Origin of the sequence: Desulfuromonas sp. (assembly GCF_002868845.1) — a bacterium.
Lineage (GTDB): Bacteria > Desulfobacterota > Desulfuromonadia > Desulfuromonadales > BM501 > BM501.
The window spans coordinates 1-56,032 of record NZ_PKUB01000052.1 but is presented as its reverse complement, the minus strand read 5'-3'; the positions used below and the strand labels follow the sequence as shown (position 1 = coordinate 56,032).

Here is a 56,032-nt window from a genome sequence, read left to right as displayed (position 1 = left end):
ATCGCTCTGGTTTTGCTATTTTCTGGGAGAAGGGGCGATCAACCTCCTGTAGAGTCGAAACTCCGAATATACGAAAAATTAATATTAGATTTTCCGATAACTTACGAGTGTAAATATAAAACGTCCCCCTTTTGCCCACAATGATTTATTGATTATATTTCCCTTAAAAGACAACCACGAAGTCCGATGCCGCCCACATGGTCTGGAAGGCGTACCAGGATGAATAAAGTATTGGGGAAGCGGCTAGTAAAGGCCGATGAAACGATGAGTCTGGGGAATGAGCTGCCTCCCCCTGAAAGACAAAGAACCTATATTAAGCGGGCACCATAGCCAAAACGTCATTCAGTAGGCAAACCTCAAGCCGTTGTTTAAATACAGGGTTTCCGAAATTGGCTGGAAGTGCCGGGGGGGTTAGCGGATTTCGACGACCTTGACCGTGTCGTCCAGCGCCTCCGGGGAGATGTACCCGATGGCACCGGGGGTTGAGGCGACCGACTTCTTCATGGCCCGGTCTTCAGCGAGGCACTTTGGCGGGATTCCCGTCCCTGAAAAAAGAGCCTTGCGCCAGTAGGTGAAGAATTGCTCGGGGGTCTTCTTGACAACCCCCCGGGTAAACGATCCGTTGACGGCTGTCTGTCCCTGGAGAAAGACGGTAATCGCCTCCCCCTCTGGCCAGGTACTCTTCTTTCCGAGGAATATGTTCTTGGCTTCCTGGGCGCTGAGGGTGGAGACGGGGTTTTCCCGGTGGTTGATCACCACGTAGTCGGCAGCTTGGCTTGGATCTCCCAGGGCCATGCCGAGGAGAAACAGCACTGAAACGATCATTAGTTTCATCAGTTTCCCCTTTTTAGAAATTAAAGGAGGCCTTGGCCACGAAGTAGTTCCAGTCCCTTTCGAGCCCCCCGGGATTGAAGATATCAAGTCCCAGAGCGGCGCCGTCCACATGGTGCCATTCGGCTTTGACCAGCCAGTTGAAGTTGATGTCGTAGCGCAGGCCTATGCCGAAATCTTTTCGCCATGCGACATAGGAGGGGAGGCCCATCTGTTCGTAGCTCTTTCCACCATGATCGTTTTTGTCGGCGTAGAAGTGGTCGTATAGTGCAGAAAAAGTGAGCTTTTCCAGGGGACGTATGCTGACCAATCCGTACCAGCCCTGCGATTTCTCGGGCGACATTGGCGTCCCAAAGAGTTCCCTTACCGAGGTGAACTCCGTGTATTCTGAGGAGATTGTCATCTCCGACGAGACGTATTCCAGGGAGAATACCCAAAAGTCATCCAGCCCACCGCTTCCATCCGTTTTGAACGGCTCGGCTGAAAGGGAGTTGGTCAATTCAATTTCGAAATCCGAGAGCCCCTTGAAGAAAGATGCCCCCAGCCTCAGCCCGTTAAGGGGAGGGTTGTAGATGATTGACCCCCCGTAAACATACTGGTTGTCGGGCTCGAACTTGGTGAGCACCCCCAGTCCTTCCTGTTGAGCAGTTTGTTTGACCATGTTCTTGAACCGAAGGACCTGCCCGGAATCCTCTCCGCAATCCCCTTCCCCGGCAAAGGCTTGATAGTCCACATCACCCAGCCTCGCAAGGGGGAGGTGCCCGTAGACACCGACCCCGGCAGCAGAAACCATAAAGTTTCGTTTGTTTTCGTCGTAAATGCCCTGGGGAAGAAAGGCCATGGGGCGCAGGAAGTCCGAGTCTCGCACCTCGTTGTAAAGGCCTATGGGTAATTTGATTTTCCCCATGCGCACCCCAAACCAGTCCCGGTAGCGGTAATCCCCAATGGCCCAGTCTAGGCGCACATCGTTGTTCCCGTCCTTCCCCAGGTCGCGTGAGAGAAGCTGGAGCCCGAGCCGAAGTTTGTCGTTCAGGCGTGAATGAAAGGTCACCCCCATCTCGTTGACTTCGAAGGTCCCGCTAGTCGAGTCGGCGAGAAAGTTGTTCCCGGAACTGACCAAGTAACCCTGGGAAATGAAGCCGTTTATCCCGAGGTGGCCCGGCTCGAAAGCGCTGACTGTCAGGGGATGGCCGAAAGAAAAGGCGAGGAAAAATAGGAGCAGGCGTTTCATCAGTCCTCCGTAATGGAAAATTCTGAACACTTCATGCGGCCCAAAAAGAAAAAACCCGTCCTTCAACCGAAGGCGGGCGTAATTCTTGTCTGACTTGGAACCCAGGCGAATTTCGCTGTTCTCTTCGGCAACCCGGCCATCCGGCTTAGCCGGATCCGTGGCTTTGCGTCACCAGATTGCTCTGGCTTTGCTCTTTTCCAAGAAAAAGGTTAATCAACCTCCATTGGAGCCAACATTTCGAACATATAAAAATAAAACATTTTTTTTCAACCACTTATGAGGCGAATATAAAACTTTCCCCATTGGCTGACAACGATTTTTAAATTATTTCCCCTTAAATAGTCCGGCCACATGATCTGGGTTGCGTGACCGGATGAAGGCTTGGGGGGGAACGGCTAGAGAAGCCCCATAAATTGATGGGTCTGGGGAATGACGCGGAGATGGGGGTGGATTTGGGCGGCCCGCTCCTGAAGGTCGAGAAGGGCGCGGGCGGGAAACCCGACCCTGCCGTCCCGGGTGACCGGCTGCAGGATNAGAGGGACATCGGGGCCGACCTCGTGAACCATGCGCGCGGCGTTTTCCACCTCCCGGGGGGCGGTCTCCTCGCCGACCACGACCTTGACGAGGCAGTTCCGGTCGCGGGCGAGGGCCAGGAAATTGGAATGAGCCTGCCAAGGGGTGGGCGTTCCGCTCATGGATGCGAGTTTGATGTCCATGGAGATCCATTCGAGATGCGGCAGGAGGGGCTCGAGCGCATCCGGCAGGGTGCCGTTCGTCTCCAGGTGCAAAGGAAGAATCTCCGCCAGGGCGGGCACCCAGTCGAGGAGCGAAGACAACTGCACCAGCGGTTCGCCGCCGGTAAGGCTGATGGAGTGGTGGAGCCCGGGAATTTTACCGCACCACGCGGAGAGGATGTTGGTGAGGGTCTCCAGGGAGACGGGGTTGGGAAGGGTGCGGAACTGCCCCGAACCGGGGGCGTCCTCGATGCGGCAGTCATCCGCAGGGGCGAAGGGGGTGTCGCAGTAGCTGCAATCGAGGTTGCACAGGGCAAAACGGAGGAATATCTGCAGGCACCCGATCAGCAGCCCCTCGCCCTGGATGGAGGAGAAGACCTCCAGGAGTTGCGCCTCAGTCTTCGGTGTAACTGGCACAGGCATAATCGGATTCCCAGACGTTGACCTTTTCCACCCGGACGTTGTCGTTGTTGAGGCGCTCCGAAAGCCTCTGAAAGAGGTGCCGGGCAATGTTCTCCGAGGAGGGGCTGGTCTCCGTGAAGGGGGGCAGTTCGTTCAGGTATTTGTGGTCAAGGTCGTTGAGGATGTCCTTGGTCTCCTGCTTGAGGACCTTGAAATCGATGCCGAGCCCTGCCTTGTCCAGTTCCCGTGCCCCGACGGTAACCTCCACCTTCCAGTTGTGGCCATGCAGGTTTTCGCACTCCCCCTGGTAATTGTTCAGGTTGTGTGCGGCAGCGAAATGCGAGTGAATGGTCAGATGGTACATCGTCCTCTCCCTTAATCCTCCGGGTCCTTCGGTTCCGCTTTCTCTCCGGCAATGCGGTAGTCGCCATCGGCCCAGCGTCCGAGGTCGATCATTTTGCATTGTTCAGAGCAGAAGGGCCGGTGGGGATTCCCTTTCCAGGTTTTGTGCTTGCCGCAGCGGGGGCAGCGCACTTTGAAAATTTCGATCTTTTCGGTCATCGCCTCTCCATGGGGCATTTCTTACAGAGTACCTGGAAAGCCGGGGTATTCCAAGGGCCCCTCTCGACCCGGGAGACAAACAAAAGCCCTAATGTCCCGGAACGGAATTAGGGCTCGAGTATTTAAATGGAGCGGGAAACGGGATTCGAACCCGCGACCTTCAGCTTGGGAAGCTGACACTCTACCACTGAGTTATTCCCGCTCATTTCCGGGCCGATTATAGGAGCGGCCCGATGCCTTGTCAATCCTTTTCTGGACAAGCGAAATCAGGAATTTCTCGGCGTCTCCCCGGCTTCGAATCCTTCCCAGCATCTCCTCCCGGCGAACCTTCTCAAGGAGAATCCCGATATGAGGTCCTTCCCCGATCTTGAGTCGTTCCCGCAACCAGGCCCCGTTCAGCAGGTCTGGAACCCTTCCCCCCACCTCGTGGGTCCGAAAGGACTCCAGCAAGGGAAAGAGAGTGCCGGCCAGTTCCCCCGGGGCGCCGTTGGCAAGGGCGGCAAGGAAAGCGGCGGCGGCGATGGACTCCCTCCCGAGACTGTCCACCCAGAGTGCCCGGCTTCGTTCGCGGGAAGCCAAAGCGGCGATTTCTCCCCAGCGGTCGTCGCTGAGACCCGCCAGGCTGACGAGGGCGGCCCTTGAACGCCGGCTTAAGCGCAGGGCGTCGGACAGGAACGCGGCCTCCCGGGGGCGGTATCCCTTCAGGAAAAGGGCGATCTTGAGCAGGGTCAGAACCGAGACCCCCTCCTCTGCCTCGGCGGCCAACCGGCTTTCCAGCCAGCCCCTGTCCCCTTTCCCCAGCAGGGCGTCGATGAGTTCTTCGCACCTCGTCACCCTTGCGACCCCGTCTTCAAAGGAACCGCCAGGTCCGCAGGGCCCGAAGAGCGAAGTCTCGAGGTGGAGGAGGCCCAGGGGAGACAGGTTTCTCTTCGCCGGCGGGCATGCAAACAGGGCCGCGACCTCGCCTCTGACCCTCTCCCCTGCAATCCCGCCAAGGCCCGGGGCGGCGCCCTTCATGCGCTCGAAGGTTGCCCCCTCTATCTCAAAAGCAAGCGATGCCCGATGGCGCGCCCCCTTGAGAATCCGCAGGGGATCGTCCATGAAGACCTCGGCGGAACAGCACCGCAGCATCCCTTCCCTGAGGTCCTGTCGGGCCCCGAGGGGATCGTGCAACTGGAGGGAGGAAGCGAGATCGAGGGCAAGGGCGTTGATGGTGAAATCGCGCTTGCGCAGGTCGTCATCGAGATCGGTGCCGCGGAAGGGGGCGAAGTCATAGGTGAGTCTGCGCCCCTCGACCTCCGCAACGATGCGGCTTTGGCACCGTGCGGCATCGAGGGAAAACCAGGTCCCGCCGAGACGGCGGGCGAAGAGTTTGGCTAGGGGCGTCGGATCCCCGGGAGTGGCGAAGTCGAAATCGGTGGAGACACGATCGAGTTGCCAGTCCCTCAGGGCGCCTCCGACCAGAAAACATCGTTCGCCGGCCCCCAGCAATGCAGGAAGGTCGGGGAGGATGCGGACTGATTCGAGAATGGCCTTTAACCGCTCCACGGGCGCGATCCCCTGGCTTGAAAAAGGAACGGGGCCCGCATGGGGCCCCGTTTGTCGGAAGGGTCAGGACAGGTCCTGGACCGCCTGGTAGATGATATCGAAGAGTTCGGGGATGTCCTCTTCGGCAATGCAGGAAAAGGCGATTCTCAGATCTGTCTTGCCGATGGAGATGCCACCGACCCCGTACTTGTCGAGGAGGTGGACCCGCAGTTTCTCCGCATCTACCGTCTTCAACTTCAGGCACATGAAATAGCCGGAGTTGAAGGGGTAGTAATCCCAGGCCTCATCTAATTTCCCGGAGTCGAGGACCCGCTTCGTCGCCAGGGCCCGTCCCTTCATGACCTCGAACTTCTCAGCCTTCTGCTGAAGGAAGTCGGGGGAGCGCAGCGCCTCGATGACAAAGGTCTGGGAGGGATGCGGGCAGTTGGAGATCCGAGCCCGGATGACCCCCATGGTCTTCTTCTCGAGGGCGGTGATCACCGGTTCGTTCTCGTAGTCGTTGCCATCGGCGAAGGTGATGAAACCGGTGCGGAAACCCCATACGAACTCTTCTTTTGTCGCACCGTCGAGCTTCACCGTGAGGATTCGTGGGTGGAGGTTGGCGAGTTTGCCGTAGAGGGATTCCTTCATCGAATCCTCGTAGAAGAGGCCGAAGTAGGCGTCGTCGGTGACGGCGACGATGTTGCATCCGCCCTCGGCGACCTCCTTGATCGCTGCGACGATGGCGTACCCTTCGGCGACGGTGGGGGTGTAGCCGCTCGGGTTGTTGGGGAAGTTGAGCAGGACGATGGCCTTGCCCTTTTCGGCGGCGGTGTTCTGCAGCACCGCCTTGAAGGCGTCGATGTCATAGCCGCCGGTGACGGTGAAGGTCGGGAACTTCTTGACGATCGCCCCGGAACAGACGCCAAAGGTGAGATTGTAGTTCCCCCACATCATGTCGGGGCAGACAAGGTGGTCGCCCCGGTCGACGAACATGTCGGCGACGACCGACAGCCCGTGGGTCAGGGCGTTGGTGACGATGGGGTTGGAAAAATGTTTCCCCCTCAGGCTCGGGTTCTCGGAGAGCATCTTTTCCCGCCACAGGGAGCGGAGCTCGGGCTTGCCGGCAGGGGGGGCATAGGGGTAGATGTCCTTCGGGTCGAAGGCCGAGAGTTTGTCCTGAATGCACTGCAGGAACATCGGGCCGCCCTTTTCGGTGGCGATGCCGATGGTGGCATTGAATTTATGGGCCTTCTCTTTGGCTTCAGCAGACTGGGTCAGAATGCCCTTGGGGAAAAACAGATTTTTTCCCAGGTCGGAAAGCATTTCCAGAACATGGGGGCTGTGCTGGGCGAGTTGGTCGTTCAGTTCTTGGGCCAGTGGATTCATTGATGTCCTCCCGGAACATTTGAGATTAGCAAGGATGGCGCTCCTGCAAGGCGCCTTCCGGCGCCGGGTTCGTATTTAATCAAGCTTTTCGAGCCCTTGTCAACGAGAATATGACTCCGAAGGCAAAGAAAATCAGCACTTAGGGCCGTTCACCCCTGCCGAGGGTGATAATTTCGCTCCCGGTTCCCATACGATCCTTGCCGTCGGAGACCTGCCAATAGATTTTCAGGGGCATCCCCTCCTGGATGGAACCGGGTTTTTCGGGGTGGATAATCACCGCCATATTGAAAATGGACTGGAAGTACTCCCCTGTCAGGACCTCTCCGGTTTCGGCATCCTCTACCTTCAATTGTTCGACGCGAACGGGGCGATCAAAATGGAGCGCAACCTCCTCGGCACCCCTTTGCTCCGATTCCCAGAAACCGACCGCCCCGAGAAGGAGGGGATCTTCAGGAGGCAATACGGACAGGGTTTCGTTCCCCTCCGGAGAGGGCGGAAAACGCCCCGCCTTTCGCCCCGCAAAGTGGACATCGACCCGGGCCACCCCTGGAAACTGGAGCAGGCTGTGGCCCAGCGCCTCCAGGGCCCCTTTCCCCAACCGAACCTGGGGGGCGTCCCCCGCATTGCCGAGGTGAAGGGTCACCGCGCCACCATCCCGATGAAGGCCCTTCAGGAACGTCCCGCGGGGAAAAGGGTTTGTCAGGCCGAGCCGGTCAAGGTTCGATCCGTTTTCCTCCAGCAGGCGTTCCACGAGGAGGGAGATCTGGTTTTGGTCGGTGAAGAGAAACAATGGAAAAGGCCTGACCCTGGCCGGTTCATCCCGGGTCGGAAGATAACCGACCAGGGCGTAGCACCTCCCCTTCTCCGCCGTCGGCGGGGACCCGAAGTGCTTCTCGTAGGCGGTCGAAGACGAAACCCTGACTTCCTCCCCGCTCGGCTGAGAGTCCCGCCCCCTGCAAGCCCCTGCGGCAATCAGGAAAGCGACAGCGAGCAAGACCCAAAACGGGACGGGGATTTTCTTCAGAGTCGCATCTCTCATTGCAATGTCTTTCTTCCAGAGGATCCCCAGTCTCCCGGCAACCCCATCTCCCCGTCCCGAAACTCCTCGAAGGCCGGGCGACCTGCCTCCTTAAACCTACCAACTTTTTACCGCCCTTCAACAAATCGCTCATCGAAGGGCGAAGCGCTTTGCAGCAGGTTACCGTCCATGGTAGGTTCGGTCATTGCCCCGCGCCGAGGTGTCTCCATGTTGTTCATCCAGATCATTTTGCCGGTTTTTCTCATCATCCTTGCCGGGTTCGCCCTGGAGAAATTCTCCCGTCTCGATTTCCGTACCCTTACCCAGGTCTCCCTCTTTCTCTTCTCGCCGGCCCTGGTCTTTTCCGCCCTCATGAAACAGGAACTCCACTCCGGCCTTGCCGGCCGACTCTTTCTCTTCATGCTTTTGTACACCGCCATTCTTTGGGCCGTCTCCGTCGTCCTGGCCCGGCTTTTCCGGTTTACCGGGGAGACCGCAGGGGCCCTGTCCCTGTCGACGGTTGTCATGAACTGCGGCAACTTCGGCCTGCCACTGGCCTACTTCGCCTACGGGGAGAGCGGCCTTGAAATCTCCATCCTGACCTTTGTCTTTTTCACTATTCCTCTGGGGACCTTGGCCATTGTCATCGCCCAGGGGGGAAAGGCCCCCCTGGGCAAGGCCCTCTCCAATGCATTCAAAATCCCCATTTTCCATGCAGTCGTCCTGGCTCTGCTATTGAAGGGAACGGCTATCGACCTTCCCCGTTTCCTCCTTCAGCCGGTCGATCTTCTCGGACAGGCGGCCATCCCGGTCATGCTGGTCCTTCTCGGCATGCAATTGGCCCGCACCCGCTTTCAGAACACCCCGGGGTTTCTGTCCCTTGCCACGTTGCTAAGACTGGCCCTCGCGCCCCTCGTTGCATGGTTGTTGACCAGGGCCCTCGGCATCCAGGGCATGGCCAAGGGCGTGATCATTCTCCAGACGAGCACGCCCTCGGCGGTCCTGCCCCTCCTTTACTCCCTGCGCTTCGGCACCCGCCCCGACCTCGTCGCCAGTTCCATTCTGGTCACCACTCTGGCCAGTACTGTCTCCCTGACGATACTGCTCTACCTCCTTCTGTGACCCTGCCGGAACTAATAACGATTGCCAGACAAAAAAGGACCGATCCCCTCTCGGAAACCGGTACTTTATTCCGATATCGTCCTGCGGCTAGAAAAGGGTCCCCACGGCGACCCCGAGGGCCTGCAGGGGTCCGGAGTCACTGAGACCATCGACCGTCTTCTCGACCTTGTTGATGGTAGTTTTTGCGTCCCGGTAGAGCCCGTCCTCGTTGACCAGCTTGCCCAGGGTGCCCTGCCCTTCGTCGATCTTGCCGGCAATGCTGTTCACCTTCTGCATGGCGGCACTGGCGTCGTCATAGAGCCCGTCCTCGTTGACCAGCTTGCCCAGGGTGCCTTTGCCCTCGTTGACCTTTACCGCGAGTTCGCGGATTTCGGCCATGGCGTCCCCGGTCTGAACGTAGAGATCGTCTTCGACAAGAAGGCGCCCGATTGTGCCCTCGCCTTTTTTCATCCGGTCGGAAATCTCCCGGAGGTTGACGAGGGTCGCGGACGCCTCGTCGTAAAGGGTCGGGTCCTTCAGAAGGCGCCCCAAGCTCCCCTCTCCGTTCTCCAAGCGGTCGAGAAAGGTCTTGAGGGACCCCACGGCGAGGTGCAGGTCGTCATAAAGGGCCGGATCGTTGACCATCCGGCCGAGGCTCCCCTCCCCCTGATCGATCTTGCGCACGACGCTCTCGAGCTGCCGCACCGCATCGGTGAAGGTTTCCTTGCTCTCCTCCAGGAAATCGCCCAGGTTGCCCATGAGGCGCTCTTGGTTGCGGTCGATATTGTTGATGAGCTGATCGATATTGGTGGTGGGCCGAGACCGAAGGGCCTTCCCCGGGGGGAGCGGAGGGGATTCGGGGTTGTCGAAATCGATGCCGAGGAACTGACCTCCGAGCAGATTGGCCTTGCGGATGGAAGCGATCGAATCTTCCCGGATATCGGTCCCTTCCACGACGTAGAAATCTATTCGAACCTTCCCCTTTTCGATGGCGACCGATTCGACCTTGCCGACATCGACGCCGGCCACCAGCACCGGGTCTCCGACCTTGATCCCCACCCCTGAATCGAAATAGGTCAAGTAAGGGGTTTGATCCTCGAAGGGACTCCAGTCCTCCACCAGCTCGATAACGGCCCCCAAGGCCACCAGGGCCAGCAGAAAAAAGAGACCCACCTTCTTCTCCGTGGACATGGCCATTTCAGTCCTCTCCCTTGATTCCCTTGGTGGTGGTATAGATAAAATTACGCACAACCGGGTTCTGGCTGGCTTTGATCTGCGCGGGTGTACCGACCTCGACGATGCCCTCCTCCGTGATCATGGCCACGCGGTCCGAAAGGTATAGTGCGAAATTCAGGTCGTGGCTGACAATGATGGAGGTGAGGTTGACCTTCTCCTTCAGGGTCATGATCACCTTGGCCAATTCGTCCGAAGTGACGGGGTCGAGTTCGGCCGTCGGTTCGTCATAAAGGATGAGATCGGGGTTCATGGCAAGGGAGCGGGCAATCGCCACGCGCTTCTTCATGCCCCCGGAAAGTTCGGATGTAAGGAGGTCCTCCCGCCCCTCGAGCCCGACCAAGGAAAGTTTTTCACGAATAATGGTCCGAATCCGCGCCTCGGTACAGACCCTTTTTTCCCGCAACCATAGGCCGACATTCTCCCCCACGGTGAGGGAGTTGAATAAAGCGGAGGACTGGAAGACCATGCTGTAGCGGTAGTCGCGCTCCGCGGCTTCCCTGGAAAAATCGTAAATGTCGTGTCCGTCGATGAAAATCTTCCCGCTGTCGGGCTTCTCGAGCTTGACGATATGCTTGAGCAAAACACTTTTCCCGGTGCCGGAGGGGCCGATAATGGAAAAAGTCTCGCCGGGAAGGATCTCAAGGTTGATTTTCCTGAGAACATGGTTGGCGCCGAATGACTTGTTCAGATCCACCACGCGAATGCCGACACCGTGGGATTCCTCGTAGTCGGATTGACACTCGCAACCGTCGAAAATCGATGCGCTAAATCCGTGGGTCAACTTGCTGAGGATCCCACTTTTAGGCTTGCCGTTTTTTCCGTTTTTTCCGTTTTTTGATGATCCGATCATGGGCACCTTGTTTTCACATCATCACGCGGGTCAAAAAGTAGTTTGCGACGAAAATCAGCAGGAAAGAGAGGACGACGGCCCGGGTGGTGGAACGTCCGATGCCCCGGGCGCCTCCGGTTGTCTTGAAGCCGACATAGCAGCCGACCTGGGCGACGATTCCGCCGAAGACCGTGGCCTTGAGCAACCCCTTGAGAATTTCCTTGTAGTTGAGAGCCTGCACCAGGTTGTCATAATAAACGGTGAAGGGGACATTGATCTTGGGGTTGACATGGGCCACGAAACCACCGCCGAAGATGCCTATAATAATGGTTAACACAACGAGAGCCGGAACCGCAACGAGGCAGGCAAGCAGCCGCGGCATGGCCAGATAGCGGACGGGGTTGATCTCCAGGGTTTTGAGGGCATCGATCTCCTCGTAGACCTCCATCGCCCCGAGTTCCGCGGCCATGGACGAGCCGATGCGTCCGGCCACCAGCAGGCAGGTCATGACCGGTCCCAACTCCTTGGTCATGGAGAGGCCGACGATCGCGCCGATGACGTCCTGAGTGCCGTAAAGAGCCAACTGCGTCCCGGTCTGCAGCGAAAGGACCATGCCGATAAACAGGGCCATTAGCGAAGCGATGGGAAGGGTCCCGATCCCAACCTCGCTCATTTGCCGGAAGATCGCGGGCAGGTTGCGGGGCGCCTCCTTGAAATAATAGACGGTTTCCACCAGCAGGGCTAGCATCTCGCCAGCGGTCTGGGCGGCATTTAAAATTTTTTTTCCGAGGGCTTCCAGCATCCCTTATCCTCGTATCCTTGGGCCTTAGCCCTTTCCGAGGGGCAGTCCCCAAGGCAGGTAAAACAGGTTGACCCTTCTACCCTCGGGGCCGCTGCGATATCTCAAAAGCCCCTTCAAAAGCGACCAGTCGACCCCTCGTTCCACGTCCCTCCTGAAAGAGAGCAGGGGGAAAATCTCCAGAGCCAGGTCATCCCCGCGGCGCTCCTTCCAGTAAAGGTTCCAAAGCAGGGAGGACATCTCGTTGCCGTGACGGTCCCATTTTCGCTGGTAAAGGCGCCACAGGGGCGACCAGTTGCGCTCGATGCCGCCGCTTTCTGGAAAGAAGGGCTCGAGGAGCGAAAGGGTGTAAAAATGGCTAACTCCGTCGTTCTCCTCATAGCTGAATAGTGGCCAAAAGGCAGTGCGTCTCTTATTCTTTCCGTCTTCCCCGTAGGTCTGCTCCTTCAGGTCCGAATACAGAAAAAACAGCACCCGGTCGCGCCTTCTTTGGTAGAACTCGGTCTCGGTCTCCTCGATTTTGTAAAGCGGCCAGAGGAACCAGCGCTTGCGGTACCCCTCCCCCCTCTCGTCGGCGTAAAAGGGAAGGAATCGCTGGATCTCCTTGTCTCCGCCTTCGGCGACCCGAAAGATGGGCCAGGGGAGATTCCATTCCTCGTATCCCTTGGCCCTGTCCTGAATGTGGCTGAAAAAGGGCCAGAGATAGGTCCGGGAAACCCGCTGCGGCGAGTCCTCCCCGAAAAAAAAGGGAAAGAACATTCTCTGGTGAAGGGGCGCTTCTGTATCCTGGGCCAGCCGGTAGTCGAAATAAAAGGGCCAGAGATAAAAGCGTTTTCTGTAAACACCCTCCTTTTGACTGGCCCCTGCCAGCGGCCAGAATTTCCAACCCGATTCGTTTTCCCCCTCTATGCGCGCTCCAATGGGCCACAGGACATTTGTCACCGTGGTGCCCTTCTTTTGGGTGCGGCTGTAGAGAGGGAAGAGAGCGAACTGAATCTCGTCCCTGCCGAACCGGTTGGTAATCTTGCCTCCCAGGGGAAAGATGGCAAGGTAACCCTCCCCCTCCTGGTCGGTTTTGCGATAGAACACAAAGGGAAAGAGGAGAAACTCGTCTTCCTGCGGGTCACCCATCCGGCCGAAGTCATAGTTGAGAAGGTGCAATCCCTGGAAGAAAGTCCGTTTCGGCTCCGCCTTGCGAGAAGCTAGAGGGTAAAGGAATTCGCTGTACCGGTATTTCCCCTCCGCGTTTCGGACGTGGTGGTAAAGAGGGCGCAGGCCGTAACGGGTCTCTTCCAGAGTCCTTTGATAACTGAAGAGAGGCCCGAGCAGGTGGAAACTGACAAAGTCGGAATCCTCGGTACGACGATAATCGATCAGGGGCCAGAGTGTGAGGATCTCTGCGTCCTGCCCGAGCGCAGAAGCAGGGGGCATGAAAAGCAGCACCCCTAAAAAGAAGGTCAGAGCAAGACGTCCCATCAATCCCCAAGCCGCAAAAAACAATTCTTCTAATCCATTTCAAATAATTAGAAATACTAACAGGATCACGCATCAAAAACAACCGGGTCTTTTCCCGACAGACCGATCCAATGCCTGAGATCGCCCTGTAGAAAAAACAGGATTCCCTGGCACCTCGCCGCGTCAGGCCCCGGGTCCGCCCTTCCCATTCCCGGGGCGATTCACAAGAGTCAGGATGCCGTATATCACCCCGGCAATAAAAAGAATAAAGACCAGGTCACCAATGCCGAAACTATCCATTTCAGATCCCTCCCCCGTCAATGATTCGGTCTTTGCCCTTGATGGCCTTTTCCATGTCCGGGTCGATCTCCAGAGCTTTTTCAAAGGCCTCGAATGCCCCGCCGAGATCGCCACCCTTTTCCCGGCATACCCCGAGAAGGTAAAAGAATTGAGGTGAAGAAAAGTTCTCCAAGAACACCCCTTCTTCCTCGAGCCGCTCAAGAATCTGGCGGGCGGTTTCAAAATCTTTTTCACCGCAGGCCTTAAGCGCCTCTCCGGCCGCTTCTAGATCGTCGATCAGCGGGTGGTCGGGGATTTCCTGCTGCAGGATCTGTTCGATGCGGCTCTCAAGGGCATCCCGGGTCGGGCCGGCCTCCAGTCGATCGACAACCCCCTGCCACCGGCGGGCGGCACCGGGGAAATCACCAAGGAAAAAATCGATCTGCCCGAGGTAGTTGAGGGTTGTGGGATCGTTGGGCAGATATTTGAGGGAACGCTGCAGGTAGCCGAGCGCCTTGAGGAGATCAAGACGGCAGTTGTCTAATTCGGAGAACATTGTGCCCACATCGAAAAAAGATATCCCGAGTCGCTGAAGCAGGCCGGGGTTTTCAGGATCGAGCAGGGAGAGAATTTTCATGTAGGTGATTTTGCGCCGCACATAGGGAGCGTCGACCTCTTTGTGCTCCAGCATGACGATCTGGGCTCCCATGTCTGCGATGAAGTGCGGAAAGGCATCCCTCAGCAGCCCTGCATAGACTGTATTGAACTCACAATCGGGAAACTGCCGCAGGTAATCGTACAGGCCCTGCCCGATGGCGTTGGAATCGGGCTCACCATCGGAGAGGTCTTCCTGTTTGACGGGAAGAGGGACCTTGGGCAAAGGGACTTCGTTCTGCTCGGGCCCGACCTCCACGGTGGCATCTTTCGGCGGCGTCCAGAGAACGAAATTCTGTGGGTCTAGGGATTTGACGTCCTGGTTCTCGTGCATCGGTTCGTCCTTTTCGGTGAAGAGAGTTCAGACCCGGTCGGCAAAGGTGTCAATCCCCGCATCAACACCGAGGGTCTTATATATTTTGACGCCGTCCCATGGCCGCTCCAGAATGCCGTCATGAATGGCCCAGCTGCGGCCCTTGACGGTCTTTTAGGAACCCTGCCTGCGGAAAGGGGTCGACCCGTCCAGACTCCGGAAGAGCGTTCCGCCGGGACGAAACTCTCGGTCAATCCAGAGCATAAGCTGTTTGCCGGTGATGTAATCGAAACCGTATTTCTCGTAGCGCAGGGCATTGTTGTACGACAGAGGCTCGGCCACGATCGTATCGATCCCGAGCGCATCGACAAACCGCTCGAACTGGGCGAAAAAGGGTGAGAACATTTTCAGCCCGGCGCGCACCTGGTTGGGGGAGAGGCCGTGGTTCATGGCCCCGACTTCCTCTGGGACGTTGCGGCGCAGGGTGCCGAAAGAGTTTTCCCGGCCCGAGGGATCGACGTCGATGTCGAAACGGGGGGCCGCCGGATCGTTGATCAGGCAGAAGGAGAGTTCAATCTGCCCATAGGGCGTGTCCGCAATTTCTACAAAGAAGACACAGTCCCTGTCCTCCGGATCCATCCGGACCTCGACCCGAGTCACCCCGAGCCCCGGGGGGCAGATGAACTTTACCTTGGATCGACCGTCCCTGCCACGAAGGTCTCCCGAATCGATCCCCAGGCGATCATAGATCGGCACCGGAATCAGAGCACGGTAAATGCCCTCCTTGGCACTCACCGGCAGACGGTTGATATCCCTCAACGAGAACAGGGGAAGACCGTCAGGGCCGAGCAGATGGGGGGTTCCCAGGCGGCTCATGGCGTTTCTCCGGGAGTCAGGCCGAACAGGGGGAAGACTCTCCGTTCGAGAAAAGCCAGGTGCTGCTCCAGGTTCGCTTGAGCCCGGGCGAAGTCATCGGGATGGGCCAGACGCGGCTCGTCCCGCAACAGGTCGCTGGCGTACCCGAGTTCTTTGAGCCTCCGGACAACCCGGCCGGGCAACCGGTCCGGCACCTCGATGCCCGCCATGATCGCCCAGACCAGGGTCCAGGTTCGAGCCACGTTGACTTCATCGTACCCCCCCCCGCCCAGAGCGACCCAGGGCAGTCCAGTGCCTGCAAAACTGCGGGCGGCATATTCGATGGCACCGGTGGTGCACTCAAGTCGGGTCAGGGGGTCGGTCCGCAGGCTGTCGACACCGAGTTGGGTGACGAGCACATCGGGCCGGTATCCCTCGATCAAGGGAAGAACGATTCTTCGAAAGGCCTGCTCGAATATGAGGTCGTCGGCATGGGCAGAGAAAGGCACGTTGATGGAGTACCCGTATCCTGCGTTGCGCCCCAATTCGTGGGTGAAGCCCGTCTGGGGGAAGAAATCGTCTCCGGTTTCGTGAAGCGAGATGGTCAGGACCTGGTCGGTATCGTAAAATGCCTCTTGGACCCCGTCTCCGTGATGGGCGTCGATATCGACATAGGCGACCCGAAGGCCCCGGTCCAAAAGACTGAGAATGGCGACCACGGCGTCGTTCAGGTAACTGAAACCGGAGGCCTTGGCCCGGTGAGCGTGGTGGTACCCCCCGGCGACATTGAAGGCAACCCGGCAATTCTCCTCAACGACCTGGCGGGCCGCCTCGAGGGTGCCCCCGCACCCCAGGCGGGACCATTCATATACGCCGGGGAAAACAGGATTCTCCACGTCTCCCAGGCCGTAAAGAAAATTGGCTCGGGGCGTAGCTGCGCGACTGAACTCCTTCAAGGTCTTCAGGTAGCCGGCATCGTGGTAGGACAGAAGGGCTTCCTCCGGGGCCCGCGGGCACTAGACGACGCGCGCTTCGGGCGGGGCAAGAAGCCCGAGTTCCCGAATCAGGTCATATGTCAACCGATAGCGCAGCACCTTGAACGGATGCTCCTCCCCGTAGGAGAATCCGCTGAAACGACTGGAGTAAATTAAAGCGCAACTGTCTTTCATTATTGTCCACCCACCACCTTTTTACAACTCTCCCCCTCCAAGGTCAACATTTCAAAACGATGAAGGCCAGGCCTTGCCTATTTATTGCTGTCTCGTACGAGAGAAAAAAAAAGGTGGAGCAAATAGCTCCACCTTTTTGCTTGCCCTCAGGCAAGCTGGATATGGTACGCCCAAGGGGATTCGAACCCCTGTCGCCGCCGTGAAAGGGCGGTGTCCTAGACCAGGCTAGACGATAGGCGCGTACGTTATGTTGGCCGGGTACGCCCGGTTGAATCTGGCTGGGGTGGGAGGATTTGAACCCCCGAATGGCGGAATCAGAATCCGCTGCCTTACCGCTTGGCGACACCCCAAAAACAGATGGATTTTTATCAGAGATGCCGACACGAAGTCAAGAGGAAAATTACGTCCTCCTCCTCCCGACTCAGGGAACCGCCAAAGTTCGCCTCAGAGCATTTCTAAAGCGCGCTGCAGCCGCCGCAAGGTCTCCTCCCGGCCGAGGACCACGGCCACTTCGTAGATTCCGGGACTCGCGGTCCCCCCGGCCAGGGCGACGCGAATAGAGGGGCCGAACTTGCCGAGCTTCAGACCGGTCTCTTCCATGACCGCCTTAAAGGCCTGGCCAATCCCCTCTTCGTTCCAATCGGAACTCTTTTCAAGGTGCCGGATCACTGTTTCGAGTACAGGGCGTTTGTCCTCGGTGAGAAACTTCGCGGCTGCCTGCTCGTCGTAAGCGAAGTCTTTCTGGAAATAAAAAGCCGCCCCTTGAGCCATCTCCAGCATGGTGCGCGAGCGCTCCCGAAGAGTTTTCACCACAGCCTGCAAATCGGGACCACCCCTCGGGTCGATCCCGTCGGCGGCGAGGAACGGCTCCAGCAGTCCCGCGAGGCGGGCGGGATCGCCGGTCTTGATGTAGTGGGCATTGAGCCACAGCAGCTTTTCCGGGTTGAACACACCGGCTGACTTGCCGACGTTCTCGAGGCTGAACTTTTCGACCAGGTCGTCCATGGAGAAGATTTCTTCGTCGCCGTGGGACCAGCCGAGGCGTACAAGGTAATTGACCATCGCTTCGGGGAGGTAGCCCATATCCTTGTAGGCCATGACCGAGGTCGCCCCGTGACGTTTCGAAAGTCGCGACTTGTCGGCGCCGAGAATCATCGGCACGTGGGCGAACTCTGGAACCGGGTAGCCGAGGGCCTGATAGAGGAGGATCTGCCGCGGGGTATTGTTGATGTGATCGTCCCCCCGGACGACATGGGTCAGGCCCATTTCGGCGTCATCGACGACGACCACGAAGTTGTAGGTCGGTGTCCCGTCGGAACGCTGGATGATCAAGTCATCGAGTTCCTCGTTGCTGAATGTGATCGGACCCTTGATCCGGTCTGCAAAGGACGTTTCCCCCTCCTGGGGAGAGCGGAAACGGACGACGAAAGGAACGCCCTGCGGCTGGTCCTGGCGGTTCCGGCAGGTTCCGTCGTACTTGGGCTTTCCGCCTTCGGCCATGGCGGTCTTGCGCTTGGCGTCAAGCTCTTCGGGGGTGCAGTAACAGCGATAGGCCTTGCCCTCGGCGAGAAGTTGGTCGACCTTGGCCCGGTAAAGGTCGAACCGCTCGGACTGATAGTACGGCCTCTCGTCGCTGGTGAGGCCCAACCACTCCATGGCCTGAAGGATAGCGTCGGTCGACTCCTGCGTTGACCGCGCGACATCGGTATCCTCGATGCGCAGTATGAAAGTTCCTTCCTCCTTGCGGGCCAGGAGGTAATTGAAAAGGGCGGTCCGGGCACCTCCGATGTGAAGGTAGCCGGTGGGGCTGGGGGCAAAGCGAACACGCAGCTTGGACATCTTGAACTCCCTTGGGCGGATTAAGTGGTGTTTGCGCCGGGCGGCCCCCGGTTCCAAAAGACAGGGGCCGCATTTTGAGCGACCCCGGATATTACCTGCAATCCCCGTAACCTGGCAACCCCTTTCCTGGAGAGGTCAAGTGATCACCACCCCGGCATATCCGACCACCTGATCGTTGTCCCCGGTGACGTCACCGGAATTGCCGTAATTCACCAGGGTGGCCTGACGGGCTCCGAGCCTGACTGAGGCGGCCAGCATGACGACGACGGGGAGAACTCCGCACATGCTTATTCCCCGGTTCCGAACCACCCGGTAGAGCCCCTCTGGGTCGAGTGCCTCGATTCTCTCGAGTGCCTGCATGTCCTTGGCCCGGGCGGTCTCGGACGATTCGTAGTGAGTCATGTCCGAACTGGCCACCATGAGCACCTCGTCGGGACAGGAACTCAAGACCTCCGCGAGGGCTTCCCCGGTCTGCAAAAGGCTGGAAAGGGACAGGGAGGCCAGGCAGATGGGGACGATCGAAGCACGGGGCGAGCGGACCTGAACAAAGGGCAGCTGGACTTCCAGGGAGTGTTCCATACGGTGGGCCGCCTCGTCGGCGACCAGGGCCGGACAGCGCGCGATAAGAGCACCGGTCAGTTCCTCGTCGATCAGCGACTCGCCGAGGGGAGTGGCCCACGCCCCGGCGCGGAACACAGCACCGGGCTGCCCCAAGCCATGATGATTCGGACCGAGGATAACGACCCGCCGGGGGACCTCGACCCGGGCAAAGGTCTGGCCGGCTATCGCCCCGGAATAAATGTACCCGGCATGGGGGGAGACGATTCCGAGAGCCGGGCGGGGCGGGACCTCCGAAGAGAGAAACCCCTTGACCATATCCCGTAGAGCGGTCGCACTTTCAGGATAGAACTGCCCGGCTACGACGGCTTTGCGATGCATGGCCTCTCCTTCGGGATGCAACGGTCACACGGTGATGATGCTTTCTGCGGCACGAGTCCCGATCGGTCAGAAAAAGGCGACCACCAACATGCGCAGACCGACCAGGACCAGCAGAAGGGCGAAAACTCTTACGAGTCTATCATGGGTGAAACTCCCGGCAACCTTGACTCCGACTCGGGCGGAGACCATGGTGACGGGGGCGACGAGGGCGGCAACGAGAAGGTTGACATAGCCGAGAGAAAAAGGCGGCAAGAGGGGACTGCCCCAGCCGTGGATAACGTAGGAGAGTGCCCCGAAAAAGGAAGAGATGGCAATCAGGGCGCTTGAATTGCCGACCGCAAGGTGAATGGGCAACTGGAGAAGAATGACCATCAGCGGAACGGCGACCACGCCGCCTCCGACACCGAAAAACGCAGAAAAGACTCCTCCCCCCAACCCGACCGCGATCAGGGTAGGGCGAGCTGCCGGTGTGATCCGTTCGGGAGGAAGGCGGGGATGGAAGAGAAAGAGCTTCAGAGCTACGGTGATTTGCATCAGTCCGAAGAGCCACTTGAGCCAATCTCCCGGCAAAAAGGCGGCCAGGGTTCCCCCGGAGAATGCCCCTACGGCCCCCCCGATGGCCAGGTAGAAGACCTGGTGCCATTCGACGTTCCCCCGTTTGCAGTGACCGAGGGTGCTGCTCAGAGCGGTGGGGATAATAATGGCGAGACTGGTCCCGAAGGCGGCATGGACAAGGTGGGCGGAAGGGAATCCGGCGGCGGGAAAACACCAGAGGAACAGGGGCACCAGAATGATGCCTCCCCCGATGCCCAGGAGGCCGGCAAGAAAGCCGGCCAGGGATCCGAGCAGGGTGAACATCACTAGGATGAAGGGTGAAAAATGCTCCATATCGACCCGGCAAAGAAAAAAGCCAGCCCGAGGGGGCTGGCTTTTTTTAGTTGGAGGCCCCGACCAGATTCGCACTGGTGATGGAGGTTTTGCAGACCTCTGCCTTACCACTTGGCGACGGGGCCGACATATAACTGTTTGTGCCGTAAAAGCCCGGTATTGATACCAGATCGCCCAAGGGGTGTCAAGGGAAAATCAGGAACAATGCAGGGCGGGATGCAGTTCTTACCGGACGCGTTCCTTGCCCCTTTTCCCCGGCCCCGAAGAGGAGTCTTCGGGTTTTGCTTTCCGTTTGGGGGCGAAGAAAACCCTCTGGAAAAGAAGCAACGGGACAGAGGGTGTGAAAAATTTAAAGTCGCAGGAAAAACCTTCAGGCAAAAACCGCGAGATTTCTCAGGATCTCGTCTTGGGGCACCCCATCGACGAGGATGCCTCCACCCTCGAGAAGCGAAACCAATTGGGAAAGACTGGCGTTTTCCCCGTTAACGACCACTTCTCGTTTTTCAGTGGCTAATTCCAGGACCGTTTTCCAATCCTGCTGGCTGATTCGCTGATCCTCAAGGGCCCTGTTCAAAACCTCGAGCAGTTGCGCCATGCCGAGCCTCCCTTCAAAGATACAACAAAAGAATGATAGCTTAAGGATGCATCGATGGTTCAATGATATCATATCTAAGTCGAGGGTCCAGTTGACCGAAACCTGTTCATAGGAGGCAAAAGGATGAAAACCCGTCAGAAGGTTTTCGATTACGAATACGAGGAAGTCCTGGACCCCAGGACGAGGGAACTGATTCGGGTCGGGTGTGCGGTGGCGGTGGGATGCCCCGACTGACTGGCCAAACACTTCGCGGTCGCGAAGCAGGCAGGTGCCAGCGAGGCGGAACTCAAGGAAGCCATGGCTTATGGGATGCTCGCCCCTTCGGGTCGGGCGAAAAATTTCGTTCTGCGCATGACGGAGGAATTGGGCCTGGAGGATTGATGAATGCCCCGCTGGCCGATTCAGGCCACTTCCCACCAGCCGTCAAATAAAGGGAAGTAGAGTGCTGTGCGAATCGTTCGTCCAAGCTCCAGGCTGCGAAAAAGGGCGCCATAGGCGGCAAGCTGGCCAGCGTATATGGTTCCCTGCTCACGCAGAAACGCCTCCTGCCCCTTCTCCGGACAGGGCGTCGTCTTGTAGTCGATCACCCAGCGGACCCCATCGTCGTCGACAAAGGTTCGATCGATCACGGCATGAACGAGTTGGCCATCAACCATGCCAGAGAGGGCCGACTCGCTTTCGGCATCGGAGCGGTCCCCGAGAATCCACCGTCCTCTCGTGCTGGCGAGGGCCGTGCACAGAGCATCGACGACCTTCCGAACGCCGCTGGGAATTTCGGACGCCGGCACGCCGAGGGCGTTCAACCGGCGGGCGATTGCCGTCTCATCTCCCCTCACCCTCTCTGCCGACCACCTTCCCAGCCCTTCCCGGGCAATGCGTTCCAGGTAGGCATGGCTCACCGTCCCCACGTGGCGGGCCGTTTCGGCCTCCCACCCGGAGAAGGGATCCCCTCGCAGGTCAGCCTCTCTGCGATCCGAGGGCTGGCTGACAGCCCCGCCGACCTGGATCCGGGCGGGCACAAGTTGGGGCATAGCCCAGTCGCACGGCAGGCGGAAGATCCGGCTCCCTCCCCTTCCCTCTTCTTTTGAATCCGAAGGGTTGTCCGGAGCGTCTGCCGAGGCGAATCGACTCTCGACCGCCGGCCATAGCTTCTTTAACAGGGACCCGGAGGAAGGACTGAATTCCCCCTTCCCGTTGAGCTTCGCATGCCCGAGGAGGTGAAGGCGCTTCCTGGCGCGGGTCGCGGCAACGTAGAGCAGCCGGGTGACCTCCAGATCTTCCTTTTCACGCTCGAGGCGTCCGATGGCCTCATAGATCGGATCCTTGGCCGATCCGTCCCGGGGCGAGACCGGAGCGAGAAGCAAGCCGGAATCCGGATGTTCAAGCCAACGCATCAGGGGTTTGTCGCCCCCTGCCGGTGGGCGGCCGAGGCCGGGGAGGATAACGGTGTCGAACTCCAGGCCCTTCGATTTATGAATGGTCATGACCTGCAGCCTGCCGTCGGCACCCGAATCGGAGGCGGCAAAGAGTTTCTTTACGCTTTCCTCGAGGCCGTCGAGAGACAAAAGGTCCCCGCCGTGGTCGAGTTTCTCCATGAGGGAAAAGACCATCTCGACGTCTTTGGCGCTTCCAGAACCGCTGCATGCAGGGCCCCCAAGAGCCAGCCAGCAGCCTTCTACCAGACGCCGCAGACCGACTGCGCCGCGCCGGGCCACCCCGAGAGAAAGAATTCCCTGAACCCGTTCGGCCCTCTCGCGACCGTCTTCGGAAAGACGGCTTTTCGCCTCGGGATCACGCAGCAGAGCCGGGACGGTCTGCGAGGGTTCCTCTCCGCACAAGGCGTACAGGTCACGGAGAAGGAGACCGCACCATGGCGCGCGCAGCACCGACAGCCAGGAAAGACGGTCCGCGGGATGAAGCAGAGCCCGGGTCAGGGCGAGGATATCTCGAACCGCGGGCCGGCATCCGAGCAGGTCGATATCCTTGGCGCTGTAGCGCAGCCCCTCCTCTTTCAGGGCCATAAGGATTTCCGGAAGATGGGTGCGACCGCGAACGAGCACCGCGACCGTTCCGGCACTGTCTCCCTCGAGGGCCCTGCGGGCCAGGGCCGCGACCTGTTGCCCCTCTGCAAAATCGTCCCGGTCGGAAAAGGGATGGACGCAACAGGAGGGCCCTTCGAGCCGACCGTGCACCGCGCTGGCCGGGCTGTAGACGATCCCCCCGAGGGCCTCGTCCTCGCGGTCGGGGAAGAGATCGGCAAAGGTTCGATTGACCCAGGAGACAATTCCCTCCTGGGAGCGGAAATTTGAGCTCAGGGTCAGCGCTTCGAGGGCCACCGACCCGATGCCTCTTTGGCGTGCGCGTAAAAAGAGCCCGACCTCCGCCTCGCGAAAAAGATAAATCGACTGCATCGGATCGCCGACCAGAAACAAGGTGCGGCCGTCGCCCGGAGACCATCCTGCGGTGAGATTCTCCAGGAGCTGAAACTGCAGCCATGAGGTGTCCTGGAATTCGTCGACCAACAGATGGTTGATCCTGGCGTCGAGCATGAGAAGGAGCTCTGATGGGTCCCCCGCGGCCGAAAGGGAATCGAGGGCTCCCATGGCGATAGCGGCGAAATCTGCGCCGCCCTCTTCGCGGAAAACCAGCCACAGCTGGGCGGCGGCCAGGGGGAGAAGATCGACGAGGGCTTGAAGAATCTGCCACTGATCGTCCGGGTAGGCCGTTGGCGGGAGTCTCCGTATTTCGCCGAGCAGGCTCTCGGCCCGAGGCGTTGCACTCAAGCGATCGAGGAGTTCCTTCATCCTCTCCTTCATGGAGGTCGCCTCACCTTTGCCCGGCGGGAAACCGCAGTTCCTGTCGAGACGCTTGCGCAGGGCGTCCCCGGCGGTCAACAGGAGGTCGGCCAGCCCCTTCCAGCACGGCAGGTCTTCCGATGACCTCCCTGGAAAGGTCTCAAGGCCGTCAAGAGATGCCAGGGGACGCTCACCGCCAGGGAGCCGGGTGGCGGCATAGCGGGCGAGTTGGATAAGTTCGTCCCGCAGATCTGCGGGAATGGTTCCGGCAAGCTCCCCCAGCCTGCCCTCCACCAGGCTCCGAAGGGATCCCTCCAGGCTCTGGCGCCAGAGGGCGTGCTCCTTCTTTCCAAGATGGCGCAGCCACTGGTCCCGCCGCCGCAGCATGCTGACCAGCAGGTCCCGGAAAAGGTCCATTCGGTTATCGAGATGAGAGAGGACCGTCGCCACCTCGGCGCCCCCCCGTCCCCCGGAACCAAGCTCGGCCAGGGTTCTTTCGGCCGCCTGCCGGTAAAGGGGCTCCGGGTCTTCGCACACCTTTGGCATCGCCCCGAATCGTGAGACCCAGGGCATGCGGCGGACAAGAGAAGCATTGAAAGAGTCGATGGTCTGAATGGTCAACAGGGAGGGGGTCTCCGCAAGGTGCCAGCCGTTCTCCCTGTCCCGCTCCAGGGCTTTTCTGGCCAACTCCCAGGTACGGGCTTCGTGGGCGGCGGCCGGGCGATTCTCTTCGGCCATTTCGAGGGCCTTCAGAAGGCGGGAGCGCATCTCGCCGGCGGCCTTGCGGGTGAAGGTAATGGCGAGGATTTCCTCGGGACGGCGCACACTGCCGAGCAGGGCGAGAAAACGCTGGATCAGCAGTTCGGTCTTTCCGGAACCGGCGGGGGCCTGAACGATGAACGAACGGCTCGGGTCGACCGCGACCTCCCTCTCTCGGGCGTCGGCAATGGGTGCGGGTCCGGCATTCATTCGGCGTCCTCCGCGAGAGAATCGAGATCATCAATGCGACAGAAGCCGTGGAGATCGCAGTAAGCGCAGGCCTTCTTCGGATCGACGGGATCGACCCCTGCCACGCCCTCCGAGAACTCCGTCCCGAGCTCTCCCAGCTGACGTCGCCACCTGGCCAGAAGGTCGCTCCAATCGCCGACCCCGTGCTTTTCCGAAAACTTTGAATCGGCGAGCGCCGCGACGTTCGGCAAAAGCCCGGACTCCCGGGCAACCCCCTTGAAAGTGCATTCCCCCTGTCGCACGTTGGCAAAGGCAACCCCGGCAAGGTTGCCCCTGTCGCCGCCGACGCCGTAGACCGGCAGCTGGGGTTCGAGAATGCGCTCGCCGAGCAGATCGTCGGGATCGACCCGGCCGGTTTTGTAATCGAGGATGACCCGGCTGCCCCCGGCCATATCGTCGATGCGGTCGACCTTGGTGTTTATGGTGAGCCCACCGAAGGATTCCCTATGCTCGACTTCGAGTTCTTTGACGACAAAGGCCGGTCTCTCTCTTTCCACTTTCACAAGCCACTCCCCCACAAGGGCTGCCAGACGGCACCGCTCGATCGCCAGAAGGGGTTCGGATGCCTCCTGCCCCCACTCAGAAAAGATCTCACTGAACGTGGCCTCGATGCACTCGGAGATCCGTTCAAACAGTTGGGCTTGAGAAAGGCAACAGAGGGCGGCATGGTCCCCTGTCCGTTCCCAGAACCTCTCCAGCACAGTGTGCAAAAGGGTTCCCCGGGTGCCGAGGTCTAGGCCGATTTCCGGTCGATCGAGGGCCCTGGCTGCGAGCCGATGATGGGCGAAGGCGCGAAAAGGACATAGAGCCTGGTCCTTGAGCAGGCCGGTGCCGCCTGTGGCGATCTCTGTCGCGCCGAGGGGAGGTCCTTGCCTGTCGACGATCCCCTCGAGGGGGACTGCCTGCGCCCGGACAGCTTCTTCCGGGTCATGGCAAGGGGCGAGAGGAACCTCTCCCTCATCGATCCAACCGATAAGGGGGCTCGGTCTCAAGTCCCGGTCCCCCTCCCGGCAGGGGTGGCTCAGGATCACTCTCGGGGCCCCGGCGAAAAGCCTGGCGCTGAGACGACGGGCAAAGGCGAGTTCCCGCTCAGCACTGGCGTGGGGCATCCCCAAAGTGACCTGAAGATGGACCGGAAGAAAGGGGTTGGGCCGCGGGTGAGCCGGCAGGGCATCCTCTGTGAGCCCCATCACCCAGAGGTGATCGAACTGCAGGCCTGCCGCCTCGAGGATGCCGACCACCTGCACCGGGCCCGCCGGCGATTCGGGTTGAAAATCGATTTCGGAAGCGAGCCGGCGCAGCAGTGACAGGGCCTCTTCGCGCCCGAGGTCCTTGCAGACAGGCTCCAGAGCGACCATCGCCGGCAGCAGCTTTTCCCGCCATGCCTTGAAAATCTGGAACTCGAGGCTGCCCAGGGGACGGTCCCCCGGCCAGCCGACCCCCTGGAGCAACCGGGAGAAGCGGTTCACCCATTCGCCGGGAGGACACTTTCCCCTCTCCCCGAGGCTTTTCTCCAGGACAGCACATATTTTGGCCCAACGCGCCAGTCCCTTCGTTTCCCTCTCCCCTTCGGCGAGTCCCTTCATCCTCTTCAGACTCACCTTCCGGGCGCCGAAACGCCGCAGCCTCCCCTCGAGCGTGGCCCGGCTGAAAGACTCTGCCTGGCTGCCGCCAAGGTAGGGGGTGCGCAGCAGGAAGCTGATCGTCTCCAGGGGGGAGGAAAAGCCTGCGCCGAGAATCTCCAACGCCGCCACGACCAGCCCCTGCTCGGAAAGCCGGGTGCCGAGGGAAAGACTGAACCGGGTCTCATCTTCGGCGAGGCCAACAAGGCCTTCCGGATCGATTTCCGCGCGAAATAGCCGCTCCACCAGGGATCGGTATCCCTGCAGGTCGGGAACGACAATGCCGATCCTTTCTTCTCCGGCATCGAGCAGGTGACGAACCCAGCGAGCAGCACGCCGCACTTCCTCCTCGACATCGGTGCACGGCATCCGCACGAGCTCTCCTCTCGGTTCGATGGGCGGAGGGAACTCCTTTACGACGCTCCCGGCGGCGCTGAAACCGGCGATCAGGCCGGTTACCCTGGGAGGCAACTCGTCGAAACCCGCGAGGAGCACCCGCCCCGGCGCGGCTAATTCACCCTGCTCCACAGCGGCGCATGCCCTGCCCGGAAGATCGGCGGCATCGAGCCACCCGCCCTTCCCGCACGCCTCCAGGTATCGTTTGCGCCAGCGAACAAAGGCACGATGATCATCGCTCAAGGGCAGCCCCGCCATGTCGGCATCGTACTCGACGAGCAGCTGGTGGGCTTCCATCGCCCGCCTCGCTGTGGCGGATACTTGAAGCAGTCCCAGCTCAGAGGCAGCGGAATCGTCCTCGACCGCCTGCTCCCACAGGCGCAGCGCTGCAAAACCGTCGAGCAGGCGGGCCTCCTCACCGAGTGAAACCAGGGCCTGGCGCAGCCAGGCGTCGAAGCTGATAATTGCCGGAGCCCGCCAGGTCATTTTTCCCAGCGATGCCATGCGAACATAGAAAAGGGACAGGAGATGGCGAGCGAGCCGCTTATTGACGGTAAGGACGAGTGCTCCTCCGGCGGCTGCATCGAGGATTTCAAGGTTATGATCTTTCATATCGCTCTCTGTCGGGCCGCCGAATGTGCAGGCGTACCTACGCACCTGTTTACGCTCCGATCATTGTCGGCCCCGCTCTCCCCCTTCGGGGTGTGAACAGGCCAGACAGCCGGAGCGGAAGACCCGATCTCCCCTATAAACGCAATGGGCCCGCGAAGCTATTCGCGGGCCCATTTTCGTTTTTGGCGGCCCCGACAGGATTCGAACCTGTGGCCTACCGCTTAGGAGGCGGTCGCTCTATCCAGCTGAGCTACGGGGCCTGAAAGGCCACCCTTTATATCGCAGGGCCCGATCCATGGCAAGACCAAATTAAAACTTGAGCAGGCTGAAGACCTTCCCCTCCGGCAACCGCTTGCGTCCCTCGAGAAATTCCAGTTCCGCCATTAAAGCGCATTCGACGACTTCGGCGCCGAGTTCCTCGACCAGGTCGACGACGGCAGCCACGGTCCCTCCGGTCGCCAGCAGGTCATCGGCAACGATGATCCGGTCTCCGGCCTTGAAGGCATCTTCGTGGATTTCCAGAGTGTCGGTGCCGTACTCGAGCTGGTAGGTTTTTTCCCGGGTCTTGTAGGGCAGCTTTCCCGGTTTGCGCACCAAGGTGATTCCGGTGCCGAGCTTATAGGCCAGCGCCGCACCGAGAATAAAGCCCCGAGCCTCCACCCCGACAACCTGGTCGATTTTTTCACCGACGTGACGGTGAGCGAGAAGATCAATCATGCGGTGAAAACTCCTGGCATCGGCCAGGAGTGTGGTGATGTCCTTGAAGACTATCCCCTTCTTTGGAAAATCGGGAATATCCCGGATGATATTTTTCAGCTCTTCCAAAACCTACTCCTCCTCAGTCTTCTGGCTACTCCCCGGGCTAGTCCGCCTCCTCGGGGGTATTCTCTCCGGCGGCCTGCTTCTCTTCCATGATCATGCGCAACTTATCAAGGCTCTTCGCTTCGATCTGACGAATCCTCTCCCGGGTCACTCCGAATCGCCGCCCGATAGTGTCAAGGGTCTGGGGTTCGCGATCGTCGAGTCCGAAACGCAGGGTGAGAATCTCCCGTTCATTCTCGCTGAGGGTTTCAAGCCATTCGGTAACGTGGGCGAACTTGTTGAGACCCTCGATCAGGTCGGACGGGTCGACGGCATTGGGGTCCTCGATGGTATCCATCAGGCTGTAATCGTTGCTCTCGCCCATTGGATGCTCAATGGAATAGGTCTTCTTGACCAGAACCATCAGGCGCCGGATATAGGCGGGTTCGACTCCCATGGCATCGGCCACTTCTTTGACATGGGGCTCACGATTGTATTTGTGGATGAGTTCGCGGCTGACCTTGATCAATTTATTAATGTCGTCGGAGACGTGAACGGGCAGGCGGATGGTGCGGCTCTGGTTGACGAGGGCCCGTTCAATCGATTGGCGAATCCACCAGGTGGCGTAGGTGGAAAACCTGCACTCCTTGCTCAGCTTGAAGCGCTCGACCGCCTTGATGAGCCCCATGTTCCCCTCTTCGATGAGATCCAAAAAGGGCAACCCGCGGTTCATGTAGCGTTTGGCTATCTTGACCACGAGGCGAAGGTTGGACTCGATCATCCTCTCCCGCGCCGCCATGTCGCCTACGGAGATGCGCCGGGCCAGCTCCTTCTCTTCGTCGGCTGTCAGCAGGTTGGTCTTTTGAATTTCTTTGAGATAGAGCTTGATGGCGTCATCGGAATGATCGTCCAAAGCAGCCTTCCGCTCCTTGGCCTCCTCCTCTTCCTTCTCCTTGTTCTTGGCGACTTCCTGGAACTCGACGGCCTCTTCTTCGGCCTCCTCAGCTCCCATTTCAAAATCGTGGCACTCGAATTGGCTTTCGTCCATGGTCGGAAAATCCTCCATGAGGTTAGAAGGGAGAAATGATTACGAAAGTCTAAGAGATGACCTGTTCTATGGCAAGAAAAAAATCGGGTTGACGGCCTTCTTGCCTCGGCGGATTTCAAAATGAAGCCGGGGGGTTCCTCCTCGGGGGGGGAGGCCGGAAAGAGCGATTCTCTCCCCTTGGCTGACGAATTTCCCGGTCTCGACGAGGTTCTTCTGATTAAATCCGTATACGGTGTAGAACGACTCGTCGTGTTCCAGGATGATCAGATTGCCGAAACCGGCGATGCCGTTGCCGCTGTAGATCACCTGGCCCGCGGCTGACGATAACACGGGGGTGCTGAGCGGTGTTCCGATTTCCAGCCCCTTGCTGATTTCAGTCGTCCCCTTGTCGAAACTTCTCAGGATTTTGCCTCGCAGAGGCCATGAGAACTTCCCCTTCTGAGTAGCGACTGCAGCCTTTGGGACGGTTTTTGGGGGCGCTTGGCGGGGCGGAACCTTTTGGCCTTTGCTTTGGTGGGCTTTAGGAGCGGCGCGAACCTGCCTCGGAACGGCGGCAACCTTGCCGGGACTGGCCGCAGTGGCCTTTGCCCCTTTCTCTGGGGACTTGACCGTGGATGGGACCTCTTTGAGACGGCTGGCGCCGGGGACGAACAACCGCTGCCCGACTTCCAGTCTGGTGGGGTCGCTGATGCCGTTGAGACGAGCGAGGTACTTCTCGTTCACCTCGTAGGTACGGGCGATGCGGTAAAGGGTCTGCCCTTCACGAATGGTGTGGTGGATACCGCTCGGCCTGGAGCATCCCCAGTTCAACACCGCCGTCAGACAGGTCAACAGAAGAATTTTGCTCAAATTCCGATTCAAAGCCAATTCCGTAAAGTCCCGTTTAATCCAACCTAGCCGGCAGGCCCCACGCCCGTCAAGAAGGAACCGGCGACAGGCTCCCGTTCAGATCCGACATAGAAAGGGTCCGCCCATGCTGAAGGGCATAAGCCTAAAGAAAAACATTTCAGTGCCCCACAAACTTAATGACAACAAAACCGAGAATCAGGAGGGCAACGAAAATCAGGCTCAGAATGTTGAAGTATTTCTCAATAAAATTGCGGGTTGCCGGACCGAACCGGTAGATAATCGCAGCCACGAGAAAAAACCTCAGACTTCGGCTCAGCAGGGAAGCGAAGAGGAAGACAGCGAAGTTGATGTGAAAAACCCCGGCTCCGATGGTGATGACTTTGTACGGGATGGGGGTGAATCCGGCAGTGAATACGGCCCAAAAGTTATAGGTGACAAAAAGATCCTGGACGCGGGCGAAGACCTCGGGGGTAAAGCCCGGAATAAAACGAAAAAAATAACCGGACACGACCCCCCAGAGCCCCATGCCGATGCCGTAACCGACCACTCCTCCCAGAACTGAACCGAGGGAGGCGATGAGGGCAAAGCGAAAGGAGCGCGCCGGGACGCTGATACAGAGGGCAAGGAGAAGGACGTCGGGAGGGATGGGGAAAAAGGACGATTCGGCAAAGGCCAGAAGAAAGAGAGCGATTGCACCGTATGGGGTGTCGGACCAGTGCAGAACCCAGTCGTACAGCCGCCGCATCAGCCTCATTTCAGGCCCCCTCCCGCCATCCGAAGCGGCCGATCAGGGGCACGAAACGGCAGTCCTGAAGTTCCTCCTCGACGTAATCCTGCTCGCCGAGGCGGCTGACCCGGCGCAGAACCTGCTTGTCGCGCCCGCCAACGGGAACGACCAGCCGACCCCCGATGGAAAGCTGCGAAAGGTAATCGCTCGGGACGGACGGGGCGCCGGCGGTGACGATGATGGCGTCGAAGGGAGCAGCCTCCTCCCAGCCACAGGTGCCGTCGCTGACCCGAATGTGGACCTGGGCGCAACCGATCGAATCGAGGATGCGCCGAGCTTTGCGGGCGAGGTCGGGGAGGCGCTCCAGAGAATAAAGCTTGGAGACGATTTGGGCCAAAATGGCTGTCTGGTAGCCCGACCCGGTTCCGATTTCAAGAACCCTCTCTACTCCGCTCAACTGCAGTGCCTCGGTCATGGCGGCGACAGTAAAAGGCTGGGAAATAGTCTGTTTCTCGCCAATGGGAAGTGGGAAGTCCCCATATGCCTGGTCCCAGAAGGCCTCCTCGACGAAAAGATGACGGGGGACCTGAAGCATGGCATCGAGAACCAGGGGGTCGGTGATCCCTTTCGCGCGGATCTGTTTCTCCACCATTCTGCGCCGGGCTATTGAATAATCCATGACACTCCTCAGGATTCGGGCTCGGCGGGAAAATCGGTCACAGCATCCAGCCCCCAGGATTCCAACTGCTCGAAAGAGCGGTAGTTGGTCAGATCGAGATGCAGGGGGGTAATCGAAACGTATCCGGCATGCACCGCGTGAAAATCGGTCCCCTCCAGATTATCAAACCCCATCTCGCCGCCTCCGAGCCAGTAGTACGTCTTGCCCCTCGGGTCAATCTTCTCCACGACCGTTTCACCGTAGCGCCTTTTACCCTGCCGGGTCAGTTTGAAGCCGCGGGGCTCGGCCGCCGGGAAATTAATGTTGAGAAAGGTGTCGGGAGGCAGTCCCTTTTCCACGATGCTGCGGGCCAGGAAAAGGGTGAGTCGGGCGGACCGGTTGAAGTTATCGCTTCCGAACGACTCCCCGTCCAGAGAGACGGCCATGGCGGGAACGCCCATAAGGGTCGCCTCCATGGCTGCGGAGACGGTGCCCGAATAGGTGAGGTCGTCCCCCATGTTGCCCCCCCGGTTGATTCCAGAGACCACAAGGGCCGGACGTTCCTGGAGAAGACCGTGGACCCCGAGGTTGACGCAGTCAGTGGGAGTGCCGTCGACGGCGAAGATGTCGGGACGAATCTCTTCGGCTCGGAGGGGAGAATGAAGGGTAAGTGCATGACTGACCGCGCTGCGCTCGCGGTCCGGGGCCACGACCACGACACGGCCTAAGGCGCAAAGGCTCTTTGCCAAGGCGCGAATCCCGGGAGAAAAAACCCCGTCGTCGTTGGTGACCAGTATCAGCAAAAAACCTCGCCGGCGGTCGCCTGGTGGAAGGGAATTCAGGCTTCAGAAGGGCCTTCTGGCTCGGAGTTCAATGACCGGCGCAGTGCCTGCAGTTCCCGGCGCACCTCATCGAGGAGGGCACGTTCCGAACCGTGGGACGACGGCAGCGCCCCCTGTTCTTCGATCGCGCCCCCCCGCAGCACCCGTTTGGCACCTGCGATGGTAAAGCCCTGGTTGTATAAAAGGTCCTTGAGCCGGAGGACGAGTTCGATGTCCTTTTGCCGGTAAAGGCGCTGCTTGGAGCGGCTCTTAACCGGCCGGAAAGACCCGAATTCGCTTTCCCAGTAGCGCAGAACGTGCGGTTTCACGCCGGTAAGGTCGGCGACCTCGCCAATTTTGAAATACAACTTGTCTGGGATCTGGATGTCCATCGCCAGCGCTGAAGTCAGCCTGAGGAAGCCGGCCTACCCTTCGCCATTGATGGCCGTTTTCAGAACTTGGCTGGGTTTAAAGGTGAGAATCCTGCGGGATGAGATTTCGATCTCTTCGCCGGTCTGCGGATTGCGACCGCGACGAGTTGCCTTCTCCTTGACCACAAAGTTACCAAAACCGGCGATTTTGATCTTTTCACCCGCCTCGAGATTGAATTTCATCAGGTCGAAAACCTCTTCAACGATCTCAGCGGATTCCTTTTTGGAAAAACCCGTTTTTAAATATACATTTTCGACAAGGTCCGCCTTGGTCATATCTCCCCCCGTCCCGAAGGATACAGGTTATTGAATTTACGCGCTTTTATATCATATGAATTTTCGGTTTTCAATAGCTTTTTTCACCGAACCTGAGCTTCGAGCTTTTTACAGAGGGCTTTTATGAGCTTTTCGTGAGCCGCATTGATTTCATCATCGGTGAGGGTCTTCTCGGCACTGCGGTAACGCACCCGCAGGGCAATGCTCTTCTTGCCCTCTGGAATCCCCTTACCCCGATACAGGTCGAACAGGACGACATCCTCCACCAATTTGCCTTTGGCGCCTTCGAGCACATCGAGAAGCCTCTGCGCGGGAACCTCTTCGTCCAGCAAAAGAGCGCTGTCCCGTTCCGTATCCGGATAACGGGACAGGGGACGGAAGCCGGGCCGCTCTCCGGATGCCTTCAGCAGGGCCTCAAAGTCGAGATCAAGAAGAAAGACCGGCTGGTCGATGCCGAAACTTTCAAGAGTCCGGGGATGAACTTCCCCCAGGGTACCCAGTTGAGATGCCTTGACAGAAAGGGAGCAGCTCTTGCCGGGATGAAGAAAAAGTTCGCCGGCATCACTCTGCCACTGAACTCCGCTAAGGGAAAAGCTCTCCAGGAGAGTTTCTGCCACCCCCTTGAGGTCGAAGAAGTCGACTTTTTCTGCGCCCTGGGCCCATCCCTCCGGTTCGCGGCGCCCGCAGAGGGCGGCCACCAGCCGCAACCCCTCTTCGGGAAGTTCTTCGCCTGCGAGGGGTCGAAAAACAGGACGCAATTCGAAAAGGCGCAGATCCCCCAACCTGTAGGCCAGGTTGCGGGAAACATTCTCCAGGAGGCTGGGCACCAGGCTGGTGCGCATCACCGACTGATCCTCGTTGAGAGGGTTGAGAATACGGACCGTTTCGCGACGTGAGTCATCCCCAGCCAGGCCCAGCTTGTCCCAGGCTCCCGGTGCGATGAAGGAGTAGTTGGTCACCTCGGAGAAACCGGCCCCCACCATGGCCTCACGAACCGAGGAGACCCCGCGCTGGTGTTCGGCGGGCTGGTGGCAGATCATTCTCCCGGCCGGCATGGTGACCGGAATGCGGTCGTAGCCGTGAAGCCTTGCAACTTCTTCGATCAGATCGATTTCGCGCTCAAGGTCGGGACGAAAGGTCGGAACGGTGACATAGACGGCCTCGTCTTCACGATCGGTCGCCGGTTCGGCCTCAAGGCCGATGGAACGCAAAAGCCGAAGGACCTCCTGTTGTTCGAGATCGAGTCCGAGGATCCGGTTGGAGCGCTGGACCTCCAGGGAAATCCTTCTCGGCTCAATCCGGTTCGGGTAGATATCGATCACTCCCCGGGCGATCTCCCCGCCGGCCACCTCATGGATCAGGGATGCCGCTCGATCGAGAGCGAGGGGCACCATGTCCACATCCGCACCTCGCTCGAAGCGATGGGAGGATTCGCTGTGGATGCCAAGCCGTTTGCTGGATCGCCGGATGCTGACGGGGTTAAAATAAGCGCTTTCCAGGAGGATGTCTGTGGTCTCGGGCTGAACCTCGGAGTTTTCTCCTCCCATGATGCCGGCGAGAGCCACGGGACCGACGCCGTCGCAAATGGCAAGGTTGTAGCTGCCAAGGATTCTTTCAGCGCCGTCCAAAGTATTGAAGGCCTGCCCTTCCTGGGGTCTGCGCACGACGATGCGCCCTTGGCGAAGCAGACTAAAATCAAAGGCGTGAAGCGGGTGGCCCAGTTCCATGAGCACGTAGTTGGTCACATCGACCACGTTATTAATCGAGCGCTGGCCAACGGCTTCGAGGCGGCGAACCAACCATTCGGGCGAAGGCCCGATTCGGACACCGCGAATCAGGCGTGCGGCATACCGGGGGCACAGGCCCGCCTCTTCCACAGAGACCGAGGTCAGGGAGTCGATGGACCCGCCACCCTCCTCCACGACAACGGAGGGCATCTTCAGGGGTTTGCCCACCATGGCAGCGACCTCCCGAGCGACACCGAGGAGGCTGAGGCAGTCGGGACGGTTAGGCGTCAGGCCGATCTCATAGCGGACGTCCTTGAGGCCGAGGGCTTCGAAAACCGGCTGTCCCAGGGGCAAATCCGCCGACAGGATCATGATTCCTTCGGCCTCCTCGGCAAGACCCAGTTCCTTTTCCGAGCAGAGCATCCCCATGGAGACCTCGCCCCGGATCTTGGATTTTTTGATTTTAAAATCGCCCGGCAGCACTGAACCGACCTGGGCGAGAGCGACCAAGTCTCCGGCCTTGTGGTTTCGCGCCCCGCAGACGACGGGAACGGTCCCGCTGCCGGTCTCCACCTGGCACAAGGTCAACCGGTCGGCCCCGGGATGAGACTCCACTGAACTCAATCGCGCGACGACCACATTGTCGAGCCCGTCCCCGAGGCGTTCCATGGCATCGACCTCGAGTCCGGCCATGGTCAATCGGTGGGACAGCTCCTCCGGAGAGAGATTGAAGTCGACAAATTCATTGAGCCAGTTGTAGGTTACGATCATATCCTTCAGTCCCTTATCAACTATTCATTTCCAACATGCCGGTGGAAAAGGTTTTTTCCATTCAAAACTGCTTCAAAAACCGCAGGTCGTTTTCAAAAAAGAGCCGGAGATCGTTGACCCCGTATTTGAGCATGGCGATGCGCTCCAGCCCCATGCCGAAGGCGAATCCGCTGTACGCCTCGGGATCGTAATCGACCGCCTTGAACACCTCGGGATCGATCATGCCGCTGCCAAGGATCTCGAGCCAGCCGGAGTTCTTGCAAACCCGGCAGCCGTCTCCTCCGCAGATGACGCATTGCATGTCCACCTCGGCACTCGGCTCGGTAAACGGGAAAAAGGAGGGCCGGAAACGAACACCGATATTCTTCCCGAAGAACTGGGCGATGAACGTGGTCAGAATCCCCTTCAGGTCGCCGAAAGTGACGTTCCGATCGACAAGAAAACCCTCGACCTGGTGAAACATGGGGCTGTGCGTCAGGTCGGAGTCCCTGCGGTAAACTGTCCCCGGAGCAATAACGCGAACCGGCGGAGCTTGCCGAAGCATGGTGCGGATCTGTACGGGCGAGGTATGCGTGCGCAGCACCACGTCTTCGGAGATATAAAAGGTGTCCTGCATGTCCCTGGCCGGGTGGTCTTTGGGGAGGTTGAGGGCCTCGAAGTTATAAAAGTCCTTTTCAACTTCCGGACCCTCCGCAACTCCGAAACCGAGAGAGGAAAAGATCTCCACAATCTCCTCGGTAACCAGGGTGATGGGGTGCTTGGTGCCCTGGGAAAGGCGCCGCCCTGGGAGGGTGACATCGATACGCTCCTGCTCCAGGCGCTTGCCTATCTCCGCCTCGCGAACCGTTTTCAGGCGCGCCTCGAAGAGCCCCTCGAGTTCGGACTTGACCGTATTGGCCAGGGCGCCGACAACGGGACGCTCCTCCGAAGTCAGTCGACCCATCCCCTTCATAATGGCGGTCAGATCACCCTTTTTGCCCAGGAACCTGACTCGCACATCCTGCAAAAGGTCCTCGGTCCCGGCAGCCTCCATGGCGTCCCGGGCGGTGACCCGCATCTGTTCCAGTTTTTCTTTAATAACTCTTTCCGACGTCAGCGCATGAAAAGAACAATGGAAGCCCTTCGGCTTCCATTGACCGACCACAAAAAAAAAGAGATGAGGTCAGCCCTCATCTCTTTTGATTACATCCCTACTGGAGTTGGGCTTTGGCCTTATCAACGACCGAGCTGAACCCGGCAGGGTCGGCCACGGCCAGTTGGGCCAAAATCTTGCGGTCCAACCCGATTTCCGCCTTTTTCAGCCCAAAAACAAGCCTGCTGTAGGAGACACCGTTCTCACGGGCAGCAGCGTTGATGCGGGCGATCCACAGGGCCCGAAAGTCCCGCTTGCGTACTTTTCGATCCCGGTAAGCGTAATTGAGGGCCCGGTCGACTGCCTCAGTGGCACTGCGAAACAGCTTGCTCCGAGCGCCGCGGTAGCCCTTGGCCAGTTTTAGAACCTTGTTCCTTCTGCGTCTTGCCTTGAATCCTCTTTTTACTCTGGGCATCTCTTTCTCCTTCTCTGGATAATGAGCGGGAAAATCCCGCGGCCGGATCTGAAGGGGGATACCGTCCCCTCAGTTCACGACCTGACCCCGGCTAATACCCCTAGAGGTAAGGGATCAGCTGACTGACATTCTTGACATCGGCCTTATGCACCAACGTACCCTGACGAAGCTCCCGCTTACGCTTGGTCGACTTCTTGGTCAGGATGTGGCTGGTGAAAGCCTTGTTGCGACGAATCTTGCCGGTTCCGGTCTTGCGGAAGCGTTTCGCCGCTCCGCGATTGGTTTTGATCTTGGGCATAACCCTCTCCTTCTAAATAATGCACGCCGCCAAGTGAGTGGCGGCTACTTCTTGAGTGGTTCGACAACCATCGTCATGAAGCGCCCGGCCATCCTGCCCCTCATTTCGACCTGTCCAAGGTCTTTGACCTCCTCGGCCACCCGCTCCAAAAGCCGGGTTCCGAACTCGGGGTGAGTCACCTCCCTGCCTCTGAACATGATGGTGACCTTGACTTTGTTCCCTCCCTCGAGAAACCTTCGGGCGTTCTTCAGTTTGTACTGGAAGTCATGCTCCTCCGTCTTGGGGCGCATCTTGACTTCCTTGATCTCCACCCGTACGGTTTTCTTCCTGGCCTCGGCCGCCCGCTTCTGCGCCTGATACTTGTATTTGCCGTAATCCATGATTCGGCAAACCGGCGGCGCGGCGTTGGGGGACACCTCAACCAAGTCGAGCCCCCGTTCATCAGCGGCGGACAGGGCCTCTTGGAGGCTCAGGACGCCAAGCTGGGTCCCTTCGTCATCGACGACACGGACCTCCCTGGCTCGAATGGCACGGTTGATGTTGGTCTCTTGCTTAGCTATGGTCCCGCCTCCTAGTGGTGTTGCCCGCACTCGTCCTGAACGAACCGGACGAACTCTGCAGGGGTCATGGGGTCTAGGTTCTTACCGGACCGGTGGCGCGGGGCGACGGTCCCGTTTTCCATCTCCTTGTCCCCCACAACGAGCATATAAGGGATCTTCTCCATCTGGGCTTCGCGAATTTTGAAGCCCAGTTTCTCGTTCCGGAGGTCCTTCTGCACGCGCACGCCTTCGGCCCGGAGTTGCTCGTAGACCTTTTCAGCGTACTCGCCCTGATTGTCGGTCACGTTGACGACCGTAGCCTGAACCGGCGAGATCCAAAGCGGGAAGTTCCCGGCGAAATGTTCGATAAGCACACCGATAAACCTTTCAATGGCCCCCAGGATAACCCGGTGGACCATGACCGGTCGATGCTTCTCGCCGTCCGTTCCTACATAAGTGAGGTCGAATCGCTCGGGCAGGGTAAAATCGCACTGAATAGTAGCACACTGCCACTTCCTGTCAAGAGCGTCCTTGAGCTTGATATCGATCTTCGGCCCGTAGAAAGCGCCATCCCCCTCGTTGATCTCAAAGGGGAGCCCGGAGTCCTTGAGTGCGTTCAAAAGAGCATCGGTGGCCTGCTCCCAGTCCTCGTCGGAACCGATCGACTTCTCCGGTCGCGTGGAGATCTCCATTTCATAGTCGAAGCCGAAAATCGCCATGACTTCCTGAACGAACTGGAGAACCCCTTTGATCTCGCCGTCGAGCTGGTCGGGAGTGCAAAGGATGTGGGCGTCGTCCTGGGTAAAACCCCTCACCCTCAGCAGACCGTGTAGAACCCCAGACTTCTCGTGGCGGTGAACGGTGCCGAGTTCGAAAAAACGCAATGGAAGATCGCGGTAGGAACGGATTTTGGACTTGTATATGAGCATATGGGCGAGGCAGTTCATCGGCTTGATGCCGTAGCTCTGTTCCTCGACCTCGGTGAAGTACATGTTCTCGCGATAATTTTCGTAATGGCCCGAAGTTTTCCAGAGGTCGGTGCGGAGGATCTGCGGCCCCAACACGATATCGTAACCTCTCTTGAGATGCTCCCGGCGCTCGAAATCTTCAAGCAGGGTCCTAAGAAGAGCCCCCTTGGGGTGCCATATCACCAAGCCGGCGCCCGCCTCCTCGTTAAAGGAGAAAAGGTCAAGCTCCTTGCCCAACTTGCGATGGTCGCGCTTCTTGGCCTCTTCGAGTTTTGCCAGATGGGCCTTGAGCTTTTTCTTGTCGGGAAAGGCCGTGGCGTAGATCCGCTGAAGCATGGCGTTCTTTTCATCGCCGCGCCAATAGGCGCCCGCCACGCTGGTCAACTTGAAGGCCTTGAGCGCTCCGGTGGATGCTAGGTGCGGTCCGCGGCACAGATCGACAAAATCCCCCTGCCGGTAGAGGGAGACCGTCTCGTTGGGCAGATCCTCGATAAGCTGCACCTTGAAGGTCTCGCCCATGTCCCGGAACAAACGGATGGCGCTGTCGCGGCTGACCTCCTCCCGAACAATGGGCATGTCGGCACTGGCCAACTCGGCCATCTTCTTCTCGATGCGGTCGAACTCTTCGGGAGTAAAAGTGTGCTTTTCGGTGTAAAAGTCGTAGTAGAAGCCGTTTTCGACAGAGGGGCCGATGGTCACCTGAACGTCGTCACCGTAAAGGTCCTTGACGGCATGAGCCATCAGGTGAGCGGCGGAGTGCCGATAGACATCCAGACCCTCGGGTGACGAAAGGGTCACTAACTCGAGGCTGGCGTCCTTTTCAAGGGAGGCGTTCAAATCGACCAATTGACCGTCGCAGCGGGCGGCAACGGACTGTCGTGCTAAACCCTCCCCGATGGAACGGGCAACATCAAGAGGAGTCGTTCCCTGCTCGAACTCCTTGACGGTCCCGTCGGGCAATGCGATGTGAATCTGACTCATTACGACTCCACTAACGAAAAGAGGCATCCGAGGATGCCTCCATGCTCGCGTTCCGATTGGGCGTGTAGATGGTAGGCACGGGCGGGATTGAACCGCCGACCCCTACCGTGTCAAGGTAGTGCTCTCCCACTGAGCTACGTGCCTACATGCCCAAACGCCGGTTGTTTCTATCAAAATACCCCAAGAGATGTCAAGCACTTTCAACGGCCCGGAACGTTTTTTTTTCCCCTTTGCGTCTGAAACCCGTTCTTAGCCCAACTCGCTCTCGATCCGGATGAAATGACTTCGGTCCTGAACCACCTGGAGAGCATCGATTTCCAGCAGGGCGCGGCGAATGTTGGCCTCCCTTGCTTCGTGAGTCATGAGCACGATCGGCACTGCACCTCCCTCGCGCCTCTCGGGCTGGATCATGGAAGCGATACTGATGTCGTGACGACCCAGAATGCCTGAAATCTGAGCCAGCACCCCGGGTTGGTCGGTTGCTGCGAAGCGCAGGTAGTATTGAGTCTCCACGTCATCCATCGACTTGATGGCTAACTCGGTCACCTGGTCCATTACGTATCCCATGGAGGGTGTTCGCACCTTGGCACCGGCCAGCAGGTTGCGCCCGATGGCCATAACGTCGCCCATGACGGCGCTGGCGGTAGCCTCCATCCCCGCACCGAGCCCGTACAGCATGATCGGACCGACGAAATCCCCCGATAGGCACACGGCATTGAACACCCCGTCGACGTCTGCGAGGGGCTGGTTTAGGGGAATCATGGTCGGATGAACCCTTGCCTCGATGCGACCATTGTCCTTTTTGCTGATGGCAAGGAGTTTGATTTTGTATCCGAATTCCCGTGCGAACTGGATGTCCAGCGCGGAAATGGAGCTAATCCCCTCGGTGTAGATGTCTTCGAACCGAACCCGGGTGCCGAAGCAGAGGGACATCAGCAGGGCCAGTTTATGAGCGGCGTCGACCCCCTCGATGTCAAAGGTGGGATCCGCCTCGGCATACCCCTGGACCTGGGCGTCCTTGAGGACCAGATCGAAATCTTCACCTTCGGAGGTCATCCGGGAGAGGATATAGTTGCATGTCCCGTTGAGAATCCCAAAGACGCTTCCGAATCGATTGGCGCAGAGACTTTCCTTGATGGCCGAAATGACGGGTATCCCCCCCCCGACGGCAGCCTCGAAAAAGACCTCAACGCCATGTTTCTCGGCCGCCCCGAAGATCTCATCACCATGGATCGCAAGCAGGGCCTTGTTGGCCGTCACCACGTGCTTTCCATTTTCAATGGCCCTTAGGACGAAAGAGCGGGCCGGTTCGTACCCCCCGATCAATTCGATGACAATGTCGATCTGCGGGTTATCCAGAACCTCCTCGACCCGGGAGGTAAGCATTCCGTTTTCCAGGGCAACCCCACGGTCGGAGGTAATGTCAAGGTCAGCAATCCGTGCCAGGGAAAGGCGAGCCCCAAGGCGCTGTTCCATCAGTTCAGCGTTTTTCTGGAACATTTTCACAACGCCGGTACCAATAGTTCCGAAACCGAGAAGCCCAACCTTAAGCTCTTTCATAACATCCCCTTTATATAAAAAATGAAAATCGATCAAAGACCGGGTACATGCGGGAACGGCCTTTACCCCAAGCAGAGCTGACACTCAAGGTCAGTGACGGTCCGCCGGCCGAGGGCTTGAGAAACCATCTTCTCAGCGCTCCCCTCCCCCATGCCTTCCAGCGGGGTCAGCCCTATCCCAACCCTGGAAAGGTTCAACCCCCGGCATGTATCAAGGGCCTGCTCGACGAGGGTGCGGTAGCTCTTCTTTCCCCTCCCCTCCCAGCGCCCCCCGCCGAGGAAAAGGGCCCAATCCGCCCCGAGCTTTCCGTTGTTGGGGACGAGGATCTGCTCCCCGACATGTCCTGCGGCCCTGCCCTGGACGAGGAGTTCGGTGAGGACTCCATTCAGCCGCCAGTCCAGCAGTGCGGCGGGCCCCCGCGGTGGCCGTTCGTCCTCGAAATACAAAACGGCGACCACCTCTCCCTGAATGCGGTCAATGGGTATTTCGACCAGATCGGGGGCCGTCATGCCTTGGAAGGACGACGGGTCCTGGAGATCTTGTCCAAAATCCCGTTGACAAATGCAGGAGTCTCCTTGGTGCCGTAGCGCTTGCCGACCTCGATGGCTTCGTTGATAACCACGCTGGAAGGAACGTCCGGCCGGCAGATCAGTTCAAAGGTCGCCAACCGCAGCAAGGCTTTGTCCACCCGGGCCATGCGGTCCAGTGCCCAGTTGGTCGAGAACTCCTCGATGACCCGGTCGATCTCGCCAAGGTTGCTGAATACCCCCGTGGCCAGTTCTTCGGCGAAACGTCGAACCTCCGGGTGAACGGGCGCGTCCGCCTCGTCGAGGGCTTCGCCGAGTTGATCTTCGGCGAAGCGGAAGTTGGCCCAGAAATCCCCCAGAACATCGCCCATGGAGATATTCTGGTCCTTGAGGCTGTATATGATTTTGAGGGCCAGTTCCCTGCCCCGCCGCCGGATACCGATACTCATCTTGTTCAAAGAACCTTGAAGAGATTGGCCATCTCAATGGCGCTGACCGCCGCATCGTACCCCTTGTTGCCAGCCTTGGTTCCGGCTCTCTCGATCGCCTGTTCCACGCTGTCCGTGGTCAGAACACCGAAGGCGACAGGCACCGAGGAGTCCATACTCACCGCGGCGATCCCCTTGGAGACTTCAGCACTGACATAGTCGAAGTGAGGGGTCGCTCCGCGGATAACGGCACCAAGACAAATAACAGCGTCATGGCGCTGTGACTCGACGATTTTTTTCGCGGCCATCGGTATTTCGAAGGCCCCGGGAACCTTGACGATCTCCAGGTCTCCCTGAGCGGCCCCGTGCCGGACAAGGGCGTCGATTGCCCCCTCGAGAAGGCGTTCACAGATGAAACTGTTAAAGCGGCTCACAACAAGGGCGAATTTCAACCCTTTGGCGTCAAGCTGACCCTCGATGGTCTTGGCCATGTCTTTTCTCCCTCGATAGGACAAATCGGCAGTGGAGGCCCTGGGCCTCTTATGATTCAGACAATACTGAAAAGGCTAAAGGTTTTCGAGCAGGTGCCCCATCTTTTCGCGTTTTGTTTTGAGGTAGTCGAGGTTGTCAGAAGTGGCTTTCACCTCGATCGGCACCCGTTCGACGATTTTCAGACCGTACCCCTCAAGTCCGATCACTTTTTTCGGGTTGTTGGTCATGAGGCGAATCTGCCGAATCCCGAGATCGCTCAGGATCTGGGCGCCGAGGCCGTAATCGCGCAGATCGGCCTTGAATCCGAGGACCTCGTTGGCCTCGACAGTATCGTGCCCCTTTTCCTGCAATGCATATGCGCGCAGCTTGTTGATGAGCCCGATTCCCCGCCCCTCCTGACGCATGTAGAGAATGACCCCGCCTCCTTCTTCTTCGATCTGAGCCATGGCGGCGTGCAACTGCTCACCGCAGTCGCAACGCATCGACCCGAAGACATCCCCGGTGAGGCACTCGGAATGGACACGCACAAGAACCGGCCGGTCGGGATCGACCTCCCCCTTGACCAGAGCGAGGTGCTGGGCATTGTCAACATCGTTTTCGTAGGCGATTGCCTTGAAGTCGCCGCCAAAGGGGGTCGGGATGACGGTTTCGGCGGCCCGCCGCACGAGCAACTCCTTGCGCATGCGATAGGCCACGAGGTCAGCAATGGAAACGATCTTCAGATCGTGTTTTTTGGCAAACTCTTTGAGCTGAGGCATCCGCGCCATTGTGCCGTCGTCATTCATGATTTCACAAATGACGCCGGAAGGCTTCAGCCCCGCCAATCGGGCCAGGTCGACGGACCCCTCGGTCTGTCCGGCCCGGACCATCACCCCCCCGAGCTTAGCCCGCAGAGGAAAGACATGTCCGGGGCGAGCCAGATCTGAAGGGCTGGAGTTCTCGTCAATGGCGGCAAGGATGGTGGTCGCCCGGTCGGCTGCGGAGATGCCGGTGCTGACACCTCGCCTCGCCTCAATGGACACGGTGAAGGCGGTCCCGAAGGAGGAGGTGTTCTCCGACACCATCAGGGGCAAGCCAAGGTAGTCAGCCCGCTTCTCGGTAAGGGACAGACATATGAGGCCACGCCCCTCCTTGGCCATGAAATTGACGGCCTCGGGCGTGACCATTTCTGCGGCCATGGTCAGGTCCCCTTCGTTCTCCCGGTCCTCGTCATCGACCAGGATGACCATTTTGCCCTGACGGATATCCTCCAGAGCGGCTTCAATTTTGTCAATTGGCATTCTCTATAGTCCTTTGTGTGATCCAAATATATGTCACATAAATCCATGCTTGGCAAGGAAATCGAGGTCGATCCCCGCCCCGGCGGAGGCCGTCCCTCCGGTCAGGAGGCGTTCCACGTATTTGCCGAGGATATCCGTTTCAAGATTCACCTTGTCACCGGCCCCCTTCTCCTTCAGCGCCGTTTCGGCGAGGGTATGGGGAATGATCGAGACGGAGAAATTCTCCGGGAAAACCCGGTTGACGGTCAGGCTGATGCCGTCCACTGCGATTGAACCCTTTTCCACGACATACCGCGCCAGGTCGCCAGGCAGAGAGATGGAAAAGCGCACGGCGTTGCGGTCCTTCTCCCGCTTCAGGATCCTGGCGACGCCGTCCACGTGTCCCGTCACAAGGTGCCCGCCGAGGCGATCGCACAAGCGCACCGCTCGCTCCAGGTTTACGGGTATGCACGGCGGCAATCCCCCCAGAGTGGTTCGCAGAAGGGTTTCGGGAGAGACGTCTGCGGTAAAGTTGCCCTCGCCAAAGGAGGACACCGTCAGGCAGACCCCATTGACCGCAATACTCTCACCCAGTCGGAATTCTGAAGCGGGAATGTTGGCCGAGACGACCAGGGATCCTCTCTCGCCCTGCTTGCGCACCTCCCGCAGAACGCCCAGATCTTCGATCAGACCGGTGAACATCCCTTGACCTCCCCCTCAATAAGAGTATCGACGCCAACGGAAGTGATCCTGACATCGTCCAGACGCAGAGCATCTGCCAATCGTCGAACCCCGCACCCTGAGAAAATCCCCTGCCCGTCGTTGCCGCCCAGCAGGAGCGGTGCGACAAAGACCATCATCCGGTCGACAAGGCCTTCACGTATGGCGGCGGCGTTCAGGCGGCCCCCTCCTTCGAGCAGGAGACTTTGAATTCCCCTTTGCCCAAGACACCCCATCAGTTCGGAGAGATCGACCCGGCCCTCATCTTCGCCGAGCAGAAGCACCTCGGCGCCTAGGGCTCTCAGGCGCTCGACCTTGTCGCGGGATGCACGGGCCGTTGTTGCAACGAGGGTCGATGCGGCGGAGTCGCCACGAAGTACGAGGGCCTCCTCGGGGATTTCAAGACGTCCGTCGACCACCACACGCAGCGGATCCTTTCCCCCCTCCGGGAGGCGGGTTGTCAGGCGCGGGTCATCGTGCAGCACTGTGCCGATGCCGACCATGATGGCGTCAACCCGGTCCCGAAGACGATGGACGAGGGTCCTACTATCGTCCCCGCTGATCCACTGGGAATCACCGGCGGAGGTGGCCGTGTGACCGTCGAGGGTCACGGCGCTCTTGAGGATCACGTAGGGAAGTCCGGTAGTGACATGCTTGGCAAAAGGGGCGATCAGGCGCCGGCACTCCGCTTCGAGAAGGCCGGACTCGACCGGGATCTCACCTTTGCGCAGGAGGGACATCCCCCGTCCTTGAACCAGGGGGTTGGGGTCTTGGGTTCCGATGAAAGCCCGCCGGATCCCAGCATCGAGAAGAGCCTCGGCACAGGGCCCGGTGCGTCCACGGTGGGAACACGGTTCGAGAGTCACATAGAGGTCGCTTCCGCGGGCTGCCCCCCCCGCATGGCGGAGGGCGAAAATCTCGGCATGAGGGTCTCCCGCCCTGGGATGAAACCCTTCCCCGACGATCTGCCCGTCCTTGACCAGAATGGCTCCTACGGGAGGGTTGGGACCGGTTCGTCCCTCTCCGCGACGAGCAAGGTCAAGGGCCCGCTGCATGAACCGCTTGTGGCCAGCCATTTTAGTGTTCACTGATTCGACCCAAGGGTTCATCCGGCCGAAGAAAGGACCGGAGCAGGATTCAGGAGGGGGACCGATCGCCGCCCTTGGCGAGGATTTCGGACAATTCCGACATGAACTCGTTGATATCCTTGAACTGCCGGTAGACAGAGGCGAATCGAACGTAGGCGACCTCATCGATGCCCTGCAGCGCCACCATGACCGCCTCCCCAAGCCTTGAGGACTCGATCTCCTTGTCCCCGGACTCCTGGAGGGTCACCTCGAGGCGGTCCACCACCTTCTCGATTGTACCGATGGAAACAGGTCGCTTTTCGCAGGCCCTTTGCATCCCGGCAATGATCTTGGTGCGATCGAAAGGCTCCCGTCTTCCGTCCTTCTTGACGACCAGGGGAAGACTCTCCTCGACCCTTTCATAGGTGGTGAAACGCCGCTCGCAGTCGATGCACTCGCGCCGGCGGCGAATGTTGTTCCCTTCCTTGCCGAGACGGGAATCGATAACCTTGGTGTCGGCAAACCCGCAAAAGGGACATTTCATGGCGCATCCTCCTTCGCCTCTCCCGAGGAATTTGAATAAGGCACCAGCTCCACCCCCGATTCCCGAAGAAGTTCGGTGGACAGGTCGTCGGGGTATCCCTCCAGAAAAATGATCCGGTGGATACCGGCATTGATGATCATTTTAGAGCAGATCACGCAAGGCGAATTTGTGCAATAGAGAGTCGTGCCGCTGATGTTAGCGCCGTGCTTGGCGGCCTGAATGATGGCGTTCTGCTCGGCGTGCAGTCCACGACACAGTTCATGGCGCTCACCGGAAGGGACGTTGAGCCTCTGGCGCAGGCAGCCGACCTCCTCACAGTGGGTAATCCCCGAAGGGGTGCCGTTATACCCCGTGGCCAGGATGTTCTTGTCCTTGACCACCACGGCACCGACACGGCGGCGCAAGCACGTAGAGCGCTTGGCCACCAGGCGGGCGATATCCATGAAGTATTCTTCCCAGGACGGACGAGTCATTTACCTCAGGCGGTGGGCATAAAGGGGAAAGCGCTCGCAAAGCTGGCGAATTTCCTGCCGGATCTCGGCAAGGGCGGCGTCGTTGCCCACGTTTTCAAGAGCCCGGTCGATCCACTCGGCGACCAGTGCCATTTCCAGCTCCTTGAGGCCGCGACTGGTCGTGGCCGGAGTGCCGATGCGGATGCCGCTGGTCACAAAGGGTGAACGGGTGTCGAAGGGGACGGCGTTTTTGTTGACAGTAATACCGGCCTTTTCAAGGGTTTCCTCGGCGACCTTGCCGGTCAGCTCCGTTCCGGAGAAATCGAGCAGCATGAGGTGATTGTCGGTCCCGCCGGAAACGAGATTGAACCCGCGCTTGACCAGCCCCTCGGCGAGAGCGCTGGCGTTCTTCACCACTTGGGCGGAGTAATCCTTGAATTCGGCAGAAAGCGCTTCCTTGAACGCCACCGCCTTGGCCGCGATGACATGCATCAGGGGGCCGCCCTGAATACCGGGGAAGATATTGCTGTTGATTTTTTTGGCGAACCCCTCACGGCAAAGAATCATTCCTCCCCGGGGTCCGCGCAGGGTCTTGTGGGTCGTGGTGGTGACGAATTCAGCATGGGGAACCGGACTCGGGTGCTGGCCGGTTGCGACCAGCCCGGCGATATGAGCCATATCGACCATGACCATGGCACCGACCTTGTCGGCGATCCTCCGGAAGGCGGCGAAATCGATGGTCCGGGGATAGGCGCTGGCACCGACGACGATAAGTTTCGGGCGGTGCTCTTCTGCAAGCCGCTCCACTTCTTCGTAGTCGATCGTCCCGGTTTCTTTCTTGACCCCGTAGGGAACGATATTGAACAGTTTCCCGGAAAAGTTGACGGGCGAGCCGTGGGTGAGGTGGCCTCCGTGAGCGAGATTCATCCCGAGAACCGTGTCGCCCGGCTGGCAGACCGTAAAATAGACCGCCATGTTGGCCTGGGACCCGGAGTGGGGCTGGACATTGGCATGTTCGGCCCCGAAAAGCTCCTTGGCGCGGTCAATGGCCAACTGCTCTGCCACGTCGACGAATTCGCAGCCGCCGTAGTACCTCTTGCCCGGGTAACCCTCGGCATACTTGTTGGTCAGGACAGACCCCTGAGCCTCCAGAACCAGCTCGCTGACAAAGTTTTCCGAGGCGATGAACTCGAGGCTGTACTCCTGGCGCTCGGTCTCGCGGCGAATCGAAGCAGCAATTTCCGGATCGAACTGGGCTATCATCTCCGACATCTTTACCATCCTCCGGTTAACTCTCGGTTTCTAAAACACGTCCAGCTAAAGCAATGGGCAGGCCGTTTGCCTGCCCACATAGGCCCGGGTCAAACTCGGCCGGCCCTGACGTTTTCCTCGATCTGGGCGATTTTATCGAGGCGCTTTTGATGGCGGCCGCCCTCGAAAGAGGTGTCAAGCCAGACGTTCACCATCCGGCACGCCTGTTCAGAGTTCAGGACCCGGCCCCCCATGACGATCACGTTGGCGTTGTTGTGCTCCTTGGACATTTGGGCGGTAAATTCGTCGCTGATAAGCGCCGCCCGCACTCCGGGAAACTTGTTGGCAACGATGGACATCCCGATCCCCGTGCCGCAGATCAGAATACCCCGATCGGCCTCTCCGCGAGCCAGCGCCCCGGCGACCTTAGCTCCGAAGTCGGGATAGTCCACCGAATCGCTGTTCATGGTCCCCAGGTCCCGGACCTCGACACCTCTGTCCTGAAGAGCCTGCTTGACGGTCTCCTTGAGTTCCAGGCCCCCGTGGTCGCTTGCGATGATGATCATGATGACAATCAGACCTTTCTGAACAGCAAAGTGGCGTTGGTCCCGCCGAAACCGAAAGAGTTGGACATGCTCATACGGACTTGGCCGCGCCGCCCTTCGTTTGGAACGTAGTCAAGGTCACACTCGGGGTCCGGTTCGTGATAGTTGATGGTCGGCGGGACTTCCCCCCGCTCCATGGCCATGAGGGCATACACTGCCTCGAGGCCGCCGGCAGCCCCGAGGGCATGGCCGGTCATGCTCTTGGTGGAACTGATCATCACCTTTCGAGCATGGTCTCCGAACACATTCTTGATGGCCATGGTTTCGTAGAGGTCGTTGAAGTGGGTAGATGTGCCATGGGCATTGATGTAATCGACATCTTCTGGGCGGGCGCCAGCGCCGTCAAGAGCCATTTTCATGCACCGGGCGGCCCATTCCCCGCCGGGGGCGGGGGCGGTCAGGTGGTGAGCGTCGCCGGTGAGGCCGTAACCGCAGACCTCTCCGTAGATTTTGGCGCCCCGCTTCTTGGCCGCTTCATATTCCTCCAGGATCACGATACCCGCACCCTCGGCCATGACGAAACCGTCGCGACCCTTTTCGAAGGGGCGGCTCGCTCCCTCGGGGTCGTCATTCCGTGTCGACAGCGCCTTCATGACGTTAAATCCGCCGATCCCCAGGGAGGTGATCGTGGCCTCGGTACCGCCGGCGATCATAGCATCGGCGTCGCCTCGCTGAATCATGCGAAAAGCGTCCCCAATGGAGTGAGTTCCCGTGGCGCAGGCGGACACCGAAGAGAGGTTGGGGCCCTTGGCGCCGTAGCGGATCGAGATATGGCCGGGCGCGAGGTTAATGATCAGCATGGGGATGAAAAACGGGGAGATCTTCTTGTATCCCCTTTCAAGCATCGCGTTGTGATACTTCTCGATAGCGGGAAGCCCGCCCAGGCCGGCCCCCACGAGGACACCGACACGTTCGGCGTTCTCCTCGGTAATTTCCAATCCAGAGTCCAGCATGGCCTTATCGGCAGCCGCCAGGGCATACTGGATGAAAAGGTCCATCTTCTTGATTTCCTTCTTGTCGATGAACTCTTCGGCGTTGAAATTCTTGACCTCACCGGCGATCTGGGTCGGAAATTCGGATGCGTCGAAGTGGGTTATGGGGCCGATCCCTGACCGGCCTGCCATAAGGGCCTGCCAGTTCTCTTCGGCCCCGATGCCGAGGGCGGAGATGGTGCCGACACCAGTCACAACAACTTTGCGCATGTAAAAACTCCTTCGTGAACAAGGATCTGTGGTGCGGGAAGGTTTCCTGAAATTATCTTTCCAGGTCGGGTCGAAAGGTCAAAAGAGTGAAGGAGGGAGCGAAGGCTCCCTCCTTCACTCTTTGTTAGGCGTTTTCTGCGATGTAGTCGATAGCGTTTTTGACGGTCTGGATTTTTTCGGCGTCCTCGTCGGAGATCTCGATATCGAACTCCTCTTCGAGAGCCATTACCAGTTCAACGGTGTCGAGGGAATCCGCCCCCAGGTCGTCCATAAAAGACGCCCCATCGACAACCTGCTCCTCATCCACCCCAAGTTGTTCCGCAACGATCTGTTTCACTTTTTCAGCAGTTGAAGCCATGTGTGTTACCTCCTGTTTGATGTCCGTGCCGGCCGCAAGACCGTGCAAAGATTGGTCGTTTACATATACATTCCGCCGTTAACACCCAGAACCTGCCCGGTGACGTACCCGGCCTTTTCCGAGGCAAGAAACACAACGGCGTTCGCCACATCTTCAGCGGTACCAAGGCTCCCCAGAGGGATCTGGGCCGCCAGTTCCTGTTTTGTTTTCTCAGGCAGAATTTCGGTCATTTCGGTGGCGATGAACCCGGGAGCAACAGCGTTCACGGTGACGTTGCGGCGAGCCAGTTCCCGGGCGTTGGACTTGGTCAGTCCTATCAAGCCGGCCTTGCTGGCGCAATAATTGGCCTGCCCGGCATTTCCCATCTGCCCCACCACCGAAGCGATATTGACGATCCTTCCGAAGCGCTGCTTGGACATCACCTTGGAAGCGGCCCGACTGCAGAGAAAGGCCCCCTTCAAGTTGACGGAGAGAACAGCATCCCAATCCTGGTCCTTCATCCGCAGCAATAGCCCGTCACGGGTTATCCCGGCGTTGTTTACCAGGATATCTACCCGTCCAAACGCATCCATGGCCGCAGTGATGATCTGTTCGACGTCCTCGGTGAGAGTGACGTTGGCCTTGACCGCGATGGCCTCGGTCCCGTCCGCCTTGAATTGAGCGACCACCTTTTCGGTAGCTTCCTGGTAGATGTCTACGGCGACGATCCGCGCACCCTGGGCGGCCAGAGCCTTGGCGATGCTCAGGCCGATCCCCCGAGAGGCGCCCGTGACGACGGCGACTTTATCTTTCGGCATGTTGAGTCCTCCTGTTAATGAGTAAAACGGCGCTCACGCCCCTTGCAGAGCATTCAGGTCCTTGACGTCCTGCAAGTTCTGGACGGCCGTTCCCTTGGCGATGCGCTTGATGAGTCCGGCAAGCACCCTGCCGGGCCCGATTTCGACAAACCTCTCAACGCCGAGACCGAGCATCGCCCTGACCGACTCCTCCCAGCGCACCGGAGCGCTTACCTGTGCGACGAGAAGTTCCTTGATACGTCCGGCCTCCTGGTTGGGAGAAGCCTCAACGTTGGTCACTACGGGGAATTGAAGGGATGCTACGGAAACTGTTTCCAGAACCTCGGCCAACCGTTTTCCAGCGGGATCCATGAGGGAGCAGTGAAAGGGAGCGCTCACAGGCAGGGGAAGAGCGCGTTTGGCTCCCCGCTCCTTGGCCAGTTCGATGGCGCGGTTCACTGCCGCCACGTTGCCGGCAATAACGACCTGTCCGGGGCTGTTGAAGTTTGCCGGAGAGACGACCTCGCCCTGAGCGGCCTCTTTGCATACCACCTCGAGATCATCCTGGTCGAGACCGATCACGGCGGCCATCGCCCCATCACCGACAGGAACCGCCTCCTGCATGAAGGCTCCGCGCTTCCGGACGGTACGCACCGCATCGGCAAAGGCCAGTCACTCGGCACAGACCAAAGCCGAATACTCGCCGAGGGAATGCCCGGCGACATAGCCGGGCTTCAGGTCGGTCTCCTGCTGCAACACTCTTTGGGCAGCAATGCTGGTTGTGAGAATGGCGGGCTGGGTATTGGTGGTCAGCTTCAGGTCCTCTTCGGGACCGTTGAAGCACATCGCGGCGAGATCAAATCCGAGAGCGTCGTTGGCTTCTTCAAAGACCTCTCTAGCCACGGCAAAATTGTCGTAGAGTTCCTTTCCCATGCCCGGGAACTGCGACCCCTGGCCGGGGAATAAAAAAGCGACCATTTGTATTCAATTCTCCTTCTTGATCGATCCGAATTCCGCAGAGACTACCAGCGAACCAGGGCTGAGGCCCAAGTGAATCCTCCGCCGAAGGCATCAAACAGAAGCAGGTCGCCCTCGGCAATCTTGCCGGCCCGGTTGGCCTCGTCAAGGGCAAGAGGAATCGAGGCGCCGGAGGTGTTCCCAAAGCGATCGACGTTGATATAAACCTGCTCGTCCTTCAGCTTCAATCTCTTGGCGGTCGCTTCGAGAATGCGCCGGTTGGCTTGGTGCGGAATGAACATGTCGATGTCGCTGGATACGAATCCGTTGGTTTCGAGAGCCTCTACGGCCACGTCCGAAAGGGAACGGACAGCCATTTTGAACACCTCGTTCCCCTGCATTTTGAGGTAAGGAATGCGATCCTTGATGCCCTGTTCAGTGGGCTGAATGCGGGTGCCGAATCCGGCCTGGTAGAGGAGTTCCCAATAGGATCCATCGGAGTGGAGATGGGTTGAGAGAACCCCGCTCTCGCCCTCCTGCCCCTGCAGGACCACTGCCCCAGCCCCGTCGCCAAAAAGAACACAGGTGTTGCGGTCTTCCCAGTCCACGACCCTCGTAAGGATTTCGGCACCGATGACGAGTACGTTCTGGGCCGCCCCGGCTTTTATGTAGTTGACCCCCGCATCGAGAGCGAAGACAAAACCGCTGCAGGCTGCGGAGATGTCGAAAGCGGCAGCGTTGCAGGCGCCCAAATTGTCCTGCACCAGACACGCCGTGGCCGGCCAGGGAAAGTCGCCGGTGATGGTGCCGACGAGGATCAGGTCGATCTCCTCCGCCCCAATGCCCGCCATATCCATCGCCCGACGTGCAGCCTCGGTGGCCAGATCGGAGGTGTTTTCCCCCTCAGCGGCGACATGTCTTTCGCGGATACCGGTACGGCTGGTGATCCACTCATCGCTGGTATCGAGAAATTTCTCTAGATCATGATTGGTCAGAACTTTTTCCGGAACATAAGACCCGGTACCGACTATCCGAGCTTTTTTCAACCTGCTACTCCTTTGGGGCCAGAGACGTTTCCACCTTCCAGCACCTTGCCTGCCCCGTTCGACCTCTCGGGGCATTCGATGTCATCCCCTGCAACCTGACTCAACTGTCCAACAAGCTTTTCATTGACCTTGCTGGCCACATAATCCCTGGCCTGGCCGATGGCGTTCATCAAGGCCCTCGGACTCGATCCGCCATGGGCGATGATACCCGTACCCTCGATCCCGAGCAGGGGCGCCCCGCCGTATTCGGCGTAGTCCACCTTCTTCTTGAAAGACTTGAAGGCTCCGCGGGATAGAAGATAGCCGATCTTAGCCAGGGGGTGTTGACGGATCTCTTTGCTCAACATCGTACCCAGGGCCTCGGCGAGACCTTCAGACACCTTCAGGACGACATTTCCGACGAACCCGTCACACACGACGACATCGACCGAGCCGTTGTAGATGTCCCGACCCTCGATGTACCCCAGATAATTAAAGGGGGCTTTCTTGAGGAACCGATGCGCCTCGCGGGTCAATTCGTTCCCCTTGGACTCCTCCTCGCCGTTCGACAGGAGGCCGACCCTCGGGTTGGACTTCTTCAGTACGTGACGTACGAAGACCTCACCCATAAAAGCGAACTGGGCGAGGTGCTGAGGCTTGCAATCCACGTTTCCGCCCACGTCGAGAACCAGGGTCTGGTCCTTGAGATTGGGCATAATGGTGGCGATGGCGGGACGATCGATCCCGGGAAGGCGCTTCAGAACAAACATCCCGGCCGCCATGGTGGCCCCGGAGTTACCGGCACTGACCACCGCGTGAGCCTCTCCCGTCTTCGCCAGATTGAAGGCGACCCGAATAGAGGAGTCCTTTTTTTTGCGAACGGCGTCAGAGGGCGAGTCGTGCATCCCCACGACCTGGCTGGCATGCCGGATGCTTATGTCCAGCCCTTCTGCAGAATGGTTACTGAGTTCCTGTTCGATCCGGGAAGAATCCCCGACCAATACGATTGGAATGCCCCATTTCCTGGCGGCGGCAACAGCACCCTCAACCTCTACGGCTGGTGCGTTGTCCCCCCCCATGGCATCCACGGCAACGACAATGCGCGGCATCGATCGGACAGCCCCTTATTCTTCGGTGCCGAGGATGTCTTTCCCTTTGTAGGTCCCGCAACTGGCGCAGACCCGGTGAGGCTGTTTCGGCTCTTTGCACTGGGAACAGATGGAAATTCCGGGCGCTGTCAGGGCGTCGTGGGAACGGCGCATGTCACGTTTGGATTTTGATGTTTTCTTTTTTGGTACTGCCATGGTTTAACATCTCCTTGTTCGTCGACCAACAGGTCGATTCAATGATATCTTCGGCCTCGGCTTGGGGTCCAAGCCGGTTAATTGCGATCTTTGTTTACCTTGAAGTCCTTGAGGGCCGCGAATTTCAGACTGCCCGACACCCGGTCGCACCCGCACTCGCCATGTTTGAGGTCGGCACCGCACTTGGCGCAAAGCCCCGGGCATTGATTGGAACAGAGGGGGCGCACAGGCAGGGCGAGAACCACCTGTTCCTGAACTGTGTCCTTCAGGTCGATCTCATCCCCCTCGAACAGAACAAGACCCATCTCCTCGGCAGAGACCTCGACTTCCTCGCCGCCCTCTTCGTCGTGAACCGCAGGAAGTTCCCTCACGAAGGCGAGTGAAAATCCGCCCGAGAGGGGTTTCTCGAAATCCTGGAGGCATCGACTGCAAGCCAGCCGAGCGGTGGTCTCTACCCGCCCGTCTATTTCGACCAGGTCACCGATCCGCTGGGCCCGCACGTGGGTGCGTACTTCGGTTCGAAAGTCCCCCTCCCCCTTCTTTGCCATTTCGGACAGAACCGGGTATTCGCTGGGGTCTTCAACAAAATCGAGGGTGAGACCCTTCTCTTTAATGTCCTCGATGCGTAGGCGCACCTCTACCCTCCTTGCGAGCTTGGAAACGGTTAGTATAGTGACGCCCCCCTTTTTGTCAAGGGAAATCGCCCCCTCCGGAGACCTCTAGAATCACCCTATTTCCAGGCACCTTCCCTGGGAATATATACGGAGAGACCAAGGGGAAAAGGACCCTTTTCATCCTTGCAATAGCTCCTGTATTGGGTTAGTTTTTGCCGTACCCTGTTCAACTTTTCTGGAGATCAACCCCCCAGCATGCCGACGCCACACTCTCAAGCCTGCCTCGCCTTCCGCCGTCTTCTGGAGATCATGGACACTCTGCGCTCGCCAGGGGGGTGCCCCTGGGATGCCGAGCAAACCCCCGAGAGCCTCAAGCCTTACCTGATCGAAGAGACCTATGAGGTTATCGAAGCGATCGATCAGGGGTGCGCCTCGTCAATCAAGGAAGAGCTTGGGGACCTCCTTCTCCAGATCGTGTTTCAGACCAGGATTTTCGAGGAACGTCAGGCCTTCACCATGGCCGATGTTGCCGACGGGATCGCCGACAAGCTCGTACGCCGCCACCCGCATGTGTTCGACGAGGTGCAGACGCTCGACCTGGAAGAGTTGAATACCCAGTGGGACCGGATCAAGGCGCGAGAGAAATCCAAGCGAGGCGAGGCTTCCTCAGCGCTCGGGAATCTCCCCCGGCAATTGCCGGCCCTGCTGCGGGCAGCCAAGATCAATGAAAAGGCCGCCCGGGCCGGATACGACCCAGGCTCTCCCCTTCGTCGGGCAGAGCAGGCCAGGACACACCTTGAGGCACTGAACATGGAACTGGGCACGGACGACAAGGAACGGCTCGGCAATCTCTTCGGGAGCCTGTTCTTTGAGTTGGCAGGACTCGCCTCGGCCCTCGGGCACGATCCGGAGGAGGCATTGCGCAGCCGGATCGACGGCTTCGTCGAAGGTTTCGAAACCCAGGACCTGGGCTTGAAAGAAAAGGAACCCTCGCCGAGCATCCTTTCCGCCGGCGAGGGCGATATATTGAAAGGGGCCGGGGCGAAAAAGAGGGGGACCTCCAAGGAGAATAAATGAAAAAGCACTCCCTTTCGGGCGCCTTGGGACCTTTTCCACAAAAACTGTGGAAAACTTGTGGAAAAGGGTGTTGGCTGAAGACTCCCCCCCGGTCACCAAAACCTTTCCAACAAAGTGGTTATTTTTTAGGCAGAAACTTTCATCATAAAAATCAACCACTTGGAAAAACCTTCCAAACCGCCATGTCGGGCGAGCGTCCCTCGCCCCTTATCCTTGGTTTTTATTAAAAAAGAGAGCAAAAGTGTTTATAAAACTATTAGTTGTATTCATTGTAGTCCCTCTGGTGGAGTTGTTC

The 56,032-nt window shown here is 58.9% G+C and carries 57 protein-coding genes, 6 tRNA genes, 2 pseudogenes and 2 riboswitches (1 of these 67 cut by a window edge); of the genes and pseudogenes, 4 read left to right on the top strand and 61 right to left on the bottom strand.

What is annotated here, in order from left to right:
- Positions 1 to 27: riboswitch (cyclic di-GMP riboswitch) on the bottom strand; it reaches 52 nt to the left of the window's first position.
- Positions 28 to 411: 384 nt separating this feature from the next.
- The 9 genes from C0617_RS15955 to C0617_RS15920 form a co-directional block, all read right to left on the bottom strand.
- The gene (locus C0617_RS15955) at positions 412 to 834 is read right to left on the bottom strand and encodes a hypothetical protein (protein ID WP_291318028.1); all 423 of its coding nucleotides are present in this window, start codon (positions 832 to 834) and stop codon (positions 412 to 414) included.
- 13 nt (positions 835 to 847) lie between these two features.
- Positions 848 to 2,128: a hypothetical protein gene (locus tag C0617_RS15950; protein WP_291318027.1), complete on the bottom strand. Its 1,281-nt coding sequence runs from the start codon at positions 2,126 to 2,128 to the stop codon at positions 848 to 850.
- A gap of 57 nt (positions 2,129 to 2,185) precedes the next feature.
- Positions 2,186 to 2,264: riboswitch (cyclic di-GMP riboswitch) on the bottom strand.
- 332 nt (positions 2,265 to 2,596) lie between these two features.
- Positions 2,597 to 3,219 (bottom strand): 7-carboxy-7-deazaguanine synthase QueE (locus C0617_RS17240; protein ID WP_365889445.1); only part of this gene is annotated, 623 nt, incomplete at its 3' end.
- Positions 3,191 to 3,562, bottom strand: coding sequence for a 6-carboxytetrahydropterin synthase QueD (gene queD / locus C0617_RS15945; protein ID WP_291318026.1), 372 nt, complete (start codon positions 3,560 to 3,562; stop codon positions 3,191 to 3,193). The genes queD and C0617_RS17240, both read right to left, overlap by 29 nt.
- 11 nt (positions 3,563 to 3,573) lie before the next feature.
- Positions 3,574 to 3,759, bottom strand: a complete 186-nt coding sequence (locus C0617_RS15940) for a DNA gyrase inhibitor YacG (protein ID WP_291318025.1) — start codon at positions 3,757 to 3,759, stop codon at positions 3,574 to 3,576.
- A gap of 127 nt (positions 3,760 to 3,886) precedes the next feature.
- Positions 3,887 to 3,961: transfer RNA gene (locus C0617_RS15935), tRNA-Gly, on the bottom strand.
- Positions 3,952 to 5,307 carry a hypothetical protein gene (locus C0617_RS15930; RefSeq protein ID WP_291318024.1) on the bottom strand — a complete coding sequence of 452 codons (1,356 nt, stop codon included), beginning with the start codon at positions 5,305 to 5,307 and terminating at the stop codon, positions 3,952 to 3,954. The genes C0617_RS15935 and C0617_RS15930 overlap by 10 nt, the downstream gene beginning before the upstream one ends.
- Before the next feature lie 63 nt (positions 5,308 to 5,370).
- Positions 5,371 to 6,675, bottom strand: coding sequence for an aminotransferase class I/II-fold pyridoxal phosphate-dependent enzyme (locus C0617_RS15925; protein ID WP_291318023.1), 1,305 nt, complete (start codon positions 6,673 to 6,675; stop codon positions 5,371 to 5,373).
- 139 nt (positions 6,676 to 6,814) lie between these two features.
- The gene (locus C0617_RS15920; protein ID WP_291318022.1) at positions 6,815 to 7,714 is read right to left on the bottom strand and encodes a GerMN domain-containing protein; all 900 of its coding nucleotides are present in this window, start codon (positions 7,712 to 7,714) and stop codon (positions 6,815 to 6,817) included.
- A gap of 207 nt (positions 7,715 to 7,921) precedes the next feature.
- Between C0617_RS15920 and C0617_RS15915 the strand changes: the two genes are divergently transcribed.
- Entirely contained in the window at positions 7,922 to 8,815 is an 894-nt protein-coding gene (locus C0617_RS15915; protein ID WP_291318021.1) for an AEC family transporter, read from the top strand.
- An 87-nt stretch (positions 8,816 to 8,902) separates the two neighbouring features.
- Here C0617_RS15915 and C0617_RS15910 read toward each other — a convergent pair whose 3' ends face one another.
- From C0617_RS15910 to C0617_RS15840, 15 genes and pseudogenes are all read right to left on the bottom strand, one after another.
- Positions 8,903 to 9,991: an MlaD family protein gene (locus C0617_RS15910; protein WP_291318020.1), complete on the bottom strand. Its 1,089-nt coding sequence runs from the start codon at positions 9,989 to 9,991 to the stop codon at positions 8,903 to 8,905.
- A 1-nt stretch (position 9,992) separates the two neighbouring features.
- Entirely contained in the window at positions 9,993 to 10,880 is an 888-nt protein-coding gene (locus C0617_RS15905) for an ABC transporter ATP-binding protein (RefSeq protein WP_363324382.1), read from the bottom strand.
- Between the two features lie 13 nt (positions 10,881 to 10,893).
- Positions 10,894 to 11,661 carry an ABC transporter permease gene (locus C0617_RS15900; RefSeq protein WP_291318018.1) on the bottom strand — a complete coding sequence of 256 codons (768 nt, stop codon included), beginning with the start codon at positions 11,659 to 11,661 and terminating at the stop codon, positions 10,894 to 10,896.
- Between the two features lie 24 nt (positions 11,662 to 11,685).
- On the bottom strand, positions 11,686 to 13,089 hold the full coding sequence (locus C0617_RS15895; RefSeq protein WP_291318017.1) for a hypothetical protein: 1,404 nt from the start codon (positions 13,087 to 13,089) through the stop codon (positions 11,686 to 11,688).
- Positions 13,090 to 13,414: 325 nt separating this feature from the next.
- Entirely contained in the window at positions 13,415 to 14,380 is a 966-nt protein-coding gene (locus C0617_RS15890) for a hypothetical protein (protein WP_291318016.1), read from the bottom strand.
- 153 nt (positions 14,381 to 14,533) lie between these two features.
- A complete protein-coding gene (locus C0617_RS15885) occupies positions 14,534 to 15,235 on the bottom strand; it encodes a hypothetical protein (RefSeq protein ID WP_291318015.1) in 702 nt (233 codons plus the stop codon).
- A pseudogene (locus C0617_RS15880) lies at positions 15,232 to 16,212 on the bottom strand (acetoin utilization protein AcuC); the annotation flags it as partial. The gene C0617_RS15885 and the pseudogene C0617_RS15880, both read right to left, overlap by 4 nt.
- An 18-nt stretch (positions 16,213 to 16,230) precedes the next feature.
- Entirely contained in the window at positions 16,231 to 16,383 is a 153-nt protein-coding gene (locus C0617_RS15875) for a hypothetical protein (protein ID WP_291318014.1), read from the bottom strand.
- Positions 16,384 to 16,545: 162 nt separating this feature from the next.
- Positions 16,546 to 16,623: transfer RNA gene (locus C0617_RS15870), tRNA-Glu, on the bottom strand.
- Between the two features lie 35 nt (positions 16,624 to 16,658).
- Positions 16,659 to 16,733: transfer RNA gene (locus C0617_RS15865), tRNA-Gln, on the bottom strand.
- Between the two features lie 94 nt (positions 16,734 to 16,827).
- Complete coding sequence (gene gltX, locus C0617_RS15860) at positions 16,828 to 18,222, bottom strand: glutamate--tRNA ligase (protein ID WP_291318013.1); 1,395 nt, start codon at positions 18,220 to 18,222, stop codon at positions 16,828 to 16,830.
- A gap of 135 nt (positions 18,223 to 18,357) precedes the next feature.
- Entirely contained in the window at positions 18,358 to 19,161 is an 804-nt protein-coding gene (amrB, locus tag C0617_RS15855; protein WP_291318012.1) for an AmmeMemoRadiSam system protein B, read from the bottom strand.
- Positions 19,162 to 19,227: 66 nt separating this feature from the next.
- Complete coding sequence (locus tag C0617_RS15850; protein WP_291318011.1) at positions 19,228 to 20,049, bottom strand: sulfite exporter TauE/SafE family protein; 822 nt, start codon at positions 20,047 to 20,049, stop codon at positions 19,228 to 19,230.
- Between the two features lie 51 nt (positions 20,050 to 20,100).
- Positions 20,101 to 20,174, bottom strand: a tRNA-Cys gene (locus tag C0617_RS15845).
- 245 nt (positions 20,175 to 20,419) lie between these two features.
- A complete protein-coding gene (locus C0617_RS15840) occupies positions 20,420 to 20,644 on the bottom strand; it encodes a hypothetical protein (protein WP_291318010.1) in 225 nt (74 codons plus the stop codon).
- A gap of 123 nt (positions 20,645 to 20,767) precedes the next feature.
- Between C0617_RS15840 and C0617_RS15835 the strand changes: the two genes are divergently transcribed.
- Positions 20,768 to 21,025: a GSU3128 family (seleno)protein gene (locus tag C0617_RS15835; RefSeq protein ID WP_291318009.1), complete on the top strand. Its 258-nt coding sequence runs from the start codon at positions 20,768 to 20,770 to the stop codon at positions 21,023 to 21,025.
- A 20-nt stretch (positions 21,026 to 21,045) separates the two neighbouring features.
- On the opposite strand, the gene C0617_RS15830 is transcribed toward C0617_RS15835, so the two are convergent.
- The 37 genes and pseudogenes from C0617_RS15830 to C0617_RS15650 form a co-directional block, all read right to left on the bottom strand.
- Positions 21,046 to 24,408, bottom strand: coding sequence for a UvrD-helicase domain-containing protein (locus C0617_RS15830; RefSeq protein ID WP_291318008.1), 3,363 nt, complete (start codon positions 24,406 to 24,408; stop codon positions 21,046 to 21,048).
- Complete coding sequence (locus C0617_RS15825; protein WP_291318007.1) at positions 24,405 to 27,077, bottom strand: PD-(D/E)XK nuclease family protein; 2,673 nt, start codon at positions 27,075 to 27,077, stop codon at positions 24,405 to 24,407. Before C0617_RS15825 ends, C0617_RS15830 begins: the two co-directional genes overlap by 4 nt.
- A 183-nt stretch (positions 27,078 to 27,260) precedes the next feature.
- Positions 27,261 to 27,337, bottom strand: a tRNA-Arg gene (locus C0617_RS15820).
- 49 nt (positions 27,338 to 27,386) lie between these two features.
- A complete protein-coding gene (locus C0617_RS15815; protein WP_291318006.1) occupies positions 27,387 to 27,902 on the bottom strand; it encodes an adenine phosphoribosyltransferase in 516 nt (171 codons plus the stop codon).
- 37 nt (positions 27,903 to 27,939) lie between these two features.
- Positions 27,940 to 28,890 carry a sigma-70 family RNA polymerase sigma factor gene (locus C0617_RS15810; protein ID WP_365889456.1) on the bottom strand — a complete coding sequence of 317 codons (951 nt, stop codon included), beginning with the start codon at positions 28,888 to 28,890 and terminating at the stop codon, positions 27,940 to 27,942.
- A 102-nt stretch (positions 28,891 to 28,992) separates the two neighbouring features.
- Complete coding sequence (locus C0617_RS15805; protein ID WP_291318004.1) at positions 28,993 to 29,775, bottom strand: M23 family metallopeptidase; 783 nt, start codon at positions 29,773 to 29,775, stop codon at positions 28,993 to 28,995.
- Between the two features lie 157 nt (positions 29,776 to 29,932).
- A complete protein-coding gene (locus tag C0617_RS15800; protein ID WP_291318003.1) occupies positions 29,933 to 30,529 on the bottom strand; it encodes a YqaA family protein in 597 nt (198 codons plus the stop codon).
- Position 30,530: 1 nt separating this feature from the next.
- A complete protein-coding gene (locus C0617_RS15795; RefSeq protein WP_291318002.1) occupies positions 30,531 to 31,181 on the bottom strand; it encodes a protein-L-isoaspartate(D-aspartate) O-methyltransferase in 651 nt (216 codons plus the stop codon).
- A gap of 8 nt (positions 31,182 to 31,189) precedes the next feature.
- Entirely contained in the window at positions 31,190 to 31,963 is a 774-nt protein-coding gene (gene surE, locus C0617_RS15790) for a 5'/3'-nucleotidase SurE (RefSeq protein WP_291318001.1), read from the bottom strand.
- Between the two features lie 35 nt (positions 31,964 to 31,998).
- Positions 31,999 to 32,373: a MerR family transcriptional regulator gene (locus C0617_RS15785; RefSeq protein ID WP_291318000.1), complete on the bottom strand. Its 375-nt coding sequence runs from the start codon at positions 32,371 to 32,373 to the stop codon at positions 31,999 to 32,001.
- Between the two features lie 33 nt (positions 32,374 to 32,406).
- Complete coding sequence (locus C0617_RS15780; RefSeq protein ID WP_291317999.1) at positions 32,407 to 32,688, bottom strand: integration host factor subunit alpha; 282 nt, start codon at positions 32,686 to 32,688, stop codon at positions 32,407 to 32,409.
- Positions 32,689 to 32,771: 83 nt separating this feature from the next.
- Entirely contained in the window at positions 32,772 to 35,186 is a 2,415-nt protein-coding gene (gene pheT / locus C0617_RS15775) for a phenylalanine--tRNA ligase subunit beta (RefSeq protein ID WP_291317998.1), read from the bottom strand.
- 61 nt (positions 35,187 to 35,247) lie between these two features.
- Positions 35,248 to 36,264: a phenylalanine--tRNA ligase subunit alpha gene (gene pheS, locus C0617_RS15770; RefSeq protein WP_298038369.1), complete on the bottom strand. Its 1,017-nt coding sequence runs from the start codon at positions 36,262 to 36,264 to the stop codon at positions 35,248 to 35,250.
- Positions 36,265 to 36,376: 112 nt separating this feature from the next.
- Positions 36,377 to 36,733, bottom strand: coding sequence for a 50S ribosomal protein L20 (gene rplT / locus C0617_RS15765; protein WP_291317996.1), 357 nt, complete (start codon positions 36,731 to 36,733; stop codon positions 36,377 to 36,379).
- A 100-nt stretch (positions 36,734 to 36,833) separates the two neighbouring features.
- Positions 36,834 to 37,031: a 50S ribosomal protein L35 gene (gene rpmI, locus C0617_RS15760; RefSeq protein ID WP_291317995.1), complete on the bottom strand. Its 198-nt coding sequence runs from the start codon at positions 37,029 to 37,031 to the stop codon at positions 36,834 to 36,836.
- Positions 37,032 to 37,075: 44 nt separating this feature from the next.
- Entirely contained in the window at positions 37,076 to 37,591 is a 516-nt protein-coding gene (gene infC, locus C0617_RS15755) for a translation initiation factor IF-3 (protein ID WP_365889454.1), read from the bottom strand.
- Positions 37,592 to 37,602: 11 nt separating this feature from the next.
- Positions 37,603 to 39,519, bottom strand: a complete 1,917-nt coding sequence (gene thrS, locus C0617_RS15750) for a threonine--tRNA ligase (RefSeq protein WP_291317993.1) — start codon at positions 39,517 to 39,519, stop codon at positions 37,603 to 37,605.
- 69 nt (positions 39,520 to 39,588) lie between these two features.
- A tRNA-Val gene (locus C0617_RS15745) sits at positions 39,589 to 39,663 on the bottom strand.
- Between the two features lie 105 nt (positions 39,664 to 39,768).
- Positions 39,769 to 41,079: a homoserine dehydrogenase gene (locus tag C0617_RS15740; protein ID WP_291317992.1), complete on the bottom strand. Its 1,311-nt coding sequence runs from the start codon at positions 41,077 to 41,079 to the stop codon at positions 39,769 to 39,771.
- 62 nt (positions 41,080 to 41,141) lie between these two features.
- Positions 41,142 to 41,588, bottom strand: a complete 447-nt coding sequence (locus C0617_RS15735) for a M17 family peptidase N-terminal domain-containing protein (protein WP_291317991.1) — start codon at positions 41,586 to 41,588, stop codon at positions 41,142 to 41,144.
- A complete protein-coding gene (nusB, locus tag C0617_RS15730; RefSeq protein WP_291317990.1) occupies positions 41,585 to 42,055 on the bottom strand; it encodes a transcription antitermination factor NusB in 471 nt (156 codons plus the stop codon). Before nusB ends, C0617_RS15735 begins: the two co-directional genes overlap by 4 nt.
- 5 nt (positions 42,056 to 42,060) lie before the next feature.
- A complete protein-coding gene (gene ribE / locus C0617_RS15725; RefSeq protein WP_291317989.1) occupies positions 42,061 to 42,525 on the bottom strand; it encodes a 6,7-dimethyl-8-ribityllumazine synthase in 465 nt (154 codons plus the stop codon).
- Between the two features lie 75 nt (positions 42,526 to 42,600).
- A complete protein-coding gene (locus C0617_RS15720) occupies positions 42,601 to 43,806 on the bottom strand; it encodes a bifunctional 3,4-dihydroxy-2-butanone-4-phosphate synthase/GTP cyclohydrolase II (protein ID WP_291317988.1) in 1,206 nt (401 codons plus the stop codon).
- Between the two features lie 33 nt (positions 43,807 to 43,839).
- Complete coding sequence (locus C0617_RS15715; protein ID WP_291317987.1) at positions 43,840 to 44,487, bottom strand: riboflavin synthase; 648 nt, start codon at positions 44,485 to 44,487, stop codon at positions 43,840 to 43,842.
- Positions 44,472 to 45,581 (bottom strand): bifunctional diaminohydroxyphosphoribosylaminopyrimidine deaminase/5-amino-6-(5-phosphoribosylamino)uracil reductase RibD, encoded by a 1,110-nt coding sequence (gene ribD / locus C0617_RS15710; RefSeq protein WP_291317986.1) that lies wholly within the window; start codon positions 45,579 to 45,581, stop codon positions 44,472 to 44,474. The genes C0617_RS15715 and ribD overlap by 16 nt, the downstream gene beginning before the upstream one ends.
- A 61-nt stretch (positions 45,582 to 45,642) precedes the next feature.
- The gene (gene nrdR / locus C0617_RS15705) at positions 45,643 to 46,116 is read right to left on the bottom strand and encodes a transcriptional regulator NrdR (RefSeq protein ID WP_291317985.1); all 474 of its coding nucleotides are present in this window, start codon (positions 46,114 to 46,116) and stop codon (positions 45,643 to 45,645) included.
- Entirely contained in the window at positions 46,113 to 46,589 is a 477-nt protein-coding gene (locus tag C0617_RS15700; protein WP_291317984.1) for a cytidine/deoxycytidylate deaminase family protein, read from the bottom strand. Before C0617_RS15700 ends, nrdR begins: the two co-directional genes overlap by 4 nt.
- Complete coding sequence (gene glyA, locus C0617_RS15695) at positions 46,590 to 47,831, bottom strand: serine hydroxymethyltransferase (protein WP_365889453.1); 1,242 nt, start codon at positions 47,829 to 47,831, stop codon at positions 46,590 to 46,592. It lies immediately after the preceding gene.
- A 98-nt stretch (positions 47,832 to 47,929) separates the two neighbouring features.
- On the bottom strand, positions 47,930 to 48,385 hold the full coding sequence (gene rpiB / locus C0617_RS15690; protein ID WP_291317982.1) for a ribose 5-phosphate isomerase B: 456 nt from the start codon (positions 48,383 to 48,385) through the stop codon (positions 47,930 to 47,932).
- Between the two features lie 8 nt (positions 48,386 to 48,393).
- Complete coding sequence (gene fabF / locus C0617_RS15685) at positions 48,394 to 49,626, bottom strand: beta-ketoacyl-ACP synthase II (protein WP_291317981.1); 1,233 nt, start codon at positions 49,624 to 49,626, stop codon at positions 48,394 to 48,396.
- Positions 49,627 to 49,750: 124 nt separating this feature from the next.
- On the bottom strand, positions 49,751 to 49,984 hold the full coding sequence (gene acpP / locus C0617_RS15680) for an acyl carrier protein (protein WP_291317980.1): 234 nt from the start codon (positions 49,982 to 49,984) through the stop codon (positions 49,751 to 49,753).
- 59 nt (positions 49,985 to 50,043) lie between these two features.
- Entirely contained in the window at positions 50,044 to 50,781 is a 738-nt protein-coding gene (fabG, locus tag C0617_RS15675) for a 3-oxoacyl-[acyl-carrier-protein] reductase (protein ID WP_291317979.1), read from the bottom strand.
- 33 nt (positions 50,782 to 50,814) lie between these two features.
- Positions 50,815 to 51,744: pseudogene (fabD, locus tag C0617_RS15670) on the bottom strand (ACP S-malonyltransferase).
- A gap of 38 nt (positions 51,745 to 51,782) precedes the next feature.
- Positions 51,783 to 52,763: a beta-ketoacyl-ACP synthase III gene (locus tag C0617_RS15665; protein ID WP_291317978.1), complete on the bottom strand. Its 981-nt coding sequence runs from the start codon at positions 52,761 to 52,763 to the stop codon at positions 51,783 to 51,785.
- Positions 52,760 to 53,842, bottom strand: a complete 1,083-nt coding sequence (gene plsX, locus C0617_RS15660; RefSeq protein WP_365889452.1) for a phosphate acyltransferase PlsX — start codon at positions 53,840 to 53,842, stop codon at positions 52,760 to 52,762. The genes C0617_RS15665 and plsX overlap by 4 nt, the downstream gene beginning before the upstream one ends.
- 24 nt (positions 53,843 to 53,866) lie before the next feature.
- Positions 53,867 to 54,046, bottom strand: coding sequence for a 50S ribosomal protein L32 (gene rpmF / locus C0617_RS15655; protein WP_291317976.1), 180 nt, complete (start codon positions 54,044 to 54,046; stop codon positions 53,867 to 53,869).
- 77 nt (positions 54,047 to 54,123) lie between these two features.
- Positions 54,124 to 54,681: a DUF177 domain-containing protein gene (locus C0617_RS15650; RefSeq protein ID WP_291317975.1), complete on the bottom strand. Its 558-nt coding sequence runs from the start codon at positions 54,679 to 54,681 to the stop codon at positions 54,124 to 54,126.
- Positions 54,682 to 54,915: 234 nt separating this feature from the next.
- On the opposite strand from C0617_RS15650, the gene mazG reads away from it, so the two are divergent.
- Positions 54,916 to 55,737: a nucleoside triphosphate pyrophosphohydrolase gene (gene mazG, locus C0617_RS15645; protein WP_291317974.1), complete on the top strand. Its 822-nt coding sequence runs from the start codon at positions 54,916 to 54,918 to the stop codon at positions 55,735 to 55,737.
- Positions 55,734 to 55,964 carry a hypothetical protein gene (locus C0617_RS15640; protein ID WP_291317973.1) on the top strand — a complete coding sequence of 77 codons (231 nt, stop codon included), beginning with the start codon at positions 55,734 to 55,736 and terminating at the stop codon, positions 55,962 to 55,964. Before mazG ends, C0617_RS15640 begins: the two co-directional genes overlap by 4 nt.
- Positions 55,965 to 56,032: the final 68 nt, after the last annotated feature.

Excerpts from the sequence above, each read along its gene's own strand:
- C0617_RS15955 (WP_291318028.1), bottom strand. The coding sequence starts at position 834 with ATGAAACTAATGATCGTTTCAGTGCTGTTTCTCCTCGGCATGGCCCTG.
- queD (WP_291318026.1), bottom strand. The coding sequence starts at position 3,562 with ATGTACCATCTGACCATTCACTCGCATTTCGCTGCCGCACACAACCTG.
- C0617_RS15940 (WP_291318025.1), bottom strand. The coding sequence starts at position 3,759 with ATGACCGAAAAGATCGAAATTTTCAAAGTGCGCTGCCCCCGCTGCGGC.
- C0617_RS15925 (WP_291318023.1), bottom strand. The coding sequence starts at position 6,675 with ATGAATCCACTGGCCCAAGAACTGAACGACCAACTCGCCCAGCACAGC.
- C0617_RS15920 (WP_291318022.1), bottom strand. The coding sequence starts at position 7,714 with ATGAGAGATGCGACTCTGAAGAAAATCCCCGTCCCGTTTTGGGTCTTG.
- C0617_RS15915 (WP_291318021.1), top strand. The coding sequence starts at position 7,922 with ATGTTGTTCATCCAGATCATTTTGCCGGTTTTTCTCATCATCCTTGCC.
- C0617_RS15910 (WP_291318020.1), bottom strand. The coding sequence starts at position 9,991 with ATGGCCATGTCCACGGAGAAGAAGGTGGGTCTCTTTTTTCTGCTGGCC.
- C0617_RS15905 (WP_363324382.1), bottom strand. The coding sequence starts at position 10,880 with ATGATCGGATCATCAAAAAACGGAAAAAACGGAAAAAACGGCAAGCCT.
- C0617_RS15900 (WP_291318018.1), bottom strand. The coding sequence starts at position 11,661 with ATGCTGGAAGCCCTCGGAAAAAAAATTTTAAATGCCGCCCAGACCGCT.
- C0617_RS15895 (WP_291318017.1), bottom strand. The coding sequence starts at position 13,089 with ATGCCCCCTGCTTCTGCGCTCGGGCAGGACGCAGAGATCCTCACACTC.
- C0617_RS15890 (WP_291318016.1), bottom strand. The coding sequence starts at position 14,380 with ATGCACGAGAACCAGGACGTCAAATCCCTAGACCCACAGAATTTCGTT.
- C0617_RS15885 (WP_291318015.1), bottom strand. The coding sequence starts at position 15,235 with ATGAGCCGCCTGGGAACCCCCCATCTGCTCGGCCCTGACGGTCTTCCC.
- C0617_RS15875 (WP_291318014.1), bottom strand. The coding sequence starts at position 16,383 with ATGAAAGACAGTTGCGCTTTAATTTACTCCAGTCGTTTCAGCGGATTC.
- gltX (WP_291318013.1), bottom strand. The coding sequence starts at position 18,222 with ATGTCCAAGCTGCGTGTTCGCTTTGCCCCCAGCCCCACCGGCTACCTT.
- amrB (WP_291318012.1), bottom strand. The coding sequence starts at position 19,161 with ATGCATCGCAAAGCCGTCGTAGCCGGGCAGTTCTATCCTGAAAGTGCG.
- C0617_RS15850 (WP_291318011.1), bottom strand. The coding sequence starts at position 20,049 with ATGGAGCATTTTTCACCCTTCATCCTAGTGATGTTCACCCTGCTCGGA.
- C0617_RS15840 (WP_291318010.1), bottom strand. The coding sequence starts at position 20,644 with ATGGCGCAACTGCTCGAGGTTTTGAACAGGGCCCTTGAGGATCAGCGA.
- C0617_RS15830 (WP_291318008.1), bottom strand. The coding sequence starts at position 24,408 with ATGAATGCCGGACCCGCACCCATTGCCGACGCCCGAGAGAGGGAGGTC.
- C0617_RS15825 (WP_291318007.1), bottom strand. The coding sequence starts at position 27,077 with ATGAAAGATCATAACCTTGAAATCCTCGATGCAGCCGCCGGAGGAGCA.
- C0617_RS15810 (WP_365889456.1), bottom strand. The coding sequence starts at position 28,890 with ATGGGAGCTGAGGAGGCCGAAGAAGAGGCCGTCGAGTTCCAGGAAGTC.
- C0617_RS15800 (WP_291318003.1), bottom strand. The coding sequence starts at position 30,529 with ATGAGGCTGATGCGGCGGCTGTACGACTGGGTTCTGCACTGGTCCGAC.
- C0617_RS15795 (WP_291318002.1), bottom strand. The coding sequence starts at position 31,181 with ATGGATTATTCAATAGCCCGGCGCAGAATGGTGGAGAAACAGATCCGC.
- C0617_RS15785 (WP_291318000.1), bottom strand. The coding sequence starts at position 32,373 with ATGGACATCCAGATCCCAGACAAGTTGTATTTCAAAATTGGCGAGGTC.
- C0617_RS15780 (WP_291317999.1), bottom strand. The coding sequence starts at position 32,688 with ATGACCAAGGCGGACCTTGTCGAAAATGTATATTTAAAAACGGGTTTT.
- pheT (WP_291317998.1), bottom strand. The coding sequence starts at position 35,186 with ATGATCGTAACCTACAACTGGCTCAATGAATTTGTCGACTTCAATCTC.
- rplT (WP_291317996.1), bottom strand. The coding sequence starts at position 36,733 with ATGCCCAGAGTAAAAAGAGGATTCAAGGCAAGACGCAGAAGGAACAAG.
- rpmI (WP_291317995.1), bottom strand. The coding sequence starts at position 37,031 with ATGCCCAAGATCAAAACCAATCGCGGAGCGGCGAAACGCTTCCGCAAG.
- thrS (WP_291317993.1), bottom strand. The coding sequence starts at position 39,519 with ATGAGTCAGATTCACATCGCATTGCCCGACGGGACCGTCAAGGAGTTC.
- C0617_RS15740 (WP_291317992.1), bottom strand. The coding sequence starts at position 41,079 with ATGAAAGAGCTTAAGGTTGGGCTTCTCGGTTTCGGAACTATTGGTACC.
- C0617_RS15735 (WP_291317991.1), bottom strand. The coding sequence starts at position 41,588 with ATGACGGCCCCCGATCTGGTCGAAATACCCATTGACCGCATTCAGGGA.
- nusB (WP_291317990.1), bottom strand. The coding sequence starts at position 42,055 with ATGAGTATCGGTATCCGGCGGCGGGGCAGGGAACTGGCCCTCAAAATC.
- ribE (WP_291317989.1), bottom strand. The coding sequence starts at position 42,525 with ATGGCCAAGACCATCGAGGGTCAGCTTGACGCCAAAGGGTTGAAATTC.
- C0617_RS15720 (WP_291317988.1), bottom strand. The coding sequence starts at position 43,806 with ATGCCAATTGACAAAATTGAAGCCGCTCTGGAGGATATCCGTCAGGGC.
- C0617_RS15715 (WP_291317987.1), bottom strand. The coding sequence starts at position 44,487 with ATGTTCACCGGTCTGATCGAAGATCTGGGCGTTCTGCGGGAGGTGCGC.
- ribD (WP_291317986.1), bottom strand. The coding sequence starts at position 45,581 with ATGGCTGGCCACAAGCGGTTCATGCAGCGGGCCCTTGACCTTGCTCGT.
- nrdR (WP_291317985.1), bottom strand. The coding sequence starts at position 46,116 with ATGAAATGTCCCTTTTGCGGGTTTGCCGACACCAAGGTTATCGATTCC.
- C0617_RS15700 (WP_291317984.1), bottom strand. The coding sequence starts at position 46,589 with ATGACTCGTCCGTCCTGGGAAGAATACTTCATGGATATCGCCCGCCTG.
- glyA (WP_365889453.1), bottom strand. The coding sequence starts at position 47,831 with ATGATAGCCCAGTTCGATCCGGAAATTGCTGCTTCGATTCGCCGCGAG.
- rpiB (WP_291317982.1), bottom strand. The coding sequence starts at position 48,385 with ATGATCATCATCGCAAGCGACCACGGGGGCCTGGAACTCAAGGAGACC.
- fabF (WP_291317981.1), bottom strand. The coding sequence starts at position 49,626 with ATGCGCAAAGTTGTTGTGACTGGTGTCGGCACCATCTCCGCCCTCGGC.
- acpP (WP_291317980.1), bottom strand. The coding sequence starts at position 49,984 with ATGGCTTCAACTGCTGAAAAAGTGAAACAGATCGTTGCGGAACAACTT.
- fabG (WP_291317979.1), bottom strand. The coding sequence starts at position 50,781 with ATGCCGAAAGATAAAGTCGCCGTCGTCACGGGCGCCTCTCGGGGGATC.
- rpmF (WP_291317976.1), bottom strand. The coding sequence starts at position 54,046 with ATGGCAGTACCAAAAAAGAAAACATCAAAATCCAAACGTGACATGCGC.
- mazG (WP_291317974.1), top strand. The coding sequence starts at position 54,916 with ATGCCGACGCCACACTCTCAAGCCTGCCTCGCCTTCCGCCGTCTTCTG.
- C0617_RS15640 (WP_291317973.1), top strand. The coding sequence starts at position 55,734 with ATGAAAAAGCACTCCCTTTCGGGCGCCTTGGGACCTTTTCCACAAAAA.